Annotated in this window: 56 protein-coding genes, 4 tRNA genes and 1 pseudogene (2 of these 61 running past the window's edge); 51 read left to right on the plus strand and 10 right to left on the minus strand. The window is 69.3% G+C overall.

What is annotated here, in order from left to right:
• The 9 genes from IO33_RS0120315 to IO33_RS0120355 form a co-directional block, all read left to right on the plus strand.
• Window positions 1-368 carry the 3' portion of a complex I subunit 1/NuoH family protein gene (locus IO33_RS0120315; RefSeq protein ID WP_031166980.1) on the plus strand. The gene continues 601 nt to the left of window position 1, outside the view, so the window shows 368 of its 969 coding nt (coding positions 602-969); its start codon lies beyond the left edge, outside the window; it ends in the stop codon at window positions 366-368.
• Between the two features lie 2 nt (window positions 369-370).
• Window positions 371-922 (plus strand): NuoI/complex I 23 kDa subunit family protein, encoded by a 552-nt coding sequence (locus IO33_RS0120320; RefSeq protein ID WP_031166982.1) that lies wholly within the window; start codon window positions 371-373, stop codon window positions 920-922.
• 14 nt (window positions 923-936) lie between these two features.
• A complete protein-coding gene (locus tag IO33_RS0120325) occupies window positions 937-1548 on the plus strand; it encodes an NADH-quinone oxidoreductase subunit J family protein (protein ID WP_209438888.1) in 612 nt (203 codons plus the stop codon).
• Entirely contained in the window at window positions 1548-1937 is a 390-nt protein-coding gene (nuoK, locus tag IO33_RS0120330; protein WP_031166987.1) for an NADH-quinone oxidoreductase subunit NuoK, read from the plus strand. The genes IO33_RS0120325 and nuoK overlap by 1 nt, the downstream gene beginning before the upstream one ends.
• Complete coding sequence (locus IO33_RS0120335; RefSeq protein ID WP_031166989.1) at window positions 1934-3928, plus strand: NADH-quinone oxidoreductase subunit 5 family protein; 1995 nt, start codon at window positions 1934-1936, stop codon at window positions 3926-3928. Before nuoK ends, IO33_RS0120335 begins: the two co-directional genes overlap by 4 nt.
• 6 nt (window positions 3929-3934) lie before the next feature.
• Window positions 3935-5509, plus strand: coding sequence for an NADH-quinone oxidoreductase subunit M (locus IO33_RS0120340; protein WP_031166991.1), 1575 nt, complete (start codon window positions 3935-3937; stop codon window positions 5507-5509).
• The gene (locus IO33_RS0120345; protein ID WP_031166992.1) at window positions 5506-7023 is read left to right on the plus strand and encodes an NADH-quinone oxidoreductase subunit N; all 1518 of its coding nucleotides are present in this window, start codon (window positions 5506-5508) and stop codon (window positions 7021-7023) included. Before IO33_RS0120340 ends, IO33_RS0120345 begins: the two co-directional genes overlap by 4 nt.
• A gap of 255 nt (window positions 7024-7278) precedes the next feature.
• Entirely contained in the window at window positions 7279-8142 is an 864-nt protein-coding gene (htpX, locus tag IO33_RS0120350; RefSeq protein WP_031166994.1) for a zinc metalloprotease HtpX, read from the plus strand.
• Complete coding sequence (locus IO33_RS0120355; protein ID WP_031166996.1) at window positions 8139-8531, plus strand: YccF domain-containing protein; 393 nt, start codon at window positions 8139-8141, stop codon at window positions 8529-8531. The genes htpX and IO33_RS0120355 overlap by 4 nt, the downstream gene beginning before the upstream one ends.
• 119 nt (window positions 8532-8650) lie before the next feature.
• On the opposite strand, the gene IO33_RS0120360 is transcribed toward IO33_RS0120355, so the two are convergent.
• Window positions 8651-9901 (minus strand): APC family permease, encoded by a 1251-nt coding sequence (locus tag IO33_RS0120360; protein ID WP_031166998.1) that lies wholly within the window; start codon window positions 9899-9901, stop codon window positions 8651-8653.
• Window positions 9902-10055: 154 nt separating this feature from the next.
• On the opposite strand from IO33_RS0120360, the gene IO33_RS0120365 reads away from it, so the two are divergent.
• Window positions 10056-10322: a GlsB/YeaQ/YmgE family stress response membrane protein gene (locus IO33_RS0120365; protein ID WP_031167000.1), complete on the plus strand. Its 267-nt coding sequence runs from the start codon at window positions 10056-10058 to the stop codon at window positions 10320-10322.
• 92 nt (window positions 10323-10414) lie between these two features.
• Here the strand turns inward: IO33_RS0120365 and IO33_RS0120370 are convergent, their stop codons facing one another.
• The gene (locus tag IO33_RS0120370; protein WP_031167002.1) at window positions 10415-10903 is read right to left on the minus strand and encodes a YajQ family cyclic di-GMP-binding protein; all 489 of its coding nucleotides are present in this window, start codon (window positions 10901-10903) and stop codon (window positions 10415-10417) included.
• A gap of 227 nt (window positions 10904-11130) precedes the next feature.
• On the opposite strand from IO33_RS0120370, the gene IO33_RS0120375 reads away from it, so the two are divergent.
• From IO33_RS0120375 to IO33_RS0120390, 4 genes are all read left to right on the plus strand, one after another.
• Window positions 11131-11212, plus strand: a tRNA-Tyr gene (locus IO33_RS0120375).
• 114 nt (window positions 11213-11326) lie between these two features.
• Window positions 11327-11680, plus strand: a complete 354-nt coding sequence (locus IO33_RS0120380) for a DUF6233 domain-containing protein (RefSeq protein WP_031167004.1) — start codon at window positions 11327-11329, stop codon at window positions 11678-11680.
• A gap of 44 nt (window positions 11681-11724) precedes the next feature.
• Window positions 11725-11949 carry a hypothetical protein gene (locus IO33_RS0120385; RefSeq protein WP_031167006.1) on the plus strand — a complete coding sequence of 75 codons (225 nt, stop codon included), beginning with the start codon at window positions 11725-11727 and terminating at the stop codon, window positions 11947-11949.
• A gap of 41 nt (window positions 11950-11990) precedes the next feature.
• On the plus strand, window positions 11991-12203 hold the full coding sequence (locus IO33_RS0120390; RefSeq protein WP_031167008.1) for a hypothetical protein: 213 nt from the start codon (window positions 11991-11993) through the stop codon (window positions 12201-12203).
• Between the two features lie 123 nt (window positions 12204-12326).
• On the opposite strand, the gene IO33_RS0120395 is transcribed toward IO33_RS0120390, so the two are convergent.
• Together IO33_RS0120395 and IO33_RS0120400 are read right to left on the minus strand one after the other, a co-directional pair.
• Entirely contained in the window at window positions 12327-12983 is a 657-nt protein-coding gene (locus IO33_RS0120395; protein ID WP_031167010.1) for an SDR family oxidoreductase, read from the minus strand.
• 629 nt (window positions 12984-13612) lie between these two features.
• Window positions 13613-14878 (minus strand): amidohydrolase family protein, encoded by a 1266-nt coding sequence (locus tag IO33_RS0120400; protein WP_031167012.1) that lies wholly within the window; start codon window positions 14876-14878, stop codon window positions 13613-13615.
• A 331-nt stretch (window positions 14879-15209) separates the two neighbouring features.
• Between IO33_RS0120400 and IO33_RS0120405 the strand changes: the two genes are divergently transcribed.
• The 8 genes and pseudogenes from IO33_RS0120405 (at window position 15210) to IO33_RS0120440 (ending at window position 20584) form a co-directional block, all read left to right on the plus strand.
• Window positions 15210-15282 (plus strand) — tRNA-Thr (locus tag IO33_RS0120405).
• A 46-nt stretch (window positions 15283-15328) separates the two neighbouring features.
• A tRNA-Met gene (locus tag IO33_RS0120410) sits at window positions 15329-15401 on the plus strand.
• A gap of 90 nt (window positions 15402-15491) precedes the next feature.
• Complete coding sequence (rpmG, locus tag IO33_RS0120415; protein ID WP_003948671.1) at window positions 15492-15656, plus strand: 50S ribosomal protein L33; 165 nt, start codon at window positions 15492-15494, stop codon at window positions 15654-15656.
• A gap of 343 nt (window positions 15657-15999) precedes the next feature.
• On the plus strand, window positions 16000-16452 hold the full coding sequence (locus tag IO33_RS0120420) for a MaoC family dehydratase N-terminal domain-containing protein (RefSeq protein WP_031167014.1): 453 nt from the start codon (window positions 16000-16002) through the stop codon (window positions 16450-16452).
• 7 nt (window positions 16453-16459) lie between these two features.
• Complete coding sequence (locus IO33_RS0120425) at window positions 16460-16888, plus strand: MaoC family dehydratase (RefSeq protein ID WP_031167016.1); 429 nt, start codon at window positions 16460-16462, stop codon at window positions 16886-16888.
• Between the two features lie 186 nt (window positions 16889-17074).
• Complete coding sequence (locus IO33_RS0120430) at window positions 17075-17644, plus strand: TetR/AcrR family transcriptional regulator (protein WP_031167018.1); 570 nt, start codon at window positions 17075-17077, stop codon at window positions 17642-17644.
• An 84-nt stretch (window positions 17645-17728) separates the two neighbouring features.
• Window positions 17729-19134: pseudogene (locus IO33_RS44345) on the plus strand (MFS transporter); the annotation flags it as partial.
• A gap of 394 nt (window positions 19135-19528) precedes the next feature.
• On the plus strand, window positions 19529-20584 hold the full coding sequence (locus IO33_RS0120440) for a UDP-N-acetylmuramate dehydrogenase (RefSeq protein ID WP_031167020.1): 1056 nt from the start codon (window positions 19529-19531) through the stop codon (window positions 20582-20584).
• Between the two features lie 101 nt (window positions 20585-20685).
• Here IO33_RS0120440 and IO33_RS0120445 read toward each other — a convergent pair whose 3' ends face one another.
• Window positions 20686-21318: an NAD(P)-dependent oxidoreductase gene (locus IO33_RS0120445; RefSeq protein WP_031167023.1), complete on the minus strand. Its 633-nt coding sequence runs from the start codon at window positions 21316-21318 to the stop codon at window positions 20686-20688.
• A gap of 102 nt (window positions 21319-21420) precedes the next feature.
• Here IO33_RS0120445 and IO33_RS0120450 point away from each other — a divergent pair, with 102 nt between their 5' ends.
• Window positions 21421-22032, plus strand: a complete 612-nt coding sequence (locus IO33_RS0120450; protein ID WP_031167025.1) for a TetR/AcrR family transcriptional regulator — start codon at window positions 21421-21423, stop codon at window positions 22030-22032.
• Between the two features lie 3 nt (window positions 22033-22035).
• On the opposite strand, the gene IO33_RS0120455 is transcribed toward IO33_RS0120450, so the two are convergent.
• Entirely contained in the window at window positions 22036-23070 is a 1035-nt protein-coding gene (locus tag IO33_RS0120455) for an adenosine deaminase (protein WP_031167027.1), read from the minus strand.
• 124 nt (window positions 23071-23194) lie between these two features.
• A complete protein-coding gene (locus IO33_RS0120460; protein ID WP_031167029.1) occupies window positions 23195-24421 on the minus strand; it encodes a pyridoxal phosphate-dependent aminotransferase in 1227 nt (408 codons plus the stop codon).
• A gap of 262 nt (window positions 24422-24683) precedes the next feature.
• On the opposite strand from IO33_RS0120460, the gene IO33_RS0120465 reads away from it, so the two are divergent.
• From IO33_RS0120465 to IO33_RS0120520, 12 genes are all read left to right on the plus strand, one after another.
• A tRNA-Trp gene (locus IO33_RS0120465) sits at window positions 24684-24756 on the plus strand.
• A 107-nt stretch (window positions 24757-24863) separates the two neighbouring features.
• On the plus strand, window positions 24864-25151 hold the full coding sequence (gene secE / locus IO33_RS0120470; protein ID WP_031167031.1) for a preprotein translocase subunit SecE: 288 nt from the start codon (window positions 24864-24866) through the stop codon (window positions 25149-25151).
• Between the two features lie 80 nt (window positions 25152-25231).
• Window positions 25232-26095, plus strand: coding sequence for a transcription termination/antitermination protein NusG (nusG, locus tag IO33_RS0120475; RefSeq protein ID WP_031167033.1), 864 nt, complete (start codon window positions 25232-25234; stop codon window positions 26093-26095).
• Between the two features lie 169 nt (window positions 26096-26264).
• Window positions 26265-26699 carry a 50S ribosomal protein L11 gene (gene rplK, locus IO33_RS0120480; protein WP_031167035.1) on the plus strand — a complete coding sequence of 145 codons (435 nt, stop codon included), beginning with the start codon at window positions 26265-26267 and terminating at the stop codon, window positions 26697-26699.
• Window positions 26700-26801: 102 nt separating this feature from the next.
• Window positions 26802-27527 carry a 50S ribosomal protein L1 gene (rplA, locus tag IO33_RS0120485; RefSeq protein ID WP_031167036.1) on the plus strand — a complete coding sequence of 242 codons (726 nt, stop codon included), beginning with the start codon at window positions 26802-26804 and terminating at the stop codon, window positions 27525-27527.
• A 193-nt stretch (window positions 27528-27720) separates the two neighbouring features.
• Window positions 27721-28623 carry an SCO4651 family lipoprotein gene (locus IO33_RS0120490; RefSeq protein WP_031167038.1) on the plus strand — a complete coding sequence of 301 codons (903 nt, stop codon included), beginning with the start codon at window positions 27721-27723 and terminating at the stop codon, window positions 28621-28623.
• A gap of 29 nt (window positions 28624-28652) precedes the next feature.
• Complete coding sequence (locus IO33_RS0120495) at window positions 28653-29525, plus strand: SCO4651 family lipoprotein (protein ID WP_031167040.1); 873 nt, start codon at window positions 28653-28655, stop codon at window positions 29523-29525.
• A gap of 456 nt (window positions 29526-29981) precedes the next feature.
• Window positions 29982-30512, plus strand: coding sequence for a 50S ribosomal protein L10 (gene rplJ / locus IO33_RS0120500; RefSeq protein ID WP_030601305.1), 531 nt, complete (start codon window positions 29982-29984; stop codon window positions 30510-30512).
• Window positions 30513-30622: 110 nt separating this feature from the next.
• On the plus strand, window positions 30623-31012 hold the full coding sequence (gene rplL / locus IO33_RS0120505) for a 50S ribosomal protein L7/L12 (protein WP_031167044.1): 390 nt from the start codon (window positions 30623-30625) through the stop codon (window positions 31010-31012).
• Window positions 31013-31603: 591 nt separating this feature from the next.
• A complete protein-coding gene (rpoB, locus tag IO33_RS0120510; RefSeq protein WP_031167046.1) occupies window positions 31604-35089 on the plus strand; it encodes a DNA-directed RNA polymerase subunit beta in 3486 nt (1161 codons plus the stop codon).
• Between the two features lie 97 nt (window positions 35090-35186).
• Complete coding sequence (locus tag IO33_RS0120515) at window positions 35187-39086, plus strand: DNA-directed RNA polymerase subunit beta' (protein WP_031167048.1); 3900 nt, start codon at window positions 35187-35189, stop codon at window positions 39084-39086.
• Between the two features lie 175 nt (window positions 39087-39261).
• Window positions 39262-39945 (plus strand): hypothetical protein, encoded by a 684-nt coding sequence (locus IO33_RS0120520; RefSeq protein WP_031167051.1) that lies wholly within the window; start codon window positions 39262-39264, stop codon window positions 39943-39945.
• A 16-nt stretch (window positions 39946-39961) separates the two neighbouring features.
• Here the strand turns inward: IO33_RS0120520 and IO33_RS0120525 are convergent, their stop codons facing one another.
• On the minus strand, window positions 39962-40888 hold the full coding sequence (locus tag IO33_RS0120525) for a hypothetical protein (protein WP_051926876.1): 927 nt from the start codon (window positions 40886-40888) through the stop codon (window positions 39962-39964).
• 389 nt (window positions 40889-41277) lie between these two features.
• On the opposite strand from IO33_RS0120525, the gene rpsL reads away from it, so the two are divergent.
• The 4 genes from rpsL to tuf all read left to right on the plus strand — a co-directional run bounded on the left by rpsL (window position 41278) and on the right by tuf (window position 45638).
• Window positions 41278-41649 carry a 30S ribosomal protein S12 gene (gene rpsL / locus IO33_RS0120530; RefSeq protein ID WP_003948652.1) on the plus strand — a complete coding sequence of 124 codons (372 nt, stop codon included), beginning with the start codon at window positions 41278-41280 and terminating at the stop codon, window positions 41647-41649.
• Window positions 41650-41651: 2 nt separating this feature from the next.
• On the plus strand, window positions 41652-42122 hold the full coding sequence (gene rpsG, locus IO33_RS0120535) for a 30S ribosomal protein S7 (protein ID WP_003992340.1): 471 nt from the start codon (window positions 41652-41654) through the stop codon (window positions 42120-42122).
• A 39-nt stretch (window positions 42123-42161) separates the two neighbouring features.
• Window positions 42162-44288 (plus strand): elongation factor G, encoded by a 2127-nt coding sequence (gene fusA / locus IO33_RS0120540; protein WP_031167055.1) that lies wholly within the window; start codon window positions 42162-42164, stop codon window positions 44286-44288.
• Between the two features lie 156 nt (window positions 44289-44444).
• The gene (gene tuf / locus IO33_RS0120545; protein WP_031167057.1) at window positions 44445-45638 is read left to right on the plus strand and encodes an elongation factor Tu; all 1194 of its coding nucleotides are present in this window, start codon (window positions 44445-44447) and stop codon (window positions 45636-45638) included.
• 103 nt (window positions 45639-45741) lie between these two features.
• On the opposite strand, the gene IO33_RS0120550 is transcribed toward tuf, so the two are convergent.
• Together IO33_RS0120550 and IO33_RS0120555 are read right to left on the minus strand one after the other, a co-directional pair.
• Entirely contained in the window at window positions 45742-46755 is a 1014-nt protein-coding gene (locus IO33_RS0120550) for a hypothetical protein (protein ID WP_031167059.1), read from the minus strand.
• A 35-nt stretch (window positions 46756-46790) separates the two neighbouring features.
• Entirely contained in the window at window positions 46791-47228 is a 438-nt protein-coding gene (locus IO33_RS0120555) for an ATP-binding protein (RefSeq protein WP_209438887.1), read from the minus strand.
• 149 nt (window positions 47229-47377) lie between these two features.
• Between IO33_RS0120555 and IO33_RS0120560 the strand changes: the two genes are divergently transcribed.
• The 12 genes from IO33_RS0120560 to rplP form a co-directional block, all read left to right on the plus strand.
• Complete coding sequence (locus tag IO33_RS0120560) at window positions 47378-48223, plus strand: helix-turn-helix domain-containing protein (RefSeq protein WP_031167063.1); 846 nt, start codon at window positions 47378-47380, stop codon at window positions 48221-48223.
• On the plus strand, window positions 48220-48423 hold the full coding sequence (locus IO33_RS47540; RefSeq protein WP_078963799.1) for a DUF397 domain-containing protein: 204 nt from the start codon (window positions 48220-48222) through the stop codon (window positions 48421-48423). The genes IO33_RS0120560 and IO33_RS47540 overlap by 4 nt, the downstream gene beginning before the upstream one ends.
• Window positions 48424-48503: 80 nt before the next feature.
• A complete protein-coding gene (locus IO33_RS0120570) occupies window positions 48504-48773 on the plus strand; it encodes an SH3 domain-containing protein (RefSeq protein ID WP_031167068.1) in 270 nt (89 codons plus the stop codon).
• A 536-nt stretch (window positions 48774-49309) separates the two neighbouring features.
• Complete coding sequence (rpsJ, locus tag IO33_RS0120575) at window positions 49310-49618, plus strand: 30S ribosomal protein S10 (protein WP_003948644.1); 309 nt, start codon at window positions 49310-49312, stop codon at window positions 49616-49618.
• Between the two features lie 17 nt (window positions 49619-49635).
• Window positions 49636-50280, plus strand: a complete 645-nt coding sequence (gene rplC, locus IO33_RS0120580) for a 50S ribosomal protein L3 (RefSeq protein WP_020135811.1) — start codon at window positions 49636-49638, stop codon at window positions 50278-50280.
• Window positions 50281-50288: 8 nt separating this feature from the next.
• Entirely contained in the window at window positions 50289-50945 is a 657-nt protein-coding gene (gene rplD / locus IO33_RS0120585; RefSeq protein WP_031167072.1) for a 50S ribosomal protein L4, read from the plus strand.
• Window positions 50945-51364 carry a 50S ribosomal protein L23 gene (rplW, locus tag IO33_RS0120590; RefSeq protein ID WP_031167074.1) on the plus strand — a complete coding sequence of 140 codons (420 nt, stop codon included), beginning with the start codon at window positions 50945-50947 and terminating at the stop codon, window positions 51362-51364. The genes rplD and rplW overlap by 1 nt, the downstream gene beginning before the upstream one ends.
• Window positions 51365-51404: 40 nt before the next feature.
• Window positions 51405-52241: a 50S ribosomal protein L2 gene (rplB, locus tag IO33_RS0120595; RefSeq protein ID WP_031167077.1), complete on the plus strand. Its 837-nt coding sequence runs from the start codon at window positions 51405-51407 to the stop codon at window positions 52239-52241.
• A gap of 12 nt (window positions 52242-52253) precedes the next feature.
• Window positions 52254-52535 (plus strand): 30S ribosomal protein S19, encoded by a 282-nt coding sequence (gene rpsS / locus IO33_RS0120600; protein WP_003974263.1) that lies wholly within the window; start codon window positions 52254-52256, stop codon window positions 52533-52535.
• 44 nt (window positions 52536-52579) lie between these two features.
• On the plus strand, window positions 52580-52927 hold the full coding sequence (gene rplV / locus IO33_RS0120605) for a 50S ribosomal protein L22 (protein WP_003974262.1): 348 nt from the start codon (window positions 52580-52582) through the stop codon (window positions 52925-52927).
• The gene (gene rpsC / locus IO33_RS0120610) at window positions 52927-53748 is read left to right on the plus strand and encodes a 30S ribosomal protein S3 (protein ID WP_014674374.1); all 822 of its coding nucleotides are present in this window, start codon (window positions 52927-52929) and stop codon (window positions 53746-53748) included. The genes rplV and rpsC overlap by 1 nt, the downstream gene beginning before the upstream one ends.
• A 5-nt stretch (window positions 53749-53753) precedes the next feature.
• A protein-coding gene (rplP, locus tag IO33_RS0120615; protein WP_009327094.1) for a 50S ribosomal protein L16 crosses the window boundary here: on the plus strand, window positions 53754-54148 show its 5' portion. The gene runs 25 nt beyond the window's last position; only the first 395 of its 420 coding nucleotides appear in the window; the start codon lies at window positions 53754-53756; its stop codon lies beyond the right edge, outside the window.

Consider the following 54148-nt stretch of genomic DNA (forward strand, 5'->3'; position numbering starts at 1 on the left):
AGCTGCAGCGCCCGCCGTTCGACATGCCCGTCGCGGACTCGGAGATCATCTTCGGCGCGTACACCGAGTACACCGGTCTGCGCTTCGCCCTGTTCCTGCTCGCCGAGTACGCCGGCATCGTCGTCCTGTGCGGTCTGACCACCGTCCTCTTCCTGGGCGGCTGGCACGGCCCCTGGGGCCACGACGGCCTGGGCTGGCTGTGGACCCTGCTGAAGACCGCGATCCTCGCCTTCGTCGTCATCTGGCTCCGCGTCACCTACCCGCGACTGCGCGAGGACCAGCTCCAGAAGCTCTCCTGGACCCTCCTCGTCCCCCTCTCCCTCGCCCAGATCGCCCTCACCGGCATCGTCAAGGTGGTGATCTCCTAACCATGGCCCCCATTCCCGGCAGTGGCCTCGCCAAGGGCCTGGCCGTCACCCTCCGCACGATGACGAGGAAGACGGTCACCGAGCAGTACCCCGAGGCCCAGCCCGAACTGCCGCCCCGCACCCGCGGTGTGATCGGCCTGTTCGAGGAGAACTGCACGGTCTGCATGCTCTGCGCCCGCGAGTGCCCGGACTGGTGCATCTACATCGACTCCCACAAGGAGACGGTCCCGCCGGCCGCCCCCGGAGGCCGCGAGCGCAGCCGCAACGTCCTCGACCGGTTCGCCATCGACTTCTCCCTGTGCATGTACTGCGGTATCTGCATCGAGGTCTGTCCTTTCGACGCGCTGTTCTGGTCCCCGGAGTTCGAGTACGCCGAGACCGACATCCGCGACCTCACCCACGAGCGCGACAAGCTCCGCGAGTGGATGTGGACCGTCCCGGCCCCGCCCGTCCTCGACCCCGCGGCCGAGGAGCCGAAGGAGATCGCCGCCGCCCGCAAGACCGCCGAGAAGCTGGCGGCCGCGCAGGCCGAACCGCAGGAGGGCGAGTCGTGACCCTCGCCGCAGCCATGAGCCTCGCCGCGGGCCACCCCGGCTTCCTGTCCCCGACCGGCGTCGAGATCGCCTTCCTCCTGGTCGGCCTGGTCACCTTCGGCGCCGCGCTGGTCACCGTCACCACCCGCCAGCTGGTCCACGCCGCCCTGTGGCTGGTCGTCGCGCTCGGCGGCCTCGCCGTGGAGTACCTGCTGCTCACGGCCGAGTTCATCGCCTGGGTGCAGGTCCTGATCTACGTCGGTTCCGTCGTCGTCCTCCTGCTGTTCGGGCTGATGCTCACCAAGGCGCCCATCGGCCGTTCCCCGGACGCCGACTCCGGCAACCGCTGGGCCGCCCTGACCGTCGCGGTCGCCGCCGCCGTCGCCCTGGTGTGGGTGGTCGTCGACGCCTTCCGCACCACGTGGATCGACCTGAACGGCCCGGCCGCCGGCTCCACCCGGGTCACCGGCGAGAGCCTGTTCCGGACCTGGGTCCTGCCCTTCGAGGCCCTGTCCGTGCTGCTCCTCGCGGCCCTGGTCGGCGCGATCGTCCTGTCCCGCAAGGCGACGGCGGACACCGCCTCCGGCGGGACGGCCCCCGTGGAAGCACCCGCGACCGCACCCGGCGAGAAGGAAGGCGCCCGCTGATGCACCTCGCCTACCCGGCCGTACTCTCCGCCCTCCTCTTCTGCACCGGCCTGTACGGCGTCCTCGCCCGACGCAACGCGATCCTGGTCCTGATGTCGGTCGAGCTGATGCTCAACGCCGTCAACCTCAACCTGGTCGCCTTCGACGTCTGGCTCAGCCGCGCCGCGAAGGAGACCCTGCACTCCGGCCAGGCGCTGACCCTGTTCACCATCGCCATCGCCGCCGCCGAGATCGGCATCGGCCTGGCGATCGTGCTCGCCGTCCACCGCAACCGTGGCACGGCCGACATCGACAAGCTCCGCGACACCGCCGAGGGCCCCGGCACCGGCGGCTCCGGCATCGAGGACCCCGGCTCCTCCGCGGCCGAGAAGGCTGAGGCCACCGCGTGACCACGACCACCCTCGCCGTCCTCGTCCCCCTCCTGCCGTTCCTCGGCGCGGCCGCCGGGCTCCTGCTCGGCCGCACCGCGCCCGGGTTCGTCCGCCCGCTCGCCGTCCTGCCGCCGCTGGCCTCACTCGCGCTGGCCGCGCTGGTCGCCGTGCGCCAGGGCGGCGGCGCGGCCATCGACGCCCACACCGAGCTCACGCCCACCGGCTCGGTCCCCATCGAGCTGTCCCTGCACATCGACGGCTTCGCCGCGCTCGTCGCGATCCTCGTCGCGTTCGTCGCCGCCTGCGTGCAGATCTACTCCACGGGCTATCTGCGCGACGACCCGCGCTACCCGTCGTACGCTGCCCTCGTCTCCCTGTTCACCTCCGCGATGCTCCTCGTCGTCTACTCCGGCGACCTGATCGTGCTGCTGGTCGGCTGGGAAGTCATGGGCATCTGCTCCTACTTCCTGGTCGGCCACTACTGGGAGACCCCCGAGGCCCGCGCCGCCTCGCTGAAGGCCTTCCTGGTCACCAAGCTGGGCGACGTGCCGTTCCTCATCGGCCTGTTCGCGCTGGCCACCGACGCCGGCTCGTTCCAGATCACGCACGTCCTCGGCGCCGTCGCGAGCGGCAACCTGCACCATCCGACGGTGGTCGCCCTGCTGCTCCTCGCGGGCGTCGCGGGCAAGTCGGCGCAGTTCCCCCTGCACACCTGGCTGCCGGACGCGATGGCGGGCCCGACACCCGTCTCCGCGCTGATCCACGCCGCGACGATGGTCGCCGCCGGTGTCTACTTCATCGCCCGTCTCCTTCCGGTGTTCGAGGCCTCCCAGGCCGCGATGATCGTGCTGGCCGTCATGGCCGCCGTGACCATGACCGGCTCGGGTCTGGCCGCGCTCGCCCAGGACGACATCAAACGCGTCCTCGCCTACTCGACGATCGGCCAGCTCGGCTACATGACCGGCGCCCTCGCCGTCGGTGACCGCGGTGCCGCCGTCTTCCACCTCCTGTCCCACGGCGCCTTCAAGGCGCTGCTGTTCCTCGCCGCCGGCGTGATCATCCACGCCGCCGGCACCAACTCACTGGCCGCCATGTCCCGCATGCACGGCCTGCGCGACCGCGTGCCGGACGCCTACTGGACGATGACCGTGGCGCTCCTCGCGCTCGCCGCGATCCCGCCGTTCAGCGGCTTCTTCTCCAAGGAGTCCGTCCTCGGCGCCGCCGAGCACGCGACTGACGGCCACACAGCGCACGTACCCGGCTCGGCCGGCTGGATCGTCCTCGTCGCCGGCCTGGTCACGGCCCTGCTGACCGCCGCCTACGCGACCCGGCTGTGGCTGCTCGCCTTCCGCGGCCGGGGCGCCGAGGCCCCCGACCACGGCCGACAGCCGCTCACGATGACCGTGGTGCTGTGGGTCCTCGCCGTACCGTCCCTGGCCTTCGGCGGGCTCGCCTACCGCTCGCTGCCTGGCTGGTTCGACGGCCGCGACCTGACCCCGACCCTCCTCACCTCCATCCTCGGCACCGGCTTCGCCCTGGTCGGCGGGCTGCTCACCTACGGCGCCTGGCAGCGCACCGCGCAGCTGGCCGCCCGGGTCCCGCTGGGTGCGGTCGCCGCCCACCCCGAGGGCGACGCCGCACTGGTCGAGGCCGAGGCCATCGCCACCCACGAGCCGGCCTACGGCGACATCGCCTACGCCCCCGACCCGGCGGACCCCGGCCGGCTGCTGCTCGGCCCGCTGCACCGTTCGGCGGCCGCGGGCTTCCACCTGGACGCCGTGTACGACGTGCTGTTCGTCCGCCCGGTCCAGGCCGGGGCGAGCCTCGTCCGCTTCCTCGACCGCGAGGTCGTCGAGACCTACGTCCAAGGAGCGGCCGGCCTGCCCCGGCTGCTCGGAGCCGCCGTCAGGCGTGCGCAGACCGGCAATGTGCAGACCTATGTGAGCGCTCTGCTCGCCGGCACCGTCGTCCTGGCGGTCGCCGTCGTCCTCGTCGCCACGGGAGCGTGAGCAGGCGTGATCGATATCAACGAGTCCGTGATGCAGTTCCTTCTGGCATTCGTCGTCGTCGGCCCGCTTCTCGGTGCCGTCGCCGCTCTCCTCCCGGCCCCGCCCGGACTGAAGGGGAAGTCACCCGAGCAGGCCGTGCTGCGGCACGGTGTGACCGTGACCGGCGCGATCCTCATCGCCGCGATCGTCCTCGCCCTCGGCTTCGACCACGCCCATGCGTCGAAGATGCAGGCCACGACCGACATCAGCTGGATCCCGGCACTCGACGTGCGGATCCACCTCGGCATCGACGGCATCTCCCTCCCCCTTGTCGTGCTGACCGCGCTGCTGACCTTCCTCTGCGCGCTGTACTCCTACTTCAAGCCGCCCGCGGGCGGCTCCCCGAAGGCGTTCGTCGCGCTGCTGCTCCTGCTCGAGTCCGGCACCCTGGCGTCCTTCGCCGTCCTCGACCTGCTGCTGTTCTTCCTCGCGTTCGAGATGGTGCTCATCCCGATGTACTTCCTCATCGCCCGCTGGGGCGGTGAGGGCCGGACCCGGGCCGCGTGGAAGTTCATCCTGTTCACCTTGCTCGGCTCCGTCGTCATGCTGCTCGGCCTGCTCCTGATCGGAATCAAGGCGGGCACGTTCGACATGGTGGCACTCGCCACTGACAACGGCCGGTCGCTGACCGCATCCGTGCAGGTCATCGCCGTTCTGGCGATCGGGATCGGGCTCGCGGTGAAGACGCCGATGTGGCCGCTGCACAGCTGGCTGCCGGACGCCCACACCGCTGCCCCGACCGTCGGTTCGGTGCTGCTGGCCGGCGTACTGCTCAAGATGGGTACGTACGGGTTCGTCCGGATTCTGCTGCCGATCGCGCCGCACGGCTTCCACACCTTCGCGCCGTACCTCGCCGCGTTCGCGGTCGTCGGGATCATCTACGGGTCCCTGGCCTGCCTGGCCCTGGCCAAGCGCGGCGCCAAGGGCGATCTCAAGCGGCTGATCGCCTACTCCTCCGTCGGTCACATGGGCTTCGTCCTGCTGGGCATCGCCACCATGACCCCGACCGGCGTCAACGGCGCCCTGTTCGCCAACATCGCCCACGGCCTCATCACCGGCCTGCTCTTCTTCCTCGTCGGCGCGCTGAAGGACCGCACCGGCACCACCGACCTCGACACCCTCGCCGAGGAGACGGGCGCCGCGCTGTACGGCAAGGCGCCGCGACTCGGAGGGCTGCTCGCCTTCGGTGCCGTCGCCTCGCTCGGCCTGCCGGGACTCGCCGGGTTCTGGGGCGAGATGCTGGCCCTGTTCGGCGCGTTCAAGCCGGCCGCCGACCTCAGCCGGCCCGCGTACCTGACCTTCATGGCGATCGGCGCGTTTGGCACCCTGCTGACCGCCGCGTACATGCTGATCGTGGTCCGCCGGGTCTGCATGGGCGGAGTCGAGCAGGAGGTCCCGGCCCTCGCCGACGTGCGCGGGTACGAGTTCGCCGCCTGGACCCCGCTCGTCGCCCTCACCGTCGTCGCCGGACTGTGGCCGAGGGCGCTGCTCGGCCTCACCGACCCGGCCGTGCACCAGCTCCTCGCAGGAGGCCACCGATGAGCGCCCAGCCCCTCGCCGAGTCGCTCGTCCAGTCCGTCGACTGGCTCGCCGTCGCCCCGCCGACCATCGCCGCCGCGGTGGGACTCGTCGTCCTGGTCGCCGACCTCTTCCTGCCCGAGGCCCGCAAGCCCGTCCTGGGCTGGCTCTCGGTCGCCGGACTGGCCGTGGCCGCGCTGATGCTGCTACCCCTCATGGACGGTGACCGCAGCACCTTCTGCCTGAACGGCGCCCCGCGCGCGTGCAGCTACACCGCCGACCACTTCACGCTCGTCATCCAGTTCCTGGTCCTCGGCGGCGCCCTGCTCGCCGCCCTGCTGTCGGTCACGAACCTCAAGGACGACGAGCGGCGCGTCCCGCCGGGCGAGTTCTGGTTCCTGCTGCTGTCCTCCGCGGCCGGCGCCGCCCTGCTGCCCGCCTCCCGCGACCTGGCCACCCTGATCGTGGCCCTGGAGGTCGCCTCGCTGCCCGCGTTCGCCCTCGTCGGCATCCGGCACGGTGACAAGCGGTCCTCCGAGGCCGCCCTGAAGTTCTTCCTGTCCTCGGTGACGGCCACCGCGGTCAGCCTGATGGGCATCAGTTTCGTCTACGCCTCCACCGGCACCCTCTACCTCACCCAGGTCGCCCAGCGCCTGACCCACGTCGACGGGCAGCTGCACACCCTCGCCCAGGCGGGTGTCGTCCTCACCCTGATCGGCTTCGCCTTCAAGACGGCCGCCGTCCCCTTCCACTTCTGGGTGCCCGACACCTACGTCGGCGCTCCGCTGCCCGTCGCCGCCTACCTGTCGGTCGTCGGCAAGGCGGTCGGCTTCTCCGGCCTGATCCTCGTCACCGTCGTCGCGTTCCCGTCGTACGCCGACGTCTGGGGCCCCGCGCTCGCCGCCCTGGCCGCGCTCACCATGACCGTCGGCAACGTCGGTGCCCTGCGCCAGCAGGCCACGCGCGCGTACAGCGCCGTACGGCTGCTCGCCTGGTCCTCCGTCGGCCAGGCCGGCTACCTGCTCGTGCCGATCGCCGCCGCCGGATACGTGAAGGACCCGCAGAAGGCGATCGGCTCCACGGTCGCCTACGCGCTGATGTACGCCGCCGTGAACCTCGGCGCGTTCGCGGTGGCCGCCCTGGTGGGCCGCAGCCGGGCCCGCAACCGGATCTCCGACTACCGGGGGCTGTACGCCACCAACCCGCTCACCGCGCTCCTGCTGGCGTTCTTCCTGCTGTGCCTGGCCGGGCTGCCGCCGGGCGTCATCGGGCTGTTCGCGAAGGTCACCGTGTTCTCGGCGGCCGTCGACGCGGGCCTCGGCTGGCTGGCCGTCGTCATGGCCGTCAACGTGGTGATCGCCCTCTTCTACTACCTGCAGTGGACGGCCCTGCTGTTCCGCGCTCCCGAGGGGGAACCCGCGCGGCACCGCGTTCCCGCTCCTCTCACCGCCGCCCTCGCCCTCACCGGCGTACTCGGCGTCGCCCTGTCCGGAGCACCCCAGCTGGTCCTCCGCTTCGCGGCCACCGGCCTGTTCTGAGAAGCCGTCACGCGCGCGTGGCGCACCATCCGGTCGCGCGCGCCCGAGCAGCCGCGCGCCCGAGCAGCCGCGCGGCCGCGCGCCGACGTCCGCCGCTCGTCCACGCGCGCGTGCCGTCGGCGGCCGTCCCACCCGTACGGCCGAGGCAGGGCAACGCTCGCACCTGGGAACTCGTGCCTCCCGCCTGGCGTTGAGCAGTACAGGAGGATCCACTGGACCGAAGGGTTCCCTGCTGCACGAATTGGAGGGCGTACGGTGCACCGCCGGCACAATGGGCTCAGGACCGCAGTACTCCTCGGGGGGCTGTCGGCCCTCATCATCGTCATCGGCAGCTTCTTCGGCCGCACCGGCCTGATCGTCGCCGTCCTGGTCGCACTCGGTACGAACGCGTACGCGTACTGGAACAGCGACAAGCTGGCGCTTCGTGCGATGCGTGCCCGCCCGGTCAGCGAGTTCGAGGCCCCTGGCCTGTACCGGATGGTGCGCGAGCTGTCCACGCAGGCCCGCCAGCCCATGCCCCGGCTCTACATCTCCCCGACGGAGGCCCCCAACGCCTTCGCGACCGGCCGCAATCCGCGCAACGCGGCCGTGTGCTGCACCGAGGGCATCCTGCGCCTGCTGGACGAGCGCGAGCTGCGCGGTGTCATCGGCCACGAGCTGAGCCACGTCTACAACCGGGACATCCTCATCTCCTCGGTGGCCGGCGCACTCGCCTCGGTGATCATGTTCCTGGTGAATTTCGCGTGGCTCATCCCGGTCGGCCGCTCGGACGACGACGACGGCCCCGGACTGCTCGGCATGCTCCTGATCGTGATCTTGGGCCCGCTCGCCGCCACCCTCATCCAGCTGGCCGTCAGCCGCTCCCGCGAGTACGAGGCGGACGCCTCAGGGGCCCAGCTCACCGGTGACCCGCTGGCCCTCGCCGGCGCCCTGCGCAAGCTGGAGGCCGGCACCCAGCAGCTGCCGCTGCCGCCCGAGCCGCGGATCGAGACCGCCAGCCACATGATGATCGCGAACCCCTTCCGCGCAGGCCAGGGTCTGACCAAGATGTTCTCCACGCACCCGCCGATGGCGGACCGCATCGCCCGGCTCGAGAAGATGGCAGGTCGTTACCAGTGAAGACCATCCTGAACATCATATGGCTCATCCTGAGCGGCTTCTGGCTGTTCCTCGGCTACATCTTCGCCGGCGTCCTGCTCTGCATCACGATCATCGGAATCCCCTTCGGCGTAGCCGCGTTCCGTATCGGCGTCTACGCCCTGTGGCCCTTCGGGTACACCACGGTCGAGCGCCGCGACGCGGGCGCCCCCTCCTGCATCGGCAACGTCCTGTGGCTGATCCTGGCCGGCTGGTGGCTCGCGCTCGCGCACATCGTCACCGGTATCGCCCTGTGCGTCACGATCATCGGCATCCCGTTCGGCATCGCCAACTTCAAGCTGATCCCGGTCTCCCTGCTGCCGCTGGGCCGCGAAATCGTCCCCACGGACGAGCCGTTCGCGACCCGCTGAGCCGGCCGGCGCAGGCCGCGCACCGGATGCGTGTGCGACAGCGGGCGCGCTGACGGCCCGTCACGGCGCCGCGTCCTCGCCGCGCCCCTGGGGGCCGACTCGCGGCGTACCCGGCCGCGTCACACGCCGCGCGGCCGCGCCCACCGCCGTACCCCGTAGGCCGCCACGCCCACCGCGAGTACGCCCGCCCCCACGGCCACCGAGACGGCGGGCAGCGCGAACGCCAGTGCGGAGCAGCCCAACAGGCCCACCACGGACACCACGCGGGTCGACGGCCCCGGAGCCAGGGTCCACGCGGACGCGTTGGCGACGGCGTAGTAGGCGAGCACCCCGAAGGAGGAGAAGCCGATCGCACCGCGCACGTCCACCGTCGCGGCCAGTACGGCGACCACCGCGCCCACGGCAAGCTCGGCACGGTGCGGTACCCGGAAGCGCGGGTGCACGGCCGCCAGCGCCGTCGGCAGATGCCCGTCCCGGGCCATGGCCAGCGTCGTCCGGGACACGCCCAGGATCAGGGCGAGCAGCGAGCCGAGCGCCGCCACCGCCGCCCCGGCCCGCACCACGGGGGCGAGGCCCGGCACGCCGGCCGCCCGCACCGCGTCGGCCAGCGGCGCCACCGCGCGCCCGAGCCCGCCCGCGCCGAGGACACCGAGCACCGCGACGGCCACGCACGCGTACACCACCAGTGCGATCCCCAGAGCCAGCGGGATCGCACGCGGAATCGTGCGTGCCGGGTCCCGTACCTCCTCACCGAGGGTCGCGATGCGCGCGTACCCGGCGAACGCGAAGAACAGCAGCCCCGCCGCCTGGAGCACCCCGCCGGCGCCCGACGACAGCCCGATGTCCAGCCGCCCGGCGTCGGCCCGCCCAAAGGCCAGGCACACGATCACCACGGTCGTGAGAACGGCCAGCACCACGGCCACGATCACGCGCGTCAGCCACGCCGACTTCTGGACGCCGCCGTAGTTCACGGCCGTCAGGGCCACCACGGCCGCGACCGCCACCGCATGCGCCTGCCCCGGCCACACGTACGCGCCCACGGTGAGCGCCATGGCCGCACAGGACGCCGTCTTGCCGACCACGAACGCCCAGCCCGCGAGATACCCCCAGAAGGCACCGAGCCGTTCCCGCCCATAGACGTACGTGCCGCCGGAGGCCGGATAGCGGGCGGCGAGACGGGCCGAGGACAGGGCGTTGCAGTAGGCCACCAGGGCGGCGAGCGCCAGCCCGGGCAGCAGTCCCGAGCCGGCCGCGCGGGCGGCGGGCCCCAGGGCCGAGAAGACACCGGCTCCGATCATCGAGCCGAGGCCGACGACCACGGCGTCCCGTACTCCCAGGGTGCGTCGCAGCTCGGTGCCGGCAGGTGTCATACGCCGCACCCTACTGAGCGCGGCAACCGTGCGGTGGCCCTGTGACGTCCTCTTCATCGACACGGCACGAACACGCGCGCGTGGACAGCGGGTCCGCCCCGGATCCTCGGCCGCCGGACAGTGCGGACCCAGCGCGGAAGGGCAGGTTCACGGTATGGGCATCATCGCTTGGATCATCCTGGGACTGCTGGCCGGAGCCATCGCCAAGGTCCTCCTGCCGGGCCGCGACCCCGGCGGCTTCATCGGCACGACCCTCATCGGTATCGCAGGCGCGTTCATCGGAGGCTGGATCTCCGCCCGTTGGCTGCACCATCCGATCACCAAGAGCTTCTACGATGGCGCCACCTGGGCCGCGGCCATCGGCGGCTCCCTGGTGCTGCTGATCGTCTACCGCGTACTGTTCGGCAATTCCCGCGACTGAGCGCGCCCATGGCAGCGGAAAGGGTGGGCACCGCTCGGGGGTGCCCACCCTTCCTCTGCGTTTCCCGCTTTTGCCGATGTCCTGCCGGTCTCCTACCGGTAGTTCACGAACTGCAGCGCGAAGTCGAAGTCCTGGCCCTTCAGCAGCGAGATCACGGCCTGCAGATCGTCCCGGCTCTTGGAGGAGACGCGCAGCTCGTCGCCCTGGACCTGGGCCTTCACGCCCTTGGGGCCCTCGTCGCGGATGATCTTCGCCACCTTCTTCGCGTTCTCCTGGGAGATGCCCTCCTCGATCGACGCGAAGATCTTGTACTCCTTGCCGGACAGCTGGGGCTCGCCCGCGTCCAGCGCCTTCAGCGAGATACCGCGCTTGATCAGCTTGGACTGGAAGACGTCGAGGACAGCCTTCACCCGGTCCTCGGAGTTCGCCTCCATGAGGATCTTCTCACCGGACCACGAGATCGAGGCACCCACGCCCTTGAAGTCGTAGCGCTGCGAGATCTCCTTGGCGGCCTGGTTGAGGGCGTTGTCGACCTCCTGCCGCTCGACCTTCGAGACGATGTCGAAACTGGAGTCGGCCATGTCCTGTGGCTCCTTGTATCGGGGTGCGTATCGGGTGCGTGCCGGCGTGCGCGGCGGCGGCCGCCGGGCCCGGCGTGAGGCCGGGCCGCATCCGCACCAGCCTAGCCACCCCGCGAGCCGAGGGGTGGAGATCAACCGGGTGGCGAAGCACCCCCGTGTATCGGGTATTGTTTACGTCGTCGCCAGGGAGCACCGCCGAAGAGCGGTTTGACCTGGTGTCCAACCCCGGCGGTGTGCCCGAGCGGCCAAAGGGAGCAGACTGTAAATCTGCCGGCTTCGCCTTCCCAGGTTCGAATCCTGGCGCCGCCACACGGGAACGAGAGCCCCGTGACCTGCAAGATCAGGTCACGGGGCTCTCGTCGTGTTGGGGTTCTGGTGTATCCGCTGGTCGCACTCCGCGGTCTCTTCACTAGAATCGAACGCGTGAACGAAGACGGTCCGCTGACGCGTCTCGACATGCTGCGTTTCGCCCGCCGCGTCGTCGAACACCAGGCCGCGAGGCAGCTTGCGCTGATGGACCGGTGGATCGCGGACGAGGAGCGCAGGGAGGCCGAGCGACGCCGCCGCCTCGCGACCCGGCAGGCCGCGCCCGAGTGGCTGGTCGAGCGCGGTCTGAACGGCAGCAGCGCCGTGTACGTCCACCTCGGTGGCTGTACGAGCGCCGGTGGGCGCAGCAAGGGAGTCGGGCGCGACCAGGCGGTACGTGCCCTCACCGAAGGAGGTGTCCCCGCGTGCCCGCTGTGCCGGCCCGACACCGCGCTGGGGCTTCTGGAATGACCGGTCCGGGTGCGGCCCCGGGCGGTCCGGACGATGCTGGAGCCATGGCCGGGAAACGACCCATCATCGTGCACCTGCCGTCCCCGACCGGCGGGCGCCGGGTCCGGGTCGACGGCGAGATTCTCGGCCTGGCGCACAGCGTGCGGGACCTGGTGGAGTTCCTGCGCCGGGCGGGGCTGGAGATCGAGCCGGAGCAGGTGGCCGACTCGCCGCTGATCGACTGGCGCGGGGTGGGACCCGACCGCTGGGAAGCCGAGACCCGCACCTGACGCCGGTGTCGCCCGCGCGCCGCCGCGGGCACACTGACGGCATGTCCTCCCCACGCAGAACCTGTCCCGTGTGCCGCCGCGACATCGCCGTCGTCGCCGGCCGCTTCGCGCGGCACGACCCGTCCGGGGCGCGGCAGAGCGGGGAGCTCGTCTCCTGTGCCGGATCCCGGCGGCAGGCGCAACCAGATGCCGTCCAGCCGACGTTGGACGGCTACGCCGTACCGGAGTTTCCCGGGCAGCTGACGCTTTTCTGAGCGCGGATCGGAGCCGGGGGAACCGGGAGCCGGGCGCCGGCTTGCGGAGTCTGACGGGGCGACAGCGGGCAGCAGGAGAGGCCGGGTGGCGGGTTCGGTCGTTTCAACGGGCGGGGGCCGGTCTCAGTTCCCGGCCACCGACTTCACCGCGACCGACACCGGCGTCGATCCGTTGATCAGCTCCAGCGTCAGGCCGGTCGTCGCCGGGGTGTCCACCAACTCCGCGAGAACGGCCGCGACATCGTCCCTCGTGATCGCGCCGCGCCCGGTGTTCGCCTCCAGACGGACCAGACCGGTGCCCGCGTCGTCCGTCAGCGAACCGGGGCGCAGGATCGTCCAGTCCAGGGCCTCCTGGCGGGCGACGTACGCGTCCGCCTCGCCCTTGGCGCGCAGGTACGCGTCGAAGACGTCCTCGCCCCGGTGCGCGGGATCCGCGCCCATCGAGGACACCACCAGAAAGCGGCGCACGCCCGCGCGGACGGCCGCGTCCGCGAACAGTACCGCCGCGCCCCTGTCCACCGTCTGCTTGCGTTCCGTGCCGCTGCCCGGGCCCGCGCCCGCCGCGAAGACCGCCGCGTCGGCGCCCTGCAGGTGCGCCGCGACCTCTTCGACCGAGACGGACTCCAGGTCGAGCAGGACCGGTTCGGCACCGGCCGCCCGCAGATCGTCGCCCTGCTCCCTCTTGCGGATGATCCCCGCGACCTCGTCCCCGCGCGCGGAGAGCAGACGCTCCAACCGCAGCGCGATCTGACCATGACCACCAGCGATGACAATGCGCATGATTCCGACCGTACGCCGGGAGGGGCGCATCCGCCGCACGAGTTAACCGGCACGGCCGGAGCGCGCCGGGCGCACGCCCGCCATCGCGCGCCTGGCGCCACGCCCCCCTGCCCGGCGCGCACACGATCCGCACCCCTCGCGTCGCCAACACCCGCACCAGCAACGCCACGACAGCCCGCGAGGGTCAAGGCCAGCCGGCTACGGCAAGGCAGCCGAGCAGCGCCGGAGCCGCTCCGATACCTCGTGGCAGGCCGTGGAGCGGCAGGCCGGCTCGGAGATGTCTGTGGCAGGCCGTGGAGCGGCAGGCCCGGCTCGGAGCTGCCTCGTGGCAATCCGAGCAACCCCAGGCGGTTCAGATGCCGCGTGGCGGCCCGAGCAACCTCAGGCCGACCCAGCTGCCTCCGGACAGCCCGAGAAGGCCCAGGCCGCTCCAGCCGGCTCCCGGGCCGCCCAGGAGGTATCAGCTGCCCCTCGGGCCGCCGGGAGCTATCAGCTGCCTCTCGGGCCGCCCGGGAGGTATCAGCCGGCTTCCGGCCCGCCCGAGACGTACCCGCCGGCTTCCGGCCCGCCCGAGACGTACCAGCTGCATCCCAATCCGCCCCGGGAGCGCTCAGATCGGCCCGGCCGCCTCAGGACAGCTCACCGCGCCCCTGCCGCGGCAGCCCGAGTTCCACCGCGGCCGCCGAGTTGCAGTACTCGCGCACCGCACTCGTGCGGGCCACCACCCGGCCCCGGTGCACCACGATCCGGCTGTAAGCCAGGGACAGGGCGCCGGCCAGGCGGTCGCCGCGCACGGCCAGGAGCTCGGCGGGGAAGCCGGCCTCCACGCGTACCTCCGGCAGCCCCAGCGCCGTGCGCGCCGAGGCGCTCACGGCGTCGTAGGCGTCCTGCGGGCGCAGGCCGTGCGCGGAGGCGAGGAGGTACGCCGCCTCCAGGGGGTCACCGCGGCCGACGGGGTTCGAGAGGTCGCGCAGGGCGCCGCTGCCGGCCGCCACCCGCACCCCGGCCGCGCGCAGCAGCCGGAGCGGAGCGACGCCCCGCCGGTCGGCGCCGCCGCAGCCGCCCTGGGGCAGGCACACGACCGTCACGCCGGCCGCCGCGAGCTGGTCGGCGGCGCGTGAGGCGGCCTCGGCGGGAACGCGCGTGAGACCGGCGCACGGCCCGATCGTCACGCCGGGGCGCAAGCCCCCCGCCATGGCCGCGAGCCGGGACAGGCGGGCCGGGTCGGAGGCGTCCGTGTGCAGGTCCACCGGGCAGCCGTGCTCGGAGGCCACCTCAAGGACCGTCTCCACATAGCCCGTGGGATCGGGGTCCAGGTCGGGGCAGCCGCCCACCACGGAGGCGCCCATCTTGACCGCGTCACGCAGCATCGCCAGCCCGTCGGCCCCGGCCACCCCGGTCAGCAGCCGGGGCATCGCCACCGTCGTCAGCTCCGCCAGCCCGCGCAGCGAGCGCCGCGCCTGCAGGACGGCGCCCAGTGCGCCGAGGCCCTGGACATCGCCCACGCGCACGTGCGCGCGTGACGCCGTCGCTCCGTGCCCGAGCTGCAGCAGAGCCGCCTCCGTCGCCCGGCGCTGGACGTCCTCGGGGGCGTACGACACAGGCCCGGGGTGCTCGGCGGACAGCGCGGTGTCACTGTGCGCGTGGGGCTCGGCCGGGGCCGGGAGGAGCAGGTATCCGTTCAGGTCCACGCGCGTGGCGCCCGTCCGGGCCGGGCCGGGCGCCAGGCTCCCGGCCGTGCCCACCGCCTCGATGCGCCCGCTGCCCAGCCGCACGTCCACGGTCCGGCCGTCGGTGAGCCGGGCCCCGCACAGCAGCAGGGCGGCGACGTCGGACTGGCCGGAGGATCCCGAGGAGTTCGACGGTGGGTGGGGCTGCGGCTGGCTGTCGGGCATCGCGCTCCAGGTTCGGGGCCGGGGGCTCGGACGGACCCGCGTGAGGATTCCGGGGGTCCGGTAACCCCATGATCACGCAGAGTGAGTCGAGCCTAGGGTGGCGAGCCGCGTGGGACGCGCAGGAGCGCAATAGTCGTATCGGCGTGGTCCGCCCCTGGCGGCACTCGTGCGGCACACGTGCGGCACCCGCGTGTGGCCGCGGATCCGCCCCGGCGGGCCCCCGTCCATGCGACTCGTGAGGCCGCTGCGAGGGCTGGGACGGGAGCCGTGATGGGCGGCCGGATACGGATTTGGGTGAACGGCGGCGGACCGTGTAATGTCTTCATCGCTCGCCCCAATAGCTCAGTCGGCAGAGCGTCTCCATGGTAAGGAGAAGGTCAACGGTTCGATTCCGTTTTGGGGCTCTGGTGTGAGAGGTTCCCGTCGAAAGGCGGGTTCTGATCGCATCTCAGCGGTGTAGCTCAGTCGGTAGAGCAAGCGGCTCATAATCGCTGTGTCACCGGTTCAAGTCCGGTCACCGCTACAGACAGTAGCCGATTGCGGGGTCGGTCCTTCGATCGGCTACTCTTTCTTGCGTTGAATCAGTCCATCTGTTCGTCTTAGGAGCACTCACGTGGCTGCCACCGACGTCCGCCCGAAGATCACGCTGGCCTGCGTGGAGTGCAAGGAGCGGAACTACATCACCAAGAAGAACCGGCGTAACAACCCGGACCGTCTTGAGATGAAGAAGCACTGCCCGCGTTGCAACGCGCACACCGCGCACCGCGAGACGCGATAAACAGGCTCGTACGCGAGGCCGTCCCCTTCCGAGGGGGCGGCCTCGCGTCGTTTCAAGAGCGGCGCCGGATCACCCGGTTCACCGGCTCGTGAGCCGACGCGGGTCACCGACTCGTAGGGCCGGTGTGGGTCACCGACTCGTAGAGCCGACGCGGGCCACCGGCATGGGCGGCCGACGGGGTTCAGCGGCTCATCGGCCCGCGCCTCGTCGACCCGCCAGGTGCGCGTCGACCCACCGTTTGCGCGTCGACCCGCCGGTCGCCCGTCCGTCCCACCCGCACGTTCCCCGGCTGGTTTCCGGCTAATTTGGGGCCATCACAGCAGACATCAGGAGGTGCCGGGCCATGGCGCTCGACCAGTCCTTCGTAGGACGGACCTACCCGCCCACCGCGGCCTATGAGGTGGGCCGGGAGAAGATCCGCGAGTTCGCCGAGGCGGTGGGCGAGACCAACCCGGTCTACACCGACCCCGAGGCCGCGAAGGCGTACGGACATCCCGATGTGATCGCCCCGCCGACGTTCGTCTTCTCCATCACCTTCCGGGCCGCGGCGCAGGTCGTCGAGGACCCGCAGCTCGGCCTCGACTACAGCCGCGTCGTGCACGGCGACCAGAAGTTCGCCTACAACCGCCCGGTGCGCGCCGGCGACCGGCTCTCGGTCACCTCCACCATCGAGGGGATCAAGTCCCTCGCGGGCAACGACATCCTGGACATCCGCGGTGAGGTGTACGACGAGGCGGGCGAGCACGTCGTGACCGCCTGGACCAAGCTGGTGGCCCGCGCGGCCGAGGAGGCGTGAGGACCTGATGACGGCGAAGATCACGTACGCGGACGTCGAGGTCGGCACCGAGCTGCCGGCGCAGACCTTTCCCGTGACCCGGGCCACCCTCGTGCGCTACGCGGGCGCCTCCGGGGACTTCAACCCGATCCACTGGAACGAGAAGTTCGCCAAGGAGGTGGGCCTGCCGGACGTCATCGCGCACGGCATGTTCACCATGGCCGAGGCGATCCGCGTGGTCACGGACTGGGTCGGTGATCCGGGCGCGGTCGTGGAGTACGGCGTCCGCTTCACCAAGCCGGTCGTCGTGCCGAACGACGACCAGGGGGCCCTGATCGAGGTCAGCGGCAAGGTGGCGGCCAAGCTCGACGACAACGCGGTGCGGGTGGACCTCACGGCGACCAGCGGCGGCCAGAAGGTGCTGGGCATGTCCCGGGTGGTCGTGCGTCTGGCCTGACGGCGCCCACAGCGGTGATGTGCCACCGCGGAGATGTGCCTCAGCGGTGACGTGCCACAGCGGTGATGTGCCTCAGCGGTGATGTAAGGGGCGTCCTCCCTGGTGGGGCGCCCCTTACGCGTCTGCGGAACGCGGGGCCCGAACGGGCCGCTTGCCAAGTTAGTGATTGAGTACTAACTTATGCGTATGCCCAGGATGAGTGCAGAGGAGCGGCGTGAGAGCGTCGTTCGCGCGGCGATCACGGAGTTCGCGCGGAAGGGGTACTACGGCACGTCCACCGAGGCGATCGCGGCCCGCGTGGGCGTCTCGCAGCCGTATCTCTTCCGGCTCTTCGCGGGCAAGAAGGCGATCTTCGCCGCCGCGTCGTTCCGGTGCGTGGAGGACACCTGCCGGGTCTTCGAGGAGGCGGCCGAGGGGCTGGAGGGCGAGCAGGCCCTGCACGCCATGGCGAACGCCTATGTGCGGATGATCACGGAGCAGCCCGAGAAGCTCCAGATGCAGATGCAGACGTACATCGCCGTCGCGGCGGCTGAGGCGGAGGGTGACCACGAGTTCGGAGAGGCCGTGCGGACGGCCTGGATGAAGCTCTGGGACACGGTCCACCTGCCGCTCGGCGCGGACGACGGCGAGACCACGACCTTCCTGGCCTACGGGATGCTCATCAACACCCTCGCGGCCATGGGGTTTCCGCCCGAACACCGGGTCTGGCAAGGGATGTATCCGTCGGCCCGGGCGACGGGCCGGCTGGAGAAGTAGCGGAACGAGGCGGGTGGCCCGCCTTTTTCGCGCCCAGGAAAGTTAGTCAGCAATAACTAACTCATTCGCTCTCTAGGGGGAGAGATGTCACAGCAGACCGCGCAGAGCGCACCGCGCGGAGGGGCCGCGTGGGCCCTGGTGATCACCAGCGTCGCCGGATTCATGGCGGCCCTCGACAACCTCGTCGTCACCACCGCCCTGCCCTCCATCCGCAAGGACCTCGGCGGCGCGCTGGGGGACCTCGAATGGACCGTGAGCGCCTACACGCTCACCTTCGCCGTCCTGCTGATGTTCGGCGCCGCGCTCGGCGACCGCTTCGGGCGCCGCCGGCTGTTCATCGCCGGCCTCACCGTGTTCACCGGCGCCTCCGCCGCCGCGGCCATGGCGCCCGGCATCGGCTCCCTGATCGCCGCCCGCGCGGTCCAGGGAGTCGGCGCGGCCGTGATGATGCCGCTCACGCTGACCCTGCTGACCGCGGCCGTACCGCCGCCAAGCGCGGGATGATGTACGGCATCTGGGGCGCCGTCAACGGCCTCGCCGTCGCCTCCGGGCCGCTCATCGGCGGCAGCCTCACCGAACATGTCTCCTGGCACTGGATCTTCTGGCTGAACGTCCCGCTCGGCCTGGTCACGCTGCCGCTCGCCCGCCTGCGCCTCGCCGAGTCCTACGGCGCCGGCGCCCGGCTCGACGTCCCCGGCACCCTGCTCGCCAGCGGCGGGCTCTTCGGAATCGTCTACGGCCTGGTCCGCGGGCCCTCCGACGGCTGGACCGACACCCTGGTCCTGACCGCGCTGTGCGCCGGCGGCGCGCTGCTGACCGGGTTCGTCCTGTACAGCGCGCGTGCGGCCAGCCCCATGCTGCCGATGAGGCTGTTCCGGTCCCGTGCCTTCGCCGGCATCAACGCTGCGAGCCTGCTGATGTTCCTGGGCATGTTCGGCTCGATCTTCCTGCTCAGCCAGTACATGCAGGGCGTGCTCGGCTACTCGCCCACCGAGGCGGGCCTCAGGATGCTGCCCTGGACCGGTATGCCGATGCTCGTCGCGCCCGTCGCGGGGATCCTCTCGGACCGCGTCGGCGGCCGCCCGGTCGTGGCCGCGGGTCTGTTCCTGCAGGCCGTCGGTCTCGGTTACATGGCCGCCGTGGCCACCGCGCACGCCTCCTACGGCGCCCAGCTGCCCGCCCTCGTCATCAGCGGCATCGGGATGGCCCTGTACTTCGCGCCGGCCGCCAACCTGGTGATGTCCAGCGTCCGCCCGCAGGAGCAGGGCATCGCCTCCGGCGCGAACAACGCGCTGCGGGAGGTGGGCGGCGCGCTCGGCATCGCCGTGATGTCGTCGATCTTCTCCGCGCGGGGTGGCTACGAGAGCGCGCAGAGCTTCGTGGACGGCCTGCGGCCCGCCCTGGTCACCGGCTCGGCGGTGGTCGCCCTGGCCGCGGTGGCGGCCCTGGTGATCCCGGCCCGCCGAAGCGCCGCCCGGCTCGCCGCGGTGGACGGCCAGGCATCCGGGACAGCCCCGAAGACCGGGGCCCCGGAGGCTGCCGAGGTGGAGAACGCGGAGGTGGGGAACGCCGCCCCGAAGTCCGGGTCCCCGGAGGCCGCCGAGGTGGAGAACGCCGCCCTGGAGACCACCGTCCGCTGAACCCGCCCCGCCCCAAGACCGCGCCACGTGGCAGACCTCCGGCGACCGGCTGCCCGTGAGCGGGGAGGAGGCGGAGCGGCGGCTCACCCAGACCGTCGGCCGGCAGTACACGGTGCACGCGCGCGTGGCCCCCTTTCCAAGGCCACGCGCGCGTGCACGTGTGCCCGGTCCGGCGAGCGGGCGTGCCGGGGCGGCCGACCCGGGGCCGTCCGCCCGGGCACAGGCGTCTCGTAGTCTTGGGCCCGTGCAGGTACTCCACGACGCCCCCCTTGCCCCGCTGACCACCTTCCGGCTGGGCGGCCCCGCGACGCGCCTGGTCACCGCGGTGACCGACGCCGAGGTGATCGCCGCCGTCCGTGAGGCCGACGACAGCGGGACGCCGCTGCTGGTCATCGGCGGCGGATCGAACCTGGTCATCGGCGACAAGGGCTTCGACGGCACCGCCCTGCGCATCGCCACGCGCGGTGTCGAGCTGCGGGGTACGACGCTGGAGCTGGCGGCCGGCGAGGTGTGGACGGACGCCGTCGCCCGCACGGTCGAGGCCGGGCTCGCCGGTGTCGAGTGCCTGGCCGGCATCCCCGGATCCGCGGGCGCCACGCCGATCCAGAACGTGGGCGCCTACGGCCAGGAGGTCTCCTCCACCATCACCGAGGTCATCGCCTACGACCGGCGCGCCGGCGAGACCGTCACACTGACGAACGAGGAGTGCGCCTTCTCGTACCGCCACAGCCGCTTCAAGGCCGACCCCGAGCGCTATGTCGTGCTGCGCGTCCGCTTCGAGCTGGAGGACGCGGCCGGGCTGTCGGCACCCGTCAGGTACGCCGAGACGGCCCGTGCGCTCGGCGTCGGGCAGGGCGACCGGGTGCCGCTGGCCGACGCCCGCGAGACGGTGCTCAAGCTGCGCGCCGGCAAGGGCATGGTGCTCGATCCCGAGGACCACGACACCTGGTCCGCCGGGTCCTTCTTCACCAACCCGATCCTCACCGACGAGCAGTTCGCCGCGTTCCACGCGCGCGTGCGCGAGCGGCTGGCCGACGGTGTCGAGCCGCCCGCCTACCCGGCGGGGGAGGGCCGTACGAAGACGTCCGCGGCCTGGCTGATCGACAAGGCCGGTTTCACCAAGGGGTATGGCACCGGGCCGGCCCGCATCTCCACAAAGCACACCCTCGCCCTCACCAACCGGGGCGAGGCCACCACCGAGGACCTGCTGGCGCTGGCCCGCGAGGTGGTCGCCGGGGTGCGCGAGGCCTTCGGGATCACGCTCGTCAACGAGCCGGTGACGGTCGGCGTCAGCCTGTAGGACCGGCGGTCCCGCGCGCGCAGCCCCCTCAGGGCCGCCACGGCCTGGTGCCCGGGCAGGCAGCATTCGCCCCGACGGGCAGACGCCGCCTGCCGGGAGCACTAGTACGCCACCCCCACCCCCTGCTTCACCGTGCCCTGGTCGTCGATCATCGCCAGCATCGCGTGGGCCACGTCCGCGCGTGCGATGAAGCGGCCCCTGGGCGGGAAGCCGCCCACGACCGTGCGGTAGCGGCCGGTGAGCGGCTTGTCCTGCAGGCGCGGCGGCCGTACGGACGTCCAGTCCGTGCCGCTGCGGGCCAGTTCGGCCTCCATCTCGCGCAGGTCGGCGTAGACGTCCTTGAGGATCGCCGACACCAGGCCGCGCGCGGCGCGGTCCAGCGGGCCGTCGTCGGCGGGAGCGGGGCCGACCGGGCCGGCGCTGACCACGAGCAGCCGCCGTACCCCCTCGGCCTCCATCGCGTGCAGGATCGTACGGGTCAGCCGGGTGGCGACGCCGGCGTCCTTGCGGCTGCGGGGGCCCAGGCCGGAGAGGACCGCGCCCTGGCCCCTGACGGCGGCGCGCAGCTCCTCCGGGTCGGCCAGGTCGGCGCGGACCACCCGCAGCGCGTCTCCCGTGACGTCCAGCCGGGCCGGATCACGGACCACGGCGGTGACCCGGTGACCGGCGCCGAGCGCCTGACGGACGATCTCCCGGCCGATGCCGCCGGTGGCGCCGAAAACGGTGAGGTTCATGGTGCTCCCCGTACTGCGGTTAGGTGGGTGAGTATTCACTCACCCCTGCTCCACCTAGAGTGGGTAAGTACTCACCCATCCGTCAAGCCCGATTGGACCCCCATGGAGCCGAAGCCGGCGCGTGTCCGCATCCTCGACGCCGCCCACGAGCTCATGCTCACCGTCGGACTCGCCCGCGCCACCACCAAGGAGATCGCCCGGGCGGCCGGCTGCTCCGAGGCGGCCCTCTACAAGTACTTCGACAGCAAGGAAGAGCTGTTCGTCCGGGTGCTCACCGAGCGGCTTCCCCGGCTCACCCCGCTGCTCGGCAGCCTCGCCGCCGAACCGGGACGGGGCACCCTGGCGGGCAACCTCACCGAGATCGCCCGCCAGGCCGCCCTCTTCTACGAGCAGAGCTTCCCGATCGCCGCGTCCCTGTACGCCGAGACCCAGCTCAAGAAGCGCCACTACGAGGCGCTGCGCAAGCTCGGCTCCGGGCCGCACCAGCCCATCCAGGACCTGGACGCCTACCTCCGCGCCGAACAGGCCGCCGGCCGCGTCCGCGCCGACGCCGACACCTTCGCCGCCGCCTCCCTGCTGCTGGGCGCCTGCGCGCAGCGCGCGTTCGCCTACGACGCGGCCGAGCCGGGGCAGCGGCCACCGGTAGACGACTTCGCCGCGCGGCTCGTCAGGACGCTGCTGGGCGCGGTCTCCGTCGCGCCCGCCTCCGCATGAACCTCACACCGGGTGCAACCAGTCGTCCACGCCGGCCAGCAGCCGCGTCTTGACGTCCTCGGGGGCGGCCGAGCCCCGCACCGACTGGCGTGCCAGCTCGGCGAGTTCGGCGTCCGAGAAGCCGTGGGCCTGGCGGGCGATCTCGTACTGGGCGGCGAGCCGGGAGCCGAACAGCAGCGGGTCGTCGGCGCCGAGCGCCATCGGGACGCCGGTTTCGAAGAACGTCCGCAGCGGCACGTCCTCGGGCTTCTCGTACACGCCGAGCGCCACGTTCGAGGCCGGGCACACCTCGCAGGTCACGCCCCGGTCCGCCAGCCGTTTCAGCAGCCGGGGGTCGTCCGCCGCGCGCACGCCGTGCCCGATGCGGGTGGCGTGCAGGTCGTCCAGGCAGTCCCGCACCGAGGCGGGGCCGGCCAGCTCGCCGCCGTGCGGGGCCGACAGCAGACCGCCCTCGCGCGCGATGTGGAAGGCCCGGTCGAAGTCCCGGGCCATGCCGCGCCGCTCGTCGTTGGAGAGCCCGAAACCGACCACGCCCCGGTCCGCGTAGCGCACGGCGAGGCGGGCCAGCGTGCGGGCGTCCAGCGGGTGCTTCATACGGTTGGCGGCCACCAGGACCCGCATGCCGAGCCCGGTCTCGCGGGACGTCGTCTCCACCGCGTCCAGGATGATCTCCAGCGCCGGGATCAGACCGCCCAGCCGGGGCGCGTACGACGTCGGGTCCACCTGGATCTCCAGCCAGCCCGAACCGTCCTTCAGGTCCTCCTCGGCCGCCTCCCGGACCAGGCGCTGGATGTCCTCCGGTTCGCGCAGGCAGGAGCGCGCCGCGTCGTACAGCCGCTGGAAACGGAACCAGCCGCGCTCGTCCGTGGCCCGCAGCTTGGGCGGTTCCCCACTGGTCAGCGCTTCGGTCAGGGTGTCGGGCAGGCGTACGCCGTGTTTGTCGGCCAGTTCCAGGACGGTGCCCGGCCGCATCGAACCGGTGAAATGCAGGTGGAGATGGGCTTTCGGCAGCTCAGAGAGTTCACGTACACGCTCCATCCCCAGATCCTGCCGTACGTCACCGGCGTACCGGTAGCCGTTTCCCCGTACGGGGTCTTGCCCGCACAAACGAACAGGAGCACCTGGGGACGTTCCCAGGTGCTCCTGTCCGGAACGGGACCGATCAGTCCCGCGCCTCCGCCAGCAGCTTCTGGATGCGGCTCACACCCTCGACGAGGTCCTCGTCGCCCAGCGCGTACGAAAGCCGCAGGTAGCCCGGCGTGCCGAAGGCCTCACCCGGGACGACCGCGACCTCGGCCTCCTCCAGGATCAGCGCGGCCAGCTCGACCGTGTCCTGCGGGCGCTTGCCGCGGATCTCCTTGCCGAGCAGCGCCTTGACCGACGGGTAGGCGTAGAAGGCACCCTCGGGCTCCGGGCAGAGCACGCCGTCGATCTCATTGAGCATCCGCACGATGGTCTTGCGGCGCCGGTCGAAGGCCTCACGCATCTTCGCCACGGCCTCAAGGTCACCCGAGACGGCGGCCAGGGCGGCCACCTGGGCGACGTTGGAGACGTTCGAGGTGGCGTGCGACTGCAGGTTCGTCGCGGCCTTGACGACGTCCTTCGGGCCGATGACCCAGCCCACGCGCCAGCCGGTCATGGCGTACGTCTTCGCCACGCCGTTGACCACGACGCACTTGTCGCGCAGCTCGGGCAGCAGCGCCGGCAGGGAGACGGCGGCGGCGTCGCCGTAGACCAGGTGCTCGTAGATCTCGTCGGTGAGCACCCACAGGCCGTGCTCGACGGCCCAGCGGCCGATCGCCTCGGACTCGGCCTCGGAGTACACGGCGCCCGTCGGGTTGGACGGGGAGACGAAGAGGACGACCTTCGTCTTCTCCGTGCGCGCCGCCTCCAGCTGCTCCACGCTGACGCGGTAGCCGGTGGTCTCGTCGGCCACGACCTCCACCGGGACGCCGCCCGCGAGGCGGATCGACTCCGGGTACGTCGTCCAGTACGGCGCCGGGACGATGACCTCGTCACCCGGGTCGAGGATCGCCGCGAACGCCTCGTAGATGGCCTGCTTGCCGCCGTTGGTGACGAGGATCTGCGAGACGTCGGGCTCCCAGCCGGAGTCGCGCAGCGTCTTCGCGGCGATCGCGGCCTTCAGCTCGGGCAGGCCGCCGGCCGGGGTGTAGCGGTGGTACTTGGGGTTCTTGCAGGCCTCGACGGCCGCCTCGACGATGTAGTCCGGAGTCGGGAAGTCGGGTTCACCGGCGCCGAAGCCGATCACCGGACGCCCGGCGGCCTTCAGGGCCTTGGCCTTGGCGTCCACGGCGAGGGTGGCGGACTCGGAGATCGCGCCGACTCGGGCGGAGACCCGGCGCTCGGTGGGTGGGGTTGCAGCGCTCATAGGGCCCATCGTTCCAGACCGGAAATGTCTGCGGCATGCGGGTTTCACGGACTGAACAGCATCGGGTCGAGGCGTGAACACGGGTCCGAATCCGGGCGCCGGCCAGGACGATCTTTGGTCATGTGGCCCTGGACGGGCACTTTCTGTTCGACGCCGGGCCGTTGACCACGTACACTCTCACCTCGTTGGCCTTCAGCAGCCGCCACCGCACCCGGTGCACACCGCGCACCCGGTTGGATGCGGTACGTTGGGGGACACACAAAGGGTCGTAGCTCAATTGGTAGAGCACCGGTCTCCAAAACCGGCGGTTGGGGGTTCAAGTCCCTCCGGCCCTGCTACACACACCGCCAGGATGTGTGCGCATGTACGTACAGCAATGCACCGCCGTGCGGCTCAGAAACCGGGCGCGGCACGGCCATGACCCGGGACCAGGTGAGGACGAATGACGGACGCCGTGGGCTCCATCGACACGCCTGACGCCCAGGACGAGCTGCCGGAGTCCAAGAAGAAGGCCCGCAAGGGCGGTAAGCGCGCCAAGAAGGGCCCGCTGAAGCGCCTGGCCACCTTCTACCGCCAGATCATCGCGGAGCTCCGCAAGGTCGTCTGGCCGAGCCGTAACCAGCTGACGTCGTACACCACCGTGGTGATCTTCTTCGTCGCCATCATGATTGCGCTGGTGACCGTGATTGACTATGGGCTCAACCACGCGGCCAAGTACGTCTTCGGCTGAGCCAAGAGCGAAGGGCGCCGTGGCACCGGCGCCCGTTTTCGCATGTTCCACCCCTATGTATCCAGGAAGAAGCAGCCATCGTGTCTGACCCGAACCTGAACGACGAAGCCATCGAGCCTCGCGGGACCGCTGCCGAGATGGTGGACGACGAGCTCGACATCGTCGAGGGCGCGGACGAGCAGGACGAGTTCGAGGCTGCCGAGGCCGAGGCGGGGGAGCCGGCCGAAGAGGCGGCCCTGCACGTCGAGGACGAAGAGGACGAGGACGCCGAGGAGGCTGGCGAGGAGGCCGCCGCCGAGGCTGCCGAGGAGGAGCCGGCCGAGCCCGTCGACCCCGTCCAGGCCCTGCGCGAGGAACTGCGCACCCTGCCCGGCGAGTGGTACGTCATCCACACCTACGCCGGTTACGAGAACCGCGTGAAGACCAACCTGGAGCAGCGCGCCGTCTCGCTGAACGTCGAGGACTACATCTTCCAGGCCGAGGTGCCGCAGGAAGAGGTCGTCCAGATCAAGAACGGCGACCGCAAGACGATCAAGCAGAACAAGCTGCCGGGTTACGTCCTGGTCCGCATGGACCTGACCAACGAGTCCTGGGGCGTCGTCCGCAACACCCCGGGTGTCACCGGCTTCGTCGGCAACGCCTACGACCCGTACCCGCTGACCCTGGACGAGATCGTCAAGATGCTCGCCCCGGAGGCCGAGGAGAAGGCCGCCCGCGAGGCCGCGGAGGCCGAGGGCAAGCCCGCTCCGCAGCGCAAGGTCGAGGTCCAGGTGCTGGACTTCGAGGTCGGCGACTCGGTCACCGTCACCGACGGTCCGTTCGCCACGCTGCAGGCGACCATCAACGAGATCAATCCCGACTCGAAGAAGGTCAAGGGCCTGGTGGAGATCTTCGGCCGCGAGACGCCGGTCGAGCTCTCCTTCGACCAGATCCAGAAGAACTAGTCCTTTATTGGACTTCGTACTTCCGCGCAGGTCAGGCAGGCCGTCACGGTCCACCTGACCTGCACGGTTTTTAGCCGCGCATCTATACCCGTTATCGTTGTGCGGTATGCCTGCGTCAGGTCGCGATCCTTGCGCGGGCATGGACCCGAATGAAAGGACCCGGAGAGCTATGCCTCCCAAGAAGAAGAAGGTCACGGGGCTCATCAAGCTCCAGATCAACGCCGGTGCGGCGAACCCGGCCCCGCCGGTCGGCCCCGCGCTGGGTCAGCACGGCGTCAACATCATGGAGTTCTGCAAGGCCTACAACGCCGCGACCGAGTCGCAGCGCGGTTGGGTCATCCCGGTGGAGATCACGGTCTACGAGGACCGTTCCTTCACCTTCGTCACCAAGACGCCGCCGGCCGCGAAGATGATCCTCAAGGCTGCTGGTGTCGAGAAGGGCTCCGGCGAGCCGCACAAGACCAAGGTCGCCAAGATCACCGAGGCGCAGGTCCGCGAGATCGCCCAGACCAAGATGCCCGACCTGAACGCGAACGACCTGGACGCCGCGTCGAAGATCATCGCCGGCACCGCCCGCTCCATGGGCATCACGGTCGAGGGCTGAACCCCAACCCCCCAGTAGTCATGCGGCCGTAGCCGGTCGCACGTGGCAGGGCCTGCTCGGCCCAGGGACCACGACTCCTTTCAGAACACACAGGAGCAAGTTGTGAGCAAGCGCAGCAAGGCTCTCCGCGCTGCGGACGCCAAGGTCGACCGGGAGAAGCTCTACGCCCCGCTCGAGGCCGTCCGTCTCGCCAAGGAGACCTCCACGACCAAGTTCGACTCCACCGTCGAGGTCGCCTTCCGTCTGGGTGTCGACCCGCGCAAGGCCGACCAGATGGTCCGTGGCACCGTGAACCTTCCGCACGGCACCGGTAAGACCGCCCGGGTCCTGGTCTTCGCGACCGGTGACCGTGCCGAGGCCGCGCGTGCCGCGGGCGCCGACATCGTCGGCGCCGACGAGCTGATCGACGAGGTGGCGAACGGCCGTCTGGACTTCGACGCCGTCGTCGCCACCCCGGACCTCATGGGCAAGGTCGGCCGCCTCGGCCGCGTCCTCGGCCCGCGTGGTCTGATGCCGAACCCGAAGACCGGCACCGTGACCCCGGACACCGCCAAGGCCGTGACCGAGATCAAGGGCGGCAAGATCGAGTTCCGCGTCGACAAGCACTCGAACCTGCACTTCATCATCGGCAAGGTGTCCTTCGACGACACCAAGCTGGTGGAGAACTACGGCGCCGCGCTGGAGGAGATCCTCCGTCTGAAGCCGTCCGCCGCCAAGGGTCGCTACATCAAGAAGGCCGCCATCAGCACCACGATGGGCCCCGGCATTCCGGTCGACTCCAACCGCACCCGCAACCTCCTCGTCGAGGAGGACCCGGCCGCCGTCTGAGCCATGCGCTCCCCCCGGTAGCCGCGTCAGGTACGCGTGAGTAAGGGCGGGCCCTGCAACCTTCCAGGTGCGGGGTCCGTCCTTTCTTCGTACGAGCCTTTCTGTACGAGCCTTTCTTTGTACGAGCTTTCGCACGGCTGTCAGTGGCCTGGGCTACGGTGCAGGCACTCGACTCGCATGGGGGTAGGACAAGATGAAGAGCACGACGGCGCGCCGGATATCCCTGTCCGTGGCGGTGGTGGCCGCGCTGACCGGGGTGGCCGCCTGCGGTTCCGGGAAGGGCGACAAGGCGGCGGGCGGTGTCGCCATCCACATCAGCCCCATCGCCGCGCTGCGCAACGCCGAGCAGTCCACCGACAAGGCGGACTCGGCCAGGGTCCGCTCCACCACCTCCATCGGCAACCTGATGTCGATGACCGCGAACGGCGCCCTCACCTGGGGTGACGGCCTCAAGGGCAACCTCACCATCACCTACACCGGCGGCCAGATGGCCGAGCTGATGCGCAAGGCCGGCACGGCGTCGATGGAGGCCCGTTATCTGCCGGGTGCCTACTACGCCCACATGAGCGACGCGTACGCCCAGCACACGGGCGGCAAGCACTGGGTCAAGTACGCGTACGCCGATCTCGCCAAGCTCGGCGGCGCCTCCGGTTCGTACATGAAGGACCAGCTGCAGAACTCCACGCCGAACCAGTCCGTGAAGATGCTGCTGGCCTCCGGTGACGTGAAGAAGGCCGGCGAGGAGACGGTCTCCGGCGTCCGTACCACCCACTACTCCGGCACGGTGAACGTCGCGGACCTCGCGGGCAAGAGCGGCAACCTCAGCAAGGACCAGCTGTCGGCGCTGAAGCAGCAGCTCGACCAGGCGGGTGTCACCACCGACACCATCGACATCTGGGTCAACGACCAGAACCTGCTGGTGAAGAAGTCCGAGCGGGCCGACACGGCGCACGGCACCATGACCAGCACCGCCTACTACAGCGACTACGGCGTGAAGGTCTCCGCGGAGGCACCCCCGGCGAGCGACACCAAGGACTTCGCGGACCTGCTGAAGTCCGGCGGGACCGTCGCCGGCGGCGCGGGCACCCGCTCCTGAACACGGGGCCCCGGAACCAGAGGAAGGCCATGAGGCCGTCGAGGCCGTCCCCGCGCGTCCCGCGCGTCGCTCTCCTCGGCCTCGGCCTCGGCCTCGGTCTCGCTCTCGCCGGTGCGGCGGGCTGCTCGACGGCCGCCGGCGGCACGCGGGCGCCGGGCGGACCGGCAGCGGCGGCCGTGGACCGGGCCGTACGGCAGACCGAAGCCGCCGACTCGCTGCGCTACACCATCACCGGGCGGGCGCCCGAACAGGGGCGGATCCGGGCCGAGGGCTGGGTCGGCGCCCGGCCGGCGGTGGGCCGGGTGCGGATCACCACCCTCGGCGGCGCCGAGCCGGGCACCCTGGAACTGCGCCTGGTCGGCCGCCACTTGTACTCCAGCATGTCCGCCGAGGCAGTGCGCGAGTCCCACGGCAGGCACTGGCTCGACTTCGGGCCCACCGCGAAGTTCCGCTCGGGCGGGGGCCTGCGGGTGGACATGACCGCCATGCGCGACGAGGCCGGGCACAATCCGGTCCGGGAGGCCGCCTTTCTCACGGCCGCGAAGGACATCCACCGCACCGGTACCGAGACCGTCGAGCAGACCCGCACGACGCACTACACCGGCACGGTCACCGTGGCCGAGCTGCGCCGCCGACTGAGGGACCAGGACGGCCCCGGCCGGGCGGGCCGGCAGCAGAGCCTGGACGTGTACGCCAAGCAGGGCGTGGACGAGCTGACCCTGGACGTGTGGCTCGACGGCCGCGACCAGGTCAGCCGGCAGCGCGTGCGGGGCTTCGGCCGGCACGGCGAGTTCGACCTCACGGTCACCTTCCACGACGTCGGTGCCCCGGTGCGGGTCCGGGCGCCCGCCACCGCGGACACGGTGGACGTCCGCGAGCCGGCACACCGGCCCGGGCACTGACGCCCGAAGCCGCCACGGAGGGCCTCCACCCGGCTCTCCCGGCCCGGCCGGCACCAGAACACTCCGCCGGGCCTTCACGGCTCGCCGAGCACCGGAGGGCACCCGTCCGGCCCTCCCGGCTCAGCACCGGAGGGCACCGACCGGGCCCCTTCCGCGGCCGTGCCCTACCGGTTACGGGGCGATTTGCTCGGTGGCGTACCGGTCGCGTACTCTCTTCCAGAAGCCAAAGACCGCTGGTCGTTGCCGCGCTCTCGAACGAGGGTGCGGTGGCCGAAGGATCCGCTGAAAAGTGGGCGACCCGCGCAGGTGACTGTGGAAGAACTCCCGGAGTGCGCGCGCCGAGCGCGTGTGCGACCGGTCGAGTCCGCCCCGTGCGCCTGCGCCGGGGCGTTTCGTTTCCCCAGTCCTCCTTCGGGTCCGCGCGGTCCGAATCACCCGGAAGGAGGCCGAGGCTCTATGGCGAGGCCCGACAAGGCTGCCGCGGTTGCGGAGCTGACGGACAAGTTCCGCAGCTCCAACGCCGCCGTGCTGACCGAGTACCGCGGTCTCACCGTGGCGCAGCTCAAGACGCTGCGCCGGTCGCTCGGTGAGAACGCCCAGTACGCCGTGGTGAAGAACACGCTGACCAAGATTGCGGCCAAGGAGGCCGGGATCACGCTGGAGGACCAGCTCTTCGCTGGCCCGACGGCCGTCGCCTTCGTCACCGGTGACCCGGTGGAGTCGGCGAAGGGTCTGCGTGACTTCGCCAAGGAGAACCCCAATCTCGTCATCAAGGGCGGTGTCCTTGACGGCAAGGCGCTGTCCGCCGACGAGATCAAGAAGCTTGCGGACCTCGAGTCCCGCGAGGTTCTGCTCAGCAAGCTGGCCGGTGCCTTCAAGGCGAAGCAGTCCCAGGCTGCCTCCGTCTTCCAGGCGCTGCCGTCGAAGCTCGTCCGCACCGTGGACGCGCTTCGCGCCAAGCAGGCCGAGCAGGGCGGTGCCGAGTAACTCGGCTCGCTTTCTGACCCGCACCAACGGCGCGGGTCGCAGCGGGCCGACGTACGCCCGCCTTACCCAGTACATCCGGCACCTGCCGATTTAGTGGAAGGACCGCCATCATGGCGAAGCTCACCCAGGACGAGCTGCTTGCCCAGTTCGAGGAGATGACCCTCATCGAGCTCTCCGAGTTCGTGAAGGCCTTCGAGGACAAGTTCGACGTCACCGCTGCCGCTGCCGCCCCGGTCGTCATGGCCGGCGGTGTCGCCGGTGGCGCTGCCGCCGAGGCCGAGGAGGAGAAGGACGAGTTCGACGTCATCCTCACCGGCGCCGGCGACAAGAAGATCCAGGTCATCAAGGTCGTGCGTGAGCTGACCTCGCTGGGTCTGAAGGAGGCCAAGGACCTCGTCGACGGCACCCCGAAGCCGGTCCTCGAGAAGGTCAACAAGGAAGCCGCGGAGAAGGCCGCCGAGTCCCTCAAGGGCGCCGGCGCCTCCGTCGAGGTCAAGTAAGACCTTCCGGGTCCGCACGGACTCGAACGCGCGCCGACCGCAGTCCCGGGGCACCGTGAAAAGTGCCCCGTAGGGCTGTAACGCGAACGCACCGAAGAGCGATCATCCATCCGGGTGGTCGCTCTTCGGCGTATCCGGAGGACCGACCACGGTTGCCTTGCACTCGCGACGGCGAGGGGTATGGTGATCTTCGTCGTGTCTCCGGCCAGTCTCGTTTGGACTGAGGGGCCTTGACGAACCGCACGCAGCGCGCAATTCTCAGGACGCGTCGTCACAACGATCCGAATCCGAGGCATGGATCGACGGCGAAGAGGGCAGTATCAACGTGCGTTGAGGGCAGGCATGCCGAGGGCGTTGACGAGAGCGGTGAGCACAGCGAGGGTCTCGATAAACCCGCACTGGACATCAGTGTGCCAAGTGGCTACACTGACCCTTTGCGCTGCCTGTTAGCTGTCCCCTGCCCGTCACCAGGGGTCTGCCCTCACTCGAGCACCGATGACAAAAGCCCCCTCGACCTGGGGTTCTGTCTCTGTGTGCGGGGGAGGGGCCGGCACGCGCGTAGTGAGTCCGAGCCCTCGGAAGGACCCCCTCTTGGCCGCCTCGCGCAATGCCTCGACCGCGAATACGAACAACGGCGCCAGCACCGCCCCGCTGCGCATCTCCTTTGCAAAGATCAAGGAGCCTCTCGAGGTTCCGAACCTGCTCGCGCTGCAGACCGAGAGCTTTGACTGGCTGCTCGGCAACACCGCCTGGCAGAGTCGGGTCGAGGAGGCTCTGGAGAACGGTCAGGACGTCCCCACCAAGTCCGGTCTGGAGGAGATCTTCGAGGAGATCTCCCCGATCGAGGACTTCTCCGGGTCGATGTCCCTGACGTTCCGGGACCACCGCTTCGAGCCGCCGAAGAACTCCATCGACGAGTGCAAGGAGCGCGACTTCACGTACGCCGCCCCGCTCTTCGTCACCGCCGAGTTCACCAACAACGAGACCGGTGAGATCAAGTCCCAGACGGTCTTCATGGGCGACTTCCCGCTCATGACGAACAAGGGCACTTTCGTCATCAACGGCACCGAGCGTGTCGTGGTGTCCCAGCTGGTCCGTTCCCCCGGTGTCTACTTCGACTCCTCCATCGACAAGACCTCCGACAAGGACATCTTCTCCGCCAAGATCATCCCGTCCCGGGGTGCCTGGCTGGAGATGGAGATCGACAAGCGCGACATGGTCGGTGTCCGCATCGACCGCAAGCGCAAGCAGTCGGTGACCGTCCTCCTGAAGGCGCTCGGCTGGACGACCGAGCAGATCCTTGAGGAGTTCGGCGAGTACGAGTCCATGCGCGCCACCCTGGAGAAGGACCACACCCAGGGCCAGGACGACGCGCTGCTCGACATCTACCGCAAGCTGCGCCCGGGCGAGCCCCCCACGCGTGAGGCCGCGCAGACGCTGCTGGAGAACCTCTACTTCAACCCGAAGCGCTACGACCTCGCCAAGGTCGGCCGCTACAAGGTGAACAAGAAGCTCGGTGCGGACGAGCCGCTGGACGCCGGTGTGCTCACCACCGACGACGTCATCGCCACCATCAAGTACCTGGTGAAGCTGCACGCCGGCGAGACCGAGACGACCGGCGAGTCCGGCCGCTCGATCATGGTCGAGACCGACGACATCGACCACTTCGGCAACCGCCGTATCCGCAGCGTCGGTGAGCTGATCCAGAACCAGGTCCGTACGGGTCTCGCCCGTATGGAGCGTGTCGTGCGCGAGCGCATGACCACGCAGGACGTCGAGGCGATCACGCCGCAGACCCTGATCAACATCCGCCCGGTCGTGGCGTCGATCAAGGAGTTCTTCGGCACCTCGCAGCTGTCCCAGTTCATGGACCAGAACAACCCGCTGTCGGGGCTGACGCACAAGCGTCGTCTGAACGCCCTCGGCCCGGGTGGTCTCTCCCGTGAGCGGGCCGGCTTCGAGGTCCGTGACGTGCACCCCTCGCACTACGGCCGCATGTGCCCCATCGAGACGCCCGAAGGCCCGAACATCGGTCTGATCGGCTCGCTCGCCTCCTACGGCCGGGTCAACGCGTTCGGTTTCATCGAGACGCCGTACCGCAAGGTCGTCGACGGCCAGGTCACCGACGAGGTCGACTACCTGACCGCCGACGAGGAGGACCGCTTCGTCATCGCGCAGGCCAACGCCCCGCTGACCGACGAGATGCGGTTCGCCGAGGCCCGCGTGCTGGTCCGCCGCCGTGGCGGCGAGGTCGACTACGTCGGCGGCGAGGACGTGGACTACATGGACGTCTCGCCGCGCCAGATGGTGTCGGTCGCGACCGCCATGATCCCCTTCCTCGAGCACGACGACGCCAACCGTGCCCTCATGGGCGCGAACATGATGCGTCAGGCCGTGCCGCTGATTAAGTCCGAGGCGCCGCTCGTCGGCACCGGCATGGAGTACCGCTCCGCGGTCGACGCCGGTGACGTGGTCAAGGCCGAGAAGGACGGTGTGGTCCAGGAGGTCTCCGCGGACTACATCACCACCGCCAACGACGACGGCACGTACATCACGTACCGCCTGGCCAAGTTCTCCCGGTCCAACCAGGGCACCTCGGTCAACCAGAAGGTCATCGTCAACGAGGGCGACCGGATCATCACCGGCCAGGTCCTGGCCGACGGCCCGGCCACCCAGAACGGCGAGATGGCCCTCGGCAAGAACCTGCTCGTGGCGTTCATGCCGTGGGAGGGTCACAACTACGAGGACGCGATCATCCTGTCGCAGCGCCTCGTGCAGGACGACGTCCTCTCCTCGATCCACATCGAGGAGCACGAGGTCGACGCCCGTGACACCAAGCTCGGCCCCGAGGAGATCACCCGGGACATCCCGAACGTCTCCGAGGAGGTCCTCGCCGACCTCGACGAGCGCGGCATCATCCGTATCGGTGCCGAGGTCATCGCCGGCGACATCCTCGTCGGCAAGGTCACCCCGAAGGGTGAGACCGAGCTGACCCCCGAGGAGCGCCTGCTGCGCGCGATCTTCGGTGAGAAGGCCCGTGAGGTCCGTGACACCTCGCTGAAGGTGCCGCACGGCGAGACCGGCAAGGTCATCGGTGTGCGTGTCTTCGACCGCGAGGAGGGCGACGAGCTGCCGCCGGGCGTGAACCAGCTGGTCCGCGTCTACGTCGCGCAGAAGCGCAAGATCACCGACGGTGACAAGCTCGCCGGCCGCCACGGCAACAAGGGTGTCATCTCCAAGATCCTGCCGATCGAGGACATGCCGTTCCTGGAGGACGGCACCCCGGTCGACATCATCCTGAACCCGCTGGGTGTGCCGTCCCGAATGAACCCGGGACAGGTCCTGGAGATCCACCTCGGCTGGCTCGCCAGCCGCGGCTGGGACGTCTCCGGCCTCGCGGACGAGTGGGCCCAGCGCCTGCAGGTCATCGGCGCCGACCAGGTCGCCCCGCGCACCAACGTCGCGACCCCGGTCTTCGACGGTGCCCGCGAGGACGAGCTGGCGGGTCTGCTGCAGCACACCATCCCGAACCGCGACGGCGACCGCCTGGTCCTCCCGTCCGGCAAGGCGCGGCTGTTCGACGGCCGCTCCGGTGAGCCGTTCCCGGACCCGATCTCGGTCGGCTACATGTACATCCTGAAGCTGCACCACCTGGTCGACGACAAGCTCCACGCCCGCTCGACCGGTCCGTACTCGATGATCACCCAGCAGCCGCTGGGTGGTAAGGCGCAGTTCGGTGGCCAGCGCTTCGGTGAGATGGAGGTGTGGGCCCTTGAGGCCTACGGCGCCGCGTACGCCCTCCAGGAGCTGCTGACCATCAAGTCCGACGACGTCACGGGCCGCGTGAAGGTCTACGAGGCCATCGTCAAGGGCGAGAACATCCCCGAGCCCGGCATCCCCGAGTCCTTCAAGGTGCTCATCAAGGAGATGCAGTCGCTCTGCCTGAACGTGGAGGTGCTGTCCAGCGACGGTATGTCCATCGAGATGCGTGACACCGACGAGGACGTCTTCCGCGCTGCGGAGGAGCTCGGCATCGACCTGTCCCGGCGCGAGCCGAGCAGCGTCGAAGAGGTCTGACGGGAGTCCGGCGGGGCCCTCACCCACAGGGCCCCGCCGACCCCCAGGCCCCCGTTTCAGACCAAAGACTTTCGACCCTGAGAGGGATTGACGCATAGTGCTCGACGTCAACTTCTTCGACGAGCTCCGGATCGGCCTGGCCACCGCTGACGACATCCGTCAGTGGAGCCACGGTGAGGTCAAGAAGCCCGAGACCATCAACTACCGCACCCTGAAGCCCGAAAAGGACGGACTCTTCTGCGAGAAGATCTTCGGTCCGACCCGGGACTGGGAGTGCTACTGCGGCAAGTACAAGCGCGTCCGCTTCAAGGGCATCATCTGTGAGCGCTGTGGCGTCGAGGTCACCCGCGCCAAGGTGCGCCGTGAGCGGATGGGCCACATCGAGCTGGCCGCGCCCGTCACGCACATCTGGTACTTCAAGGGTGTCCCGAGCCGTCTGGGCTACCTGCTCGACCTGGCTCCGAAGGACCTTGAGAAGGTCATCTACTTCGCCGCGTACATGATCACGTACGTCGACGAGGAGCGCCGTACCCGCGACCTGCCCTCCCTGGAGGCGCACGTCTCGGTCGAGCGCCAGCAGATCGAGAACCGCCGCGACGCCGACCTCGAAGGCCGCGCCAAGAAGCTCGAGACCGACCTGGCCGAGCTGGAGGCCGAGGGGGCCAAGGCCGACGTGCGCCGCAAGGTGCGCGAGGGTGCCGAGCGTGAGATGAAGCAGCTGCGCGACCGTGCGCAGCGCGAGATCGACCGCCTCGACGAGGTGTGGAACCGGTTCAAGAACCTCAAGGTCCAGGACCTGGAGGGCGACGAGCTGCTCTACCGCGAGCTGCGCGACCGCTTCGGTACGTACTTCGACGGTTCGATGGGTGCCGCGGCGCTGCAGAAGCGCCTGGAGTCCTTCGACCTCGAGGAGGAGGCCGAGAGGCTCCGCGAGATCATCCGCACCGGCAAGGGCCAGAAGAAGACCCGTGCCCTCAAGCGCCTGAAGGTCGTCTCCGCGTTCCTGCAGACGTCCAACAGCCCCAAGGGCATGGTCCTGGACTGCGTCCCGGTCATCCCGCCGGACCTGCGTCCGATGGTGCAGCTGGACGGTGGCCGCTTCGCGACCTCCGACCTGAACGACCTGTACCGCCGTGTCATCAACCGCAACAACCGTCTGAAGCGGCTCCTGGACCTCGGTGCCCCGGAGATCATCGTCAACAACGAGAAGCGCATGCTTCAGGAGGCTGTTGACGCCCTCTTCGACAACGGTCGTCGCGGCCGTCCGGTGACCGGCCCGGGTAACCGCCCGCTGAAGTCCCTCAGCGACATGCTGAAGGGTAAGCAGGGTCGATTCCGTCAGAACCTGCTCGGTAAGCGTGTGGACTACTCCGCGCGTTCCGTGATCGTCGTCGGTCCGCAGCTGAAGCTGCACCAGTGCGGTCTGCCGAAGGCGATGGCGCTGGAGCTGTTCAAGCCGTTCGTGATGAAGCGCCTGGTCGACCTGAACCACGCGCAGAACATCAAGTCGGCCAAGCGCATGGTCGAGCGTGGCCGCACCGTCGTGTACGACGTCCTCGAAGAGGTCATCGCCGAGCACCCGGTGCTGCTGAACCGTGCGCCCACCCTGCACCGCCTCGGCATCCAGGCCTTCGAGCCGCAGCTGGTCGAGGGCAAGGCCATCCAGATCCACCCGCTCGTCTGCACCGCGTTCAACGCGGACTTCGACGGTGACCAGATGGCCGTGCACCTGCCGCTGTCCGCGGAGGCGCAGGCCGAGGCCCGCATCCTGATGCTGTCCTCGAACAACATCCTCAAGCCGGCCGACGGCCGTCCGGTGACGATGCCGACCCAGGACATGGTCCTCGGTCTGTTCTTCCTCACCACCGACGGCGAGCTGCGTGACACCAAGGGCGAGGGCCGGTCGTTCGGCTCCACGGCCGAGGCGATCATGGCGTTCGACGCCGGCGAGCTGGCGCTGCAGTCGCCGATCGACATCCGCTTCCCGGTGGGCACCATCCCGCCGCGCGGCTGGACCCCGCCGGTGCGCGAGGAGGGCGAGCCCGAGTGGCAGCAGGGTGACACCTTCCGCCTGCGGACCACCCTGGGCCGTGCGCTCTTCAACGAGCTGCTGCCCGAGGACTACCCGTTCGTCGACTACTCGGTGGGCAAGAAGCAGCTCTCCGAGATCGTCAACGACCTCGCCGAGCGCTACCCCAAGGTCATCGTGGCGGCGACGCTCGACAACCTGAAGGCGTCCGGCTTCTACTGGGCCACCCGTTCCGGTGTCACCGTCGCCATCTCCGACGTCGTCGTTCCCGAGGCGAAGAAGGAGATCGTCCGCGGCTACGAGGCGCAGGACGAGAAGGTCCAGAAGCAGTACGAGCGCGGTCTGATCACCAAGGAAGAGCGCACTCAGGAGCTCATCGCGATCTGGACCAAGGCGACCAACGAGGTCGCCGAGGCGATGAACGAGAACTTCCCCAAGACGAACCCCATCTTCATGATGGTTGACTCGGGTGCCCGAGGAAACATGATGCAGATGCGGCAGATCGCCGGTATGCGCGGTCTGGTGTCGAACGCCAAGAACGAGACGATCCCGCGTCCGATCAAGGCGTCCTTCCGTGAGGGCCTGTCCGTGCTGGAGTACTTCATCTCCACGCACGGTGCCCGTAAGGGTCTCGCGGACACCGCTCTGCGTACCGCCGACTCGGGTTACCTGACCCGTCGTCTGGTGGACGTCTCGCAGGACGTCATCATCCGCGAGGAGGACTGCGGCACCGAGCGCGGTCTCAAGCTGGCGATCGCCGAGCGCGGCGAGGACGGTGTCCTGCGCAAGACGGAGAACGTCGAGACGTCCGTGTACGCGCGCTGCCTCGCCGAGGACATCGTGGTCGACGGCAGGGTGCTGGCCCCGGCCGGTACCGACCTCGGCGACGTGCTCATCGACGAGCTGGTCAGGAACGGCGTCGCGGAGGTCAAGACCCGCTCGGTCCTGACCTGCGAGTCCGCCGTCGGCACCTGCGCGATGTGCTACGGCCGTTCGCTCGCCACCGGCAAGCTGGTCGACATCGGTGAGGCGGTCGGCATCATCGCCGCCCAGTCCATCGGTGAGCCCGGTACCCAGCTGACGATGCGTACCTTCCACACCGGTGGTGTGGCCGGTGACGACATCACCCAGGGTCTGCCGCGTGTCGTCGAGCTCTTCGAGGCCCGTACCCCGAAGGGTGTCGCCCCGATCTCCGAGGCGAGCGGCCGCGTCCGCATCGAGGAGACCGAGAAGACGAAGAAGCTCGTCGTCACCCCGGACGACGGCAGCGACGAGACGGCGTTCCCGATCTCCAAGCGTGCCAAGGTCCTGGTCAGCGAGGGCGAGCACGTCGAGGTGGGCCAGCAGCTCACCGTCGGTGCCACCAACCCGCACGACGTGCTGCGCATCCTGGGTCAGCGTGCCGTCCAGGTCCACCTGGTCGGCGAGGTCCAGAAGGTGTACAACTCGCAGGGTGTGTCGATCCACGACAAGCACATCGAGATCATCATCCGGCAGATGCTGCGCCGTGTGACGATCATCGAGTCCGGCGACGCCGAGCTGCTGCCCGGCGAGCTGGTCGAGCGCTCGAAGTTCGAGACCGAGAACCGTCGTGTGGTCCAGGAGGGCGGTCACCCGGCCTCCGGTCGTCCGCAGCTCATGGGTATCACCAAGGCCTCGCTGGCCACGGAGTCCTGGCTGTCGGCGGCGTCCTTCCAGGAGACGACCAGGGTCCTGACGGACGCGGCGATCAACGCCAAGTCCGACTCCCTGATCGGCCTCAAGGAGAACGTCATCATCGGTAAGCTCATCCCGGCCGGTACGGGTCTGTCCCGCTACCGCAACATCCGGGTCGAGCCGACCGAGGAGGCCAAGGCCGCGATGTACTCGGCCGTCGGCTACGACGACATCGACTACTCGCCGTTCGGCACCGGCTCCGGCCAGGCCGTTCCGCTGGAGGACTACGACTACGGTCCGTACAACCAGTAAGCGAGCAGCTTGACCGAAGGGCGGTCACCCGCGAGGGTGACCGCCCTTCGGCGTGCGCGGGCGTTCATTCGAGTGATCATGTGGTGTCGCTGGGCGCCGGCGGGAGGCTGACGCCGCCGACGTGCGAAGTTGAGGGGCGAGGAGCGGGCCGGACCGTAGCGGAGGTGCCGAGGTCATGATGTCTACTCGCACCCGCGCCGTCGCCGTGGTCGCGGCAGTCGCCGCCCTGGCGGGCATGACGGGCTGCAAGGACCCGAACGGGGCCGCGCCGGCCACGCCGAAGACCGGAGCCATGGCCACGCTGGCCCGCCTGTTCCCCGGCAGCAGTGCGAGCCGTAAGCCTCAGCAGATCCATATGCCGTCGGTGGGAGTGGGCAAGACGGCTGCCGGAAAGGTGGAGTTGGTCAACACCACGAGCCGGCCCATCACTGTCAACAGCGTCTCCGCCACCACGGGCCACGGCAAGGCGGCGATCGCCGAGGACGGCTGCACCCACGTCCAGGTGCCGTCCGGAGGCCGCTGCGAGGTCGAACTCCAGCACAGCGCGTCGCAGCCGGGTCCGTACACCGGGCAGCTGACCGCCGTCCTCTCGACGGGCCAGACGATCGTGGCGACCTTCCGGGGAGAGGCGCTCGGGTCCGTGACCACGACCCCGGTCTCCCCGGGGACGACCACACCGACTCCGGCTCCCGATCCCACGACCACGATCACAGAGCCCACCGGCACGGTGACCACCCAGTCGCCGACACCCCTGCCCGACACCACGGACACCGGGACCGGAACCCCGACGCCGACCACCCCGACGTCGACCGCGACCGCCCCGACGTCCACCGCCCCGGCCAGCGCCGGCACGACCTGAGCACCGCGCCTCCCGGTCACGCGCCGCGCAACTCCACCCAGACGCTGCCGTCGTCGGGCAGTACCACCACCATCCGGTCCGCGAAGCGGGAGGCGGAGGAGACCAGGTAGAAGCGGTTCGGGCCCTTCGCGATCAGGCTGAAGCCGCTGTACTGGAAGCGGTACGGCCCGTTCGCGGGGCCCCAGTCGTGGAATTCGATGTCCTGGGCATGGTGGGTGAGGCGAAGACGCGAGTGGACCACCACCGTCAGGCTCTGCCGATAGCCTCCGTCGGCCTCGTCCTGGGCGTCGCTGCGCCCCTCCGCCGTTGCGCACAGCGCCACCTGCAGGAACAGGCTCATCGCCAGCAGACCGAGGAGTACGGCACCGCCCGTCAGCCACAGCGTGTCGCCGGTACGGCCCTGCCGGGCGCCCCCGCTCCTGCTCTCGCCCAGACGCAGCTGCGTGGCGAAGAAGGCCACGGTGGCGCCGAGAGCGATGATCAAGGGCGACAGGAAGTCGAGCCACGGTCCGCCCGGCAGCCCGGCCAGCAGGTGGGTCATGTAGACGGGGAAGCCCACCAACGTCATGACCAGACCGACGGCGAGCAACCACCGGATCACCCTGCGCCGTCGTACCGCGTGATCGGGCTGGGCCAGGAACTGCGCGAGACGGCCGAACAGCAGCAGGACGACCGCCCCGCCGACCAGCAGGCACCACAGGGGCAGGAAGATCGGGCCCGGGGCGCTGGCGACCATGGCCTGGTAGGACAGCTGCAGATCGCCCACGGGCACCCCGAGTTCGCCGTAGTACTTCTCGGTGTAGGTGATGCCGATGTAGTAGAGCAGGCCCACCACGACGGTCCCCGGGGCCGCGATGTAGGCCGCCTTGTCGAGGAGCGACAGCTGCGGGGACGGCGGCGGCACCTGTGAGGAAGACGGACGGGGCACCTGCGGCGCGGACATGACCTCAGTCTGTCGACGGCCCCGGCCGCCCGCACGCGGTGCGCTCCGCCCGGCTGACCTGTCACACTGGCCGGCGTCGAGCGGATGGGAACGCGGATTCGAAGATCATCTAGGGTACGGGGACTTGACATTTCCCGCAGCCCGGGGCGGGTGAGCCGCATTTGTTTTGACCACAGCGAATGAGGTAGGTACGCTCAGACCTTGTGCCTGGGGTGTGCCCTGGCTCTCGTGCGTGCCTTCAGACCGCATGGCGAGCCGCGACCGGCCACCGTAATCTGCGCCCTTTTCGCCTTGCGGCGAGAATCTGCGGGATTCGACACACCCGACCGCGTGGGTCGGAGGCGTTCCAGGTTAGCTGTACCTATCGGCACACAGAAACCGGAGAAGTAGTGCCTACGATCCAGCAGCTGGTCCGTAAGGGCCGGCAGGACAAGGTCGAGAAGAACAAGACGCCCGCACTCGAGGGTTCCCCTCAGCGTCGTGGCGTCTGCACGCGTGTGTTCACGACCACCCCGAAGAAGCCGAACTCGGCCCTGCGTAAGGTCGCGCGTGTGCGTCTGACCAGCGGGATCGAGGTCACCGCTTACATTCCGGGTGAGGGACACAACCTGCAGGAGCACTCCATCGTGCTCGTGCGCGGCGGCCGTGTGAAGGACCTGCCGGGTGTTCGCTACAAGATCATCCGTGGCTCCCTCGACACCCAGGGTGTCAAGAACCGCAAGCAGGCCCGTTCCCGCTACGGCGCCAAGAAGGAGAAGTAAGAATGCCTCGTAAGGGCCCCGCCCCGAAGCGCCCGGTCATCATCGACCCGGTCTACGGTTCTCCTCTGGTCACGTCGCTCATCAACAAGGTGCTGCTGAACGGCAAGCGCTCCACCGCCGAGCGCATCGTCTACGGCGCCATGGAGGGTCTGCGTGAGAAGACGGGCAACGACCCGATCATCACGCTGAAGCGCGCGCTGGAGAACATCAAGCCGACCCTCGAGGTCAAGTCCCGCCGTGTCGGTGGTGCGACGTACCAGGTCCCGATCGAGGTCAAGCCCGGTCGCGCCAACACCCTCGCGCTGCGCTGGCTCGTCGGTTACTCCCGCGCCCGTCGCGAGAAGACCATGACCGAGCGTCTGCTCAACGAGCTCCTCGACGCCTCCAACGGCCTCGGTGCCGCTGTGAAGAAGCGCGAGGACACGCACAAGATGGCCGAGTCCAACAAGGCCTTCGCGCACTACCGCTGGTAGTCGCAGTCCACATCGAGACCGAGAGAAGACTGAAGCCTTATGGCTACCACTTCGCTTGACCTGGCCAAGGTGCGCAACATCGGCATCATGGCCCACATCGACGCGGGCAAGACGACCACCACCGAGCGGATCCTGTTCTACACCGGCGTTTCGTACAAGATCGGTGAGGTCCACGACGGCGCTGCCACCATGGACTGGATGGAGCAGGAGCAGGAGCGTGGCATCACGATCACCTCTGCTGCCACCACCTGCCACTGGCCGCTGGAAGACGTCGACCACACGATCAACATCATCGACACGCCGGGCCACGTCGACTTCACCGTCGAGGTGGAGCGCTCCCTGCGCGTGCTCGACGGTGCCGTGACGGTGTTCGACGGCGTCGCCGGCGTTGAGCCCCAGTCCGAGACGGTGTGGCGTCAGGCGGACCGCTACGGCGTTCCGCGTATCTGCTTCGTCAACAAGCTCGACCGCACCGGTGCCGAGTTCCACCGCTGTGTCGACATGATCGTCGACCGCCTGGGCGCGCAGCCGATCGTCATGCAGCTCCCGATCGGTGCCGAGGCCGACTTCAAGGGCGTCGTGGACCTGGTCCGCATGAAGGCGCTCGTGTGGTCCGCCGAGGCGACCAAGGGCGAGATGTACGACGTCGTCGACATCCCGGACACGCACGCCGAGGCCGCCGAGGAGTGGCGCGGCAAGCTGGTCGAGGCCGTCGCCGAGAACGACGAAGAGATCATGGAGCTGTTCCTGGAGGGCCAGGAGCCCACCGAGGAGCAGCTGTACGCCGCGATCCGTCGTATCACCATCGCGTCCGGCAAGGGCACCGGCACCACCATCACCCCGGTGTTCTGCGGTACCGCGTTCAAGAACAAGGGCGTCCAGCCCCTGCTCGACGCGGTCGTGCGCTACCTGCCGTCCCCCGTTGACATCGAGGCCATCGAGGGCCACGCGGTCAGCGACGCGGACGAGATCATCAAGCGCAAGCCGTCCGACGACGAGCCGCTGTCGGCGCTGGCGTTCAAGATCATGAGCGACCCGCACCTCGGCAAGCTCACCTTCGTCCGGGTCTACTCGGGCCGCCTGGAGTCCGGCACCGCCGTGCTGAACTCCGTCAAGGGCAAGAAGGAGCGCATCGGCAAGATCTACCGCATGCACGCCAACAAGCGTGAGGAGATCGAGTCGGTGGGCGCCGGTGACATCGTCGCCGTCATGGGCCTGAAGCAGACCACCACCGGTGAGACGCTGTCCGACGACAAGAACCCGGTCATCCTGGAGTCCATGGACTTCCCGGCGCCGGTCATCCAGGTCGCCATCGAGCCCAAGTCGAAGGGTGACCAGGAGAAGCTGGGCGTCGCGATCCAGCGCCTGGCCGAGGAGGACCCGTCCTTCCAGGTCCACTCGGACGAGGAGACCGGCCAGACCATCATCGGTGGTATGGGCGAGCTGCACCTTGAGGTGCTGGTCGACCGTATGCGCCGTGAGTTCAAGGTCGAGGCCAACGTCGGCAAGCCGCAGGTCGCGTACCGCGAGACGATCCGCAAGGCCGTCGAGCGCGTGGACTACACCCACAAGAAGCAGACCGGTGGTACCGGTCAGTTCGCCAAGGTGCAGATCGCGATCGAGCCCATCGAGGGCGGCGACGCCTCGTACGAGTTCGTGAACAAGGTCACCGGTGGCCGCATCCCGAAGGAGTACATCCCTTCGGTGGACGCCGGTGCGCAGGAGGCCATGCAGTTCGGCATCCTCGCCGGCTACGAGATGACTGGCGTTCGCGTCATCCTCATCGACGGTGGCTACCACGAGGTCGACTCCTCCGAGCTCGCCTTCAAGATCGCCGGCTCGCAGGCCTTCAAGGAGGCCGCGCGCAAGGCTTCGCCCGTGCTGCTCGAGCCGATGATGGCCGTCGAGGTCACCACGCCCGAGGACTACATGGGTGAGGTCATCGGCGACATCAACTCCCGCCGTGGCCAGATCCAGGCCATGGAGGAGCGGGCTGGTGCCCGCGTCGTGAAGGGCCTCGTGCCCCTGTCGGAGATGTTCGGCTACGTCGGCGACCTCCGCAGCAAGACGTCGGGTCGCGCAAGCTACTCGATGCAGTTCGACTCCTACGCCGAGGTTCCGCGGAACGTCGCCGAGGAGATCATCGCGAAGGCCAAGGGCGAGTAACGCACCGCGTTCCCACGCCGTAGGCTTGACTCCGGAGCCTCAGGGGGCAAACAACCGTAAACCCGGATGTTTGCCCCCGGTTCCGGGCCTTTACAGCAAAGATCACCTGGCGCCGATGAAGTAAGGCGTACAGAACCACTCCACAGGAGGACCCCAGTGGCGAAGGCGAAGTTCGAGCGGACTAAGCCGCACGTCAACATCGGCACCATCGGTCACATCGACCACGGTAAGACGACCCTCACGGCCGCCATTACCAAGGTGCTGCACGACGCGTACCCGGACCTGAACGAGGCCACCCCGTTCGACAACATCGACAAGGCGCCCGAGGAGCGCCAGCGCGGTATCACCATCTCCATCGCGCACGTCGAGTACCAGACCGAGGCGCGTCACTACGCCCACGTCGACTGCCCGGGTCACGCGGACTACATCAAGAACATGATCACCGGTGCCGCCCAGATGGACGGCGCGATCCTGGTGGTCGCCGCGACCGACGGCCCGATGCCGCAGACCAAGGAGCACGTGCTCCTGGCCCGCCAGGTCGGCGTTCCGTACATCGTCGTCGCCCTGAACAAGGCCGACATGGTGGACGACGAGGAGATCCTGGAGCTCGTCGAGCTCGAGGTCCGTGAGCTCCTCTCCGAGTACGAGTTCCCCGGCGACGACGTTCCGGTCGTCAAGGTCTCCGCTCTCAAGGCCCTCGAGGGCGAGAAGGAGTGGGTGGACTCCGTCCTCAACCTGATGAACGCCGTCGACGAGTCGATCCCGCAGCCGGAGCGCGACGTCGACAAGCCGTTCCTCATGCCGATCGAGGACGTCTTCACGATCACCGGTCGCGGTACGGTCGTCACCGGCCGTATCGAGCGTGGTGTCCTGAAGGTCAACGAGACCGTCGACATCATCGGCATCAAGACCGAGAAGACCACCACCACGGTCACCGGCATCGAGATGTTCCGCAAGCTGCTCGACGAGGGCCAGGCCGGTGAGAACGTCGGTCTGCTGCTCCGTGGCATCAAGCGCGAGGACGTCGAGCGCGGCCAGGTCATCATCAAGCCGGGCTCGGTCACCCCGCACACGGAGTTCGAGGCTCAGGCCTACATCCTGTCCAAGGACGAGGGTGGCCGCCACACGCCGTTCTTCAACAACTACCGCCCGCAGTTCTACTTCCGTACGACGGACGTGACCGGCGTGGTGACCCTCCCCGAGGGCACCGAGATGGTCATGCCGGGTGACAACACCGAGATGACGGTGTCGCTCATCCAGCCCGTCGCCATGGAAGAGGGCCTGAAGTTCGCCATCCGTGAGGGTGGCCGCACCGTGGGCGCCGGCCAGGTCACCAAGATCGTCAAGTAGGTTCCGCTTGCTTGAGGGTCATCTGACCTGAAGGTCTCCAGACCTGACGGGAGGCCCGTACGACTTCGGTCGTACGGGCCTCTTCGTGTTCTCCCCTACGGGGTCACTGCATGTTCTGCAGCAGCGGGTGGTCGTACGACCGCTCGCACACGTACACCTGGAGGCTGTAGCTGCGGCCGATGCTGATCTGGGTGTCGAGCGCCGGACCGAGGAAGTGGTAGCCGGTGTACCCGGCGTCCTCCACCGGCCGCCAGCTGCCGCTGCCGCCGTCCCACTCGGTGCCGTCGACGGTGAGCAGGGGCCGCATCCCGGCGCCGCACTCGGCGCAGGCCATGGGGAAGGGGTCGGAGAAGCTCCAGGGCGCGTGACCGCCGAGCTTCCACCCCGGGGCGACGGCGAGGTCGTACTGGTAGCAGAACCCCGGCTCGTCCTCGTCCTCGCTCTCCTGCTCCCACTCCTCGATCCGGTCGGCCAGCTCTTCCGGCAGTTCGTGCGGGGCCGGGTACTCGGTGACGGTCTCGGGGTGCAGCACACACGGCTCGGGCAGATAGCGGTCGCTGCCGATCACGGCCGGCCGTGGGGGAGCGCCGAGCGGGGTGACGACATCGGCGGCCCTGCGCCAGCGCAGCTCGACGCGGGGCACATAGCCGTCCTCGGGGTGATCGAAGGGGCACCAGAGCACCTGCAGCAGATCCGTGCCCTCGGGCCGGGGCAGCGTCGGCACGTCGGCGGCGCGTATCTGCGCGACCGGCACCATCGGCACGGGCCCGTCCTGTGCTATCCGACGGGACTTGGTCCCCAGGTCGACCAGCGCGCGCTCCTCCTCGCTCAGCAGGTCGGTGTCTGCCGGGCGGGTCCGGGCCCAGGCCGCGCGCAGCACGCGCCGGCCGACATGGACGTCCTCGGGCGCGACACCCCGGTGCCAGGGCCCCGCGTGCTCCGGACAGCTCGGCCACTCCTCGTCGGCCGGCCACAGCAGGGGCCCGCCGACGGAACTCTCCGCCGCCGTGGGGGCGCCGGCGCGCGGGTGCAGGCGTACGGCGGTGCGGGCGAGCGGCGCCAGCTCCGGGAAGTGCGCGGTGACGTCGAGGGGGCGGGGCGGAGTCGTACGGGTCATGGCCGGAGGGTACTGGGCCCCGGGTCAGTAGCCGGTCAGCGGCAGCGCTGCGGGCCGCCCGCGGGGAAGGAGACCTCGGCCCACACGGTCTTGCGCGGGTGCCGTCCATGGGTGACGCCCCAGCGGTCGGCCAGGGCCTCGACGAGGAGGAGCCCACGACCTGATTCCCCCTCCGGGGACGGCGGTTGTGGCCGGGGGAGGCGGTCACCACGCGTGTCCGTGACCTCGATACGGAGCGTGTGTCCGACGAGGTACAGCAGCAGCTGGAAGTCGCGGCCGGACACGCGGCCGTGTGTGGCGGCGTTCGCGGCCAGCTCCGCGACGATCTGTGTCGGCCTTTCCAACGGCATTCCCCAGGTGCGCAGTTGTTGCTCGGCGAGCAGCCGGGCGAGGCGGGCGCCGCGTGGCGTGGGGGACAGTCGGACACTGAAGTGGGGCACGGGGGTGGCGAGTTGGTTTTCAGGGGCAGCCATTTCTTGATTCACGTCACTCAGCGTGGCCGAAGCTGCTTCCGTGAGTGAGCGACAACGCCTCTGCGTACGGTGACTGTCCCCGGTTTGTCTCGGCTGTCTCGGCTGTCTCGGGCGTTGTACGGGTACGAGTGCGCGGCGGAGGAGGAGCCATGGGTGAGGGAGTGGACGAGGCCGGTTGGGACGTCGAGCCCGGGGACGAGATCGAGCCGGTGGTCCAGGCGGTGGGGCGGCTGCTCAAGGTGTCCCGGGAGGCGGCCGGCGTGAGCGTGCCCGAGCTGAGCGAGGCGATGGGGTACGGCGAGGACATGATCCGCAAGATCGAGCGGGGCGCCCGTATCCCCCGCCCGGAGTTCCTGGACAGGGCGGACCAGCTCCTGAAGGCGCAGGGGCACCTGAGGGCCTTCATGGAGGACATGAAGAGGGCTCGGTACCCGAAGAAGGTGCGGGAGCTGGCGGAGCTGGAGGGGCGGGCCGTGGAGATGTTGCTGTACGGCAGCCACAACATCCATGGCCTGTTGCAGACAGAGGAGTACGCGCGAGCGCTGCTTCGCACCTGGCGTCCTGCCTACTCGCCGGATCAGCTGGAACGCATGGTGGGGGCTCGTATGGCCCGGAAGTCCGTCTTCGCTCGCTCGCCCGCACCGGAGTTCAGTTTCGTCCAGGAAGAGGTGACGCTGCGCCGCCCGATCGGGGACACAATGGTGTTGCGTCGGCAGCTCGAACACATGCTGGAGGTGGCCCAGTTGCCGTTCGTGGAGCTTCAGGTGATGCCGACCGCACGCGCGAACCACCCTGGGACGGGAGGCCGTATCCAGGTGCTGAAGTTCGCGGACGGGACGGGGATGGGGCGTACCGACGGTGACTTCGCGGGTCGCCCGGTCTCGACCCCGAGGCAGCTCCGCGTTCTCGATCTGCGCTATGGCATCATCCGGGCTCAGGCGCTCACGCCAGAGGAGTCTCTGGTCTTCATCGAGCAAGCGCTGGGAGAACTATGAGCACCCCGGAACTCCACTGGTTCAAGAGCAGCTACAGCGACAGCAGCAACGGTAACGACTGCCTCGAAGTCGCCCCCACTCCCGCCACCGTCCACATCCGCGATTCCAAGAACCCCGAGGGTCCCCGGCTGGCCGTCGCCCCCGCGACCTGGGCCGGCTTCGTCACGTCCTTCAAGATCATGAACATGCTATCTTCGTAGCCGACCAAGATCATCTGATGTGGTCTCAGATAGCTTATTCAGGAGGAACTGTGTTTTCCGCAGTACGGGGGAAGCGCGCCATGGCGGTGACCGGTCTCGCGGTCGCTGCCGCGATCGGTGGCGCGACGCTGGCCACGCCGGCCTACGCCGACGACGTCTACGGCCACTGCACCGGCGACGGCGTCCGCATCCGGGCCACCCCGAGCACCTCGGGGGCCGTGCTCGGTCTCTGCTACCGCGGCGACCGCCTGGCGCACCGGGACGTGTCCGGTGACGGCCAGTGGGACCGCGTCTACGACGTCGACAGCGGTGTCAGCGGATGGATGTCCCACGGCTACTACAGCTGGTGACGACGTACCCCACTGAGGTACCCGTGAGGATCTAGGGAGAGGGCCGCCCGGCCGTGTGCCAGGGCGGCCCTTTTCTCGTGGTGGCGGGCCCGGGACCGCGTGGGGCGGCCCAGCCGGTTTGACCTACGTCACCTTCGGGGTAATCTCTTCGGCTCGATTGGCGGAGCCCCCGGCCTGTATGGCAAACTGTCGGAGTTGCTCGGTCGAGTGTTGATGCTGCGCGCCTCCCGCCGGGAGGACCGGAAGCGAGTCCCACAGTACTCGTCGTCCTAACTGCCTGATGGCAGCACTGGGGCGGACGTACGGGAATCTTCCGGGAAGTGTGAGCGCGACACCGGCCAGGCGCCCGGTGGGCCCGAGGTCCCCGGTCCACGGTTCCGGAAGGGCCGTCGCATTCCCCGCAGGGATGTTCGAACAAGGGGCATCTGTGTCAGCGGGACCGCGACACACCCGACCGCGTGGGTCGGAGAAACGACGGCAGCAGAAGGAATCCGCCGGGTTCCAGAGCGTAAGAGAGACAGGACTACTGAGTAGCCATGGCGGGACAGAAGATCCGCATCCGGCTCAAGGCCTACGACCACGAGGTCATCGACTCCTCGGCGAAGAAGATCGTCGAGACGGTGACCCGCACTGGTGCGTCGGTCGCGGGCCCGGTGCCGCTGCCCACTGAGAAGAACGTGTACTGCGTCATCAAGTCGCCGCACAAGTACAAGGACTCGCGCGAGCACTTCGAGATGCGCACGCACAAGCGCCTGATCGACATCCTCGACCCGACGCCCAAGACCGTTGACTCTCTGATGCGACTCGACCTCCCGGCCGGTGTCGACATCGAGATCAAGCTCTGAGGGCTGGTGATCTGAGAATGGCTAAGCAGATCAAGGGCATCCTGGGCGAGAAGCTCGGCATGACGCAGGTGTGGGACGAGAACAACCGCGTTGTTCCGGTCACCGTCGTCAAGGCCGGCCCCAACGTCGTCACCCAGGTCCGCACGAACGACGTCGACGGCTACGAGTCCGTCCAGATCGCGTTCGGCGAGATCGACCCGCGCAAGGTGAACAAGCCCCTCAAGGGCCACTTCGCCAAGGCCGACGTCACTCCCCGCCGCCACCTCGTCGAGATCCGTACCGCTGACGCCAGCGAGTACACCCTCGGCCAGGAGATCACCGCTGAGGTGTTCGAGGCCGGCATCAAGGTCGACGTGACCGGCAAGAGCAAGGGCAAGGGCTTCGCCGGTGTCATGAAGCGTCACAACTTCAAGGGCCTCGGCGCCGGACACGGCACCCAGCGCAAGCACCGCTCGCCCGGTTCCATCGGTGGCTGCGCCACCCCGGGCCGCGTGTTCAAGGGCCTCCGCATGGCGGGTCGTATGGGCAACGAGCGGGTCACCACCCAGAACCTGACCGTCCACGCCGTTGACGCGGAGAAGGGTCTGCTGCTCATCAAGGGCGCGGTTCCCGGTCCGAACGGCGGCCTCGTCCTGGTCCGCACCGCGGCCAAGGGGGCCTGAGGTAACCGATGAGCACTGTTGACATCCTTTCGCCGGCGGGCGAGAAGGCCGGTTCCGTCGAGCTCCCCGCGGAGATCTTCGACGTGGAGAAGATCAGCATCCCGCTGATCCACCAGGTCGTCGTCGCGCAGCTGGCCGCTGCCCGTCAGGGCACGCACAAGACCAAGACCCGTGGCGAAGTCCGTGGTGGTGGCAAGAAGCCGTACCGCCAGAAGGGCACCGGCCGCGCCCGTCAGGGCTCGACCCGCGCGCCGCAGTTCGCCGGTGGTGGCGTCGTGCACGGTCCCGTGCCGCGTGACTACTCGCAGCGCACCCCGAAGAAGATGAAGGCCGCGGCCCTGCGCCACGCCCTCACCGACCGGGCGCGTCACAACCGCATCCACGTCGTCTCCGGCGTGGTCGAGGGCGCGAACCCCAGCACCAAGGCCGCCAAGAGCCTGTTCGGCAAGATCAGCGAGCGCAAGAACCTGCTCCTGGTCGTCGACCGCGCCGACGAGGCCGCGTGGCTGTCCGCCCGCAACCTGCCCCAGGTCCACATCCTGGAGCCGGGCCAGCTGAACACGTACGACGTTCTCGTCTCGGACGACGTGGTCTTCACCCAGGCCGCTTTCGAGTCCTTCGTGTCTGGCCCCAAGGCCGCTGACACCGAAGGGAGCGAGGCCTGATGGCTACGCGTCACCCGAGCATTGCCTCGAAGGCCGCCAAGGCCGCCAAGGCCGCGCGCGTCGCCAAGGCGCGTCGCCACGCCGCCGAGGGCAAGAACACCGTCGAGACGCCGCTGAGCAAGTCCTTCACGGACCCCCGTGACGTGCTGCTCAAGCCGGTCGTCTCCGAGAAGAGCTACGCGCTCCTCGACGAGAACAAGTACACGTTCGTCGTCGCCCCGGGCGCCAACAAGACCCAGATCAAGCAGGCCGTCCAGGCGGTCTTCTCGGTCAAGGTCACCGGGGTCAACACGATCAACCGCCAGGGCAAGCGCAAGCGCACGAAGACCGGCTTCGGTCAGCGTGCCGGCAGCAAGCGCGCGATCGTGACCCTCGCCGAGGGCGACCGTATCGACATCTTCGGCGGTCCGACCGCCTAAGGGCGGTCCGGATCGTCCGATATCGGACGAGGACTGAGAAATGGGAATCCGCAAGTACAAGCCGACTACGCCGGGCCGTCGTGGCGCCAGCGTCGCCGACTTCGTCGAGGTCACGCGGTCCACGCCGGAGAAGTCGCTGGTCCGCCCCCTGCACAGCAAGGGCGGCCGTAACAACGCCGGTCGTGTGACCGTTCGCCACCAGGGTGGCGGACACAAGCGCGCCTACCGTGTGATCGACTTCCGTCGTCACGACAAGGACGGCGTGCCGGCGAAGGTCGCGCACATCGAGTACGACCCCAACCGCACCGCGCGCATCGCGCTGCTGCACTACGCCGACGGCGAGAAGCGCTACATCCTCGCCCCGCGCAACCTGCAGCAGGGTGACCGCGTCGAGAACGGTCCCGGGGCCGACATCAAGCCGGGCAACAACCTGGCCCTCCGCAACATCCCGGTCGGTACCACGATCCACGCGATCGAGCTCCGTCCCGGTGGCGGTGCCAAGTTCGCCCGCTCCGCCGGTGCCTCCGTGCAGCTGCTCGCGAAGGAGGGCTCGATGGCCCACCTCCGCATGCCGTCCGGCGAGATCCGCCTGGTCGACGTCCGCTGCCGCGCCACCATCGGTGAGGTCGGCAACGCCGAGCAGAGCAACATCAACTGGGGTAAGGCCGGCCGTAAGCGGTGGCTGGGCGTTCGCCCGACCGTCCGTGGTGTGGTCATGAACCCGGTTGACCACCCGCACGGTGGTGGTGAGGGCCGGACCTCCGGTGGTCGCCACCCTGTGTCCCCGTGGGGCAAGAAGGAAGGCCGTACTCGTTCGCCCAAGAAGGCGTCGAACAAGTACATCGTCCGCCGCCGCAAGACGAACAAGAAGCGCTAAGGACGGGTTGAGATGCCTCGTAGCTTGAAGAAGGGGCCCTTCGTCGACGACCACCTGATCAAGAAGGTGGACACGCAGAACGAAGCCGGCACCAAGAACGTCATCAAGACCTGGTCCCGTCGCTCGATGATCGTCCCGGCCATGCTCGGCCACACGATCGCGGTGCACAACGGCAAGACCCACATCCCGGTGTTCGTCACCGAGTCGATGGTCGGTCACAAGCTCGGCGAGTTCTCGCCGACGCGCACCTTCCGGGGTCACGTCAAGGACGACCGGAAGTCGAAGCGCCGCTAATCGCGGATCGCATTCAGACACGTAAGTAACTGAGAGGGACAACCATGGAAGCCAGGGCCCAGGCGCGGTACATCCGCGTCACGCCCATGAAGGCCCGCCGCGTGGTGGACCTTATCCGTGGCATGGACGCCACGGAGGCTCAGGCGGTCCTGCGATTCGCTCCGCAGGCCGCCTCAGTGCCCGTCGGCAAGGTGCTCGACAGCGCCATCGCCAACGCCGCGCACAACTACGACCACACCGACGCCGACAGCCTCTTCATCTCTGAGGCGTACGTCGACGAGGGCCCGACCCTGAAGCGGTTCCGGCCGCGTGCCCAGGGCCGTGCCTACCGGATCCGCAAGCGGACCAGCCACATCACCGTGGTCGTCAGCAGCAAGGAAGGAACCCGGTAATGGGCCAGAAGGTTAACCCGCATGGGTTCCGGCTCGGTGTCACGACCGACTTCAAGTCGCGTTGGTACGCCGACAAGCTGTACAAGGACTACGTCAAGGAAGACGTCGCCATCCGTCGGATGATGACGTCCGGCATGGAGCGCGCCGGTATCTCGAAGGTTGAGATCGAGCGCACCCGTGACCGCGTGCGTGTGGACATCCACACCGCTCGTCCGGGCATCGTCATCGGCCGCCGTGGCGCCGAGGCCGACCGCATCCGCGGTGACCTCGAGAAGCTCACGGGCAAGCAGGTCCAGCTGAACATCCTCGAGGTCAAGAACCCCGAGACCGACGCTCAGCTGGTTGCCCAGGCCGTTGCCGAGCAGCTCTCCTCCCGCGTCTCCTTCCGCCGTGCCATGCGCAAGAGCATGCAGTCGGCGATGAAGGCCGGCGCCAAGGGCATCAAGATCCAGTGCGGCGGCCGCCTCGGCGGCGCCGAGATGTCCCGCTCGGAGTTCTACCGCGAGGGCCGCGTGCCCCTGCACACGCTCCGCGCGAACGTGGACTACGGCTTCTTCGAGGCCAAGACGACCTTCGGCCGCATCGGCGTGAAGGTCTGGATCTACAAGGGCGACGTCAAGAACATCGCCGAGGTCCGCGCCGAGAACGCTGCGGCCCGTGCGGGTAACCGCCCGGCCCGTGGCGGTGCCGACCGCCCGGCCCGTGGTGGCCGTGGTGGCGAGCGGCGCGGTCGCAAGCCGCAGCAGGCTGCCGGCGCCGAGGCCCCCAAGGCCGAGGCCCCCGCCGCCGCTCCGGCTGAGAGCACCGGAACGGAGGCCTGACCGACATGCTGATCCCCCGTAGGGTCAAGCACCGCAAGCAGCACCACCCGAAGCGCAGCGGCGCTGCCAAGGGTGGCACGCAGGTTGCGTTCGGCGAGTACGGCATCCAGGCGCTGACCCCGGCCTACGTCACGAACCGCCAGATCGAGGCGGCTCGTATCGCGATGACCCGCCACATCAAGCGTGGCGGCAAGGTCTGGATCAACATCTACCCGGACCGTCCCCTCACCAAGAAGCCGGCCGAGACCCGCATGGGTTCCGGTAAGGGTTCGCCGGAGTGGTGGATCGCCAACGTCAAGCCCGGACGTGTGATGTTCGAGCTGTCGTACCCCAACGAGAAGATTGCGCGTGAGGCCCTCACTCGTGCGGCTCACAAGCTGCCGATGAAGTGCCGGATCGT

The sequence above is a fragment of the Streptomyces durhamensis genome (genome assembly GCF_000725475.1).
GTDB lineage: Bacteria > Actinomycetota > Actinomycetes > Streptomycetales > Streptomycetaceae > Streptomyces > Streptomyces filipinensis.

Excerpts from the sequence above, each read along its gene's own strand:
- rpsS (WP_003974263.1), top strand. The coding sequence starts at position 52,254 with ATGCCTCGTAGCTTGAAGAAGGGGCCCTTCGTCGACGACCACCTGATC.
- IO33_RS0120390 (WP_031167008.1), top strand. The coding sequence starts at position 11,991 with ATGTCCTCCCCACGCAGAACCTGTCCCGTGTGCCGCCGCGACATCGCC.
- IO33_RS0120320 (WP_031166982.1), top strand. The coding sequence starts at position 371 with ATGGCCCCCATTCCCGGCAGTGGCCTCGCCAAGGGCCTGGCCGTCACC.
- rplB (WP_031167077.1), top strand. The coding sequence starts at position 51,405 with ATGGGAATCCGCAAGTACAAGCCGACTACGCCGGGCCGTCGTGGCGCC.
- IO33_RS0120385 (WP_031167006.1), top strand. The coding sequence starts at position 11,725 with ATGGCCGGGAAACGACCCATCATCGTGCACCTGCCGTCCCCGACCGGC.
- IO33_RS0120395 (WP_031167010.1), bottom strand. The coding sequence starts at position 12,983 with ATGCGCATTGTCATCGCTGGTGGTCATGGTCAGATCGCGCTGCGGTTG.
- IO33_RS0120345 (WP_031166992.1), top strand. The coding sequence starts at position 5,506 with ATGAGCGCCCAGCCCCTCGCCGAGTCGCTCGTCCAGTCCGTCGACTGG.
- IO33_RS47540 (WP_078963799.1), top strand. The coding sequence starts at position 48,220 with ATGAGCACCCCGGAACTCCACTGGTTCAAGAGCAGCTACAGCGACAGC.
- rpsG (WP_003992340.1), top strand. The coding sequence starts at position 41,652 with ATGCCTCGTAAGGGCCCCGCCCCGAAGCGCCCGGTCATCATCGACCCG.
- rpsJ (WP_003948644.1), top strand. The coding sequence starts at position 49,310 with ATGGCGGGACAGAAGATCCGCATCCGGCTCAAGGCCTACGACCACGAG.
- IO33_RS0120365 (WP_031167000.1), top strand. The coding sequence starts at position 10,056 with ATGGGCATCATCGCTTGGATCATCCTGGGACTGCTGGCCGGAGCCATC.
- rplL (WP_031167044.1), top strand. The coding sequence starts at position 30,623 with ATGGCGAAGCTCACCCAGGACGAGCTGCTTGCCCAGTTCGAGGAGATG.
- IO33_RS0120430 (WP_031167018.1), top strand. The coding sequence starts at position 17,075 with ATGCCCAGGATGAGTGCAGAGGAGCGGCGTGAGAGCGTCGTTCGCGCG.
- fusA (WP_031167055.1), top strand. The coding sequence starts at position 42,162 with ATGGCTACCACTTCGCTTGACCTGGCCAAGGTGCGCAACATCGGCATC.
- IO33_RS0120370 (WP_031167002.1), bottom strand. The coding sequence starts at position 10,903 with ATGGCCGACTCCAGTTTCGACATCGTCTCGAAGGTCGAGCGGCAGGAG.
- IO33_RS0120360 (WP_031166998.1), bottom strand. The coding sequence starts at position 9,901 with ATGACACCTGCCGGCACCGAGCTGCGACGCACCCTGGGAGTACGGGAC.
- IO33_RS0120520 (WP_031167051.1), top strand. The coding sequence starts at position 39,262 with ATGATGTCTACTCGCACCCGCGCCGTCGCCGTGGTCGCGGCAGTCGCC.
- IO33_RS0120445 (WP_031167023.1), bottom strand. The coding sequence starts at position 21,318 with ATGAACCTCACCGTTTTCGGCGCCACCGGCGGCATCGGCCGGGAGATC.
- IO33_RS0120455 (WP_031167027.1), bottom strand. The coding sequence starts at position 23,070 with ATGGAGCGTGTACGTGAACTCTCTGAGCTGCCGAAAGCCCATCTCCAC.
- IO33_RS0120450 (WP_031167025.1), top strand. The coding sequence starts at position 21,421 with ATGGAGCCGAAGCCGGCGCGTGTCCGCATCCTCGACGCCGCCCACGAG.
- IO33_RS0120420 (WP_031167014.1), top strand. The coding sequence starts at position 16,000 with ATGGCGCTCGACCAGTCCTTCGTAGGACGGACCTACCCGCCCACCGCG.
- IO33_RS0120325 (WP_209438888.1), top strand. The coding sequence starts at position 937 with ATGAGCCTCGCCGCGGGCCACCCCGGCTTCCTGTCCCCGACCGGCGTC.
- rplW (WP_031167074.1), top strand. The coding sequence starts at position 50,945 with ATGGCTACGCGTCACCCGAGCATTGCCTCGAAGGCCGCCAAGGCCGCC.
- IO33_RS0120460 (WP_031167029.1), bottom strand. The coding sequence starts at position 24,421 with ATGAGCGCTGCAACCCCACCCACCGAGCGCCGGGTCTCCGCCCGAGTC.
- IO33_RS0120490 (WP_031167038.1), top strand. The coding sequence starts at position 27,721 with ATGAAGAGCACGACGGCGCGCCGGATATCCCTGTCCGTGGCGGTGGTG.
- rplC (WP_020135811.1), top strand. The coding sequence starts at position 49,636 with ATGGCTAAGCAGATCAAGGGCATCCTGGGCGAGAAGCTCGGCATGACG.
- secE (WP_031167031.1), top strand. The coding sequence starts at position 24,864 with ATGACGGACGCCGTGGGCTCCATCGACACGCCTGACGCCCAGGACGAG.
- rpsC (WP_014674374.1), top strand. The coding sequence starts at position 52,927 with ATGGGCCAGAAGGTTAACCCGCATGGGTTCCGGCTCGGTGTCACGACC.
- IO33_RS0120550 (WP_031167059.1), bottom strand. The coding sequence starts at position 46,755 with ATGACCCGTACGACTCCGCCCCGCCCCCTCGACGTCACCGCGCACTTC.
- IO33_RS0120400 (WP_031167012.1), bottom strand. The coding sequence starts at position 14,878 with ATGCCCGACAGCCAGCCGCAGCCCCACCCACCGTCGAACTCCTCGGGA.
- rplV (WP_003974262.1), top strand. The coding sequence starts at position 52,580 with ATGGAAGCCAGGGCCCAGGCGCGGTACATCCGCGTCACGCCCATGAAG.
- IO33_RS0120570 (WP_031167068.1), top strand. The coding sequence starts at position 48,504 with ATGGCGGTGACCGGTCTCGCGGTCGCTGCCGCGATCGGTGGCGCGACG.
- IO33_RS0120560 (WP_031167063.1), top strand. The coding sequence starts at position 47,378 with ATGGGTGAGGGAGTGGACGAGGCCGGTTGGGACGTCGAGCCCGGGGAC.
- nuoK (WP_031166987.1), top strand. The coding sequence starts at position 1,548 with ATGCACCTCGCCTACCCGGCCGTACTCTCCGCCCTCCTCTTCTGCACC.
- rplK (WP_031167035.1), top strand. The coding sequence starts at position 26,265 with ATGCCTCCCAAGAAGAAGAAGGTCACGGGGCTCATCAAGCTCCAGATC.
- IO33_RS0120495 (WP_031167040.1), top strand. The coding sequence starts at position 28,653 with ATGAGGCCGTCGAGGCCGTCCCCGCGCGTCCCGCGCGTCGCTCTCCTC.
- IO33_RS0120525 (WP_051926876.1), bottom strand. The coding sequence starts at position 40,888 with ATGTCCGCGCCGCAGGTGCCCCGTCCGTCTTCCTCACAGGTGCCGCCG.
- rplJ (WP_030601305.1), top strand. The coding sequence starts at position 29,982 with ATGGCGAGGCCCGACAAGGCTGCCGCGGTTGCGGAGCTGACGGACAAG.
- IO33_RS0120555 (WP_209438887.1), bottom strand. The coding sequence starts at position 47,228 with ATGGCTGCCCCTGAAAACCAACTCGCCACCCCCGTGCCCCACTTCAGT.
- rplD (WP_031167072.1), top strand. The coding sequence starts at position 50,289 with ATGAGCACTGTTGACATCCTTTCGCCGGCGGGCGAGAAGGCCGGTTCC.
- IO33_RS0120425 (WP_031167016.1), top strand. The coding sequence starts at position 16,460 with ATGACGGCGAAGATCACGTACGCGGACGTCGAGGTCGGCACCGAGCTG.